At 37.3% G+C, this 57,671-nt stretch carries 57 protein-coding genes and 1 other annotated feature (2 of these 58 cut by a window edge); of the genes, 18 read left to right on the top strand and 39 right to left on the bottom strand.

Going from position 1 to position 57,671, the window contains the following annotated elements; genetic code table 11:
- A protein-coding gene (locus MHB48_RS00885; RefSeq protein ID WP_342599722.1) for a DUF2087 domain-containing protein crosses the window boundary here: on the bottom strand, positions 1–549 show its 5' portion. Its footprint begins 207 nt before the window's first position; only the first 549 of its 756 coding nucleotides appear in the window; it begins with the start codon at positions 547–549; the stop codon falls past the left edge of the window.
- Positions 550–709: 160 nt separating this feature from the next.
- Here MHB48_RS00885 and MHB48_RS00880 point away from each other — a divergent pair, with 160 nt between their 5' ends.
- The 5 genes from MHB48_RS00880 to MHB48_RS00860 all read left to right on the top strand — a co-directional run bounded on the left by MHB48_RS00880 (position 710) and on the right by MHB48_RS00860 (position 5,849).
- Positions 710–2,407, top strand: a complete 1,698-nt coding sequence (locus tag MHB48_RS00880) for a M3 family oligoendopeptidase (RefSeq protein ID WP_342599721.1) — start codon at positions 710–712, stop codon at positions 2,405–2,407.
- 14 nt (positions 2,408–2,421) lie between these two features.
- The gene (locus MHB48_RS00875) at positions 2,422–2,829 is read left to right on the top strand and encodes an RDD family protein (RefSeq protein ID WP_342599720.1); all 408 of its coding nucleotides are present in this window, start codon (positions 2,422–2,424) and stop codon (positions 2,827–2,829) included.
- 125 nt (positions 2,830–2,954) lie between these two features.
- Complete coding sequence (locus MHB48_RS00870; protein WP_342599719.1) at positions 2,955–3,608, top strand: lysoplasmalogenase; 654 nt, start codon at positions 2,955–2,957, stop codon at positions 3,606–3,608.
- Positions 3,609–3,644: 36 nt separating this feature from the next.
- Positions 3,645–4,871 (top strand): peptidase T, encoded by a 1,227-nt coding sequence (pepT, locus tag MHB48_RS00865; protein ID WP_342599718.1) that lies wholly within the window; start codon positions 3,645–3,647, stop codon positions 4,869–4,871.
- Between the two features lie 12 nt (positions 4,872–4,883).
- Positions 4,884–5,849, top strand: coding sequence for a multidrug resistance efflux transporter family protein (locus MHB48_RS00860; protein WP_342599717.1), 966 nt, complete (start codon positions 4,884–4,886; stop codon positions 5,847–5,849).
- A gap of 297 nt (positions 5,850–6,146) precedes the next feature.
- On the opposite strand, the gene MHB48_RS00855 is transcribed toward MHB48_RS00860, so the two are convergent.
- Positions 6,147–6,485, bottom strand: coding sequence for a DUF6054 family protein (locus MHB48_RS00855; protein ID WP_342599716.1), 339 nt, complete (start codon positions 6,483–6,485; stop codon positions 6,147–6,149).
- A gap of 215 nt (positions 6,486–6,700) precedes the next feature.
- Positions 6,701–7,900 (bottom strand): malic enzyme-like NAD(P)-binding protein, encoded by a 1,200-nt coding sequence (locus MHB48_RS00850; RefSeq protein WP_342599715.1) that lies wholly within the window; start codon positions 7,898–7,900, stop codon positions 6,701–6,703.
- Positions 7,901–8,077: 177 nt separating this feature from the next.
- Here MHB48_RS00850 and MHB48_RS00845 point away from each other — a divergent pair, with 177 nt between their 5' ends.
- From MHB48_RS00845 to MHB48_RS00835, 3 genes are all read left to right on the top strand, one after another.
- The gene (locus MHB48_RS00845; protein ID WP_342599714.1) at positions 8,078–8,764 is read left to right on the top strand and encodes a hypothetical protein; all 687 of its coding nucleotides are present in this window, start codon (positions 8,078–8,080) and stop codon (positions 8,762–8,764) included.
- A 76-nt stretch (positions 8,765–8,840) separates the two neighbouring features.
- Positions 8,841–9,152: a DUF3243 domain-containing protein gene (locus MHB48_RS00840; RefSeq protein ID WP_342599713.1), complete on the top strand. Its 312-nt coding sequence runs from the start codon at positions 8,841–8,843 to the stop codon at positions 9,150–9,152.
- Positions 9,145–9,354 (top strand): hypothetical protein, encoded by a 210-nt coding sequence (locus tag MHB48_RS00835; protein WP_340916830.1) that lies wholly within the window; start codon positions 9,145–9,147, stop codon positions 9,352–9,354. Before MHB48_RS00840 ends, MHB48_RS00835 begins: the two co-directional genes overlap by 8 nt.
- A 465-nt stretch (positions 9,355–9,819) precedes the next feature.
- On the opposite strand, the gene MHB48_RS00830 is transcribed toward MHB48_RS00835, so the two are convergent.
- The 4 genes from MHB48_RS00830 to MHB48_RS00815 form a co-directional block, all read right to left on the bottom strand.
- Complete coding sequence (locus tag MHB48_RS00830; RefSeq protein ID WP_342599712.1) at positions 9,820–10,206, bottom strand: DnaJ family domain-containing protein; 387 nt, start codon at positions 10,204–10,206, stop codon at positions 9,820–9,822.
- 16 nt (positions 10,207–10,222) lie between these two features.
- Positions 10,223–10,675: a PH domain-containing protein gene (locus tag MHB48_RS00825; protein WP_342599711.1), complete on the bottom strand. Its 453-nt coding sequence runs from the start codon at positions 10,673–10,675 to the stop codon at positions 10,223–10,225.
- A gap of 12 nt (positions 10,676–10,687) precedes the next feature.
- On the bottom strand, positions 10,688–11,776 hold the full coding sequence (locus MHB48_RS00820; RefSeq protein ID WP_342599710.1) for an AI-2E family transporter: 1,089 nt from the start codon (positions 11,774–11,776) through the stop codon (positions 10,688–10,690).
- A 358-nt stretch (positions 11,777–12,134) separates the two neighbouring features.
- Positions 12,135–13,583, bottom strand: a complete 1,449-nt coding sequence (locus tag MHB48_RS00815) for a DEAD/DEAH box helicase (protein WP_342601272.1) — start codon at positions 13,581–13,583, stop codon at positions 12,135–12,137.
- A 338-nt stretch (positions 13,584–13,921) separates the two neighbouring features.
- On the opposite strand from MHB48_RS00815, the gene MHB48_RS00810 reads away from it, so the two are divergent.
- Positions 13,922–14,143 (top strand): DUF2187 family protein, encoded by a 222-nt coding sequence (locus MHB48_RS00810; protein ID WP_342599709.1) that lies wholly within the window; start codon positions 13,922–13,924, stop codon positions 14,141–14,143.
- Here MHB48_RS00810 and recQ read toward each other — a convergent pair.
- Together recQ and MHB48_RS00800 are read right to left on the bottom strand one after the other, a co-directional pair.
- Entirely contained in the window at positions 14,128–15,894 is a 1,767-nt protein-coding gene (recQ, locus tag MHB48_RS00805; protein ID WP_342599708.1) for a DNA helicase RecQ, read from the bottom strand. The two genes, MHB48_RS00810 and recQ, sit on opposite strands and share 16 nt — an antisense overlap.
- A 224-nt stretch (positions 15,895–16,118) precedes the next feature.
- On the bottom strand, positions 16,119–16,355 hold the full coding sequence (locus MHB48_RS00800) for a hypothetical protein (protein WP_342599707.1): 237 nt from the start codon (positions 16,353–16,355) through the stop codon (positions 16,119–16,121).
- 136 nt (positions 16,356–16,491) lie between these two features.
- Between MHB48_RS00800 and MHB48_RS00795 the strand changes: the two genes are divergently transcribed.
- From MHB48_RS00795 to MHB48_RS00785, 3 genes are all read left to right on the top strand, one after another.
- Positions 16,492–17,682, top strand: a complete 1,191-nt coding sequence (locus MHB48_RS00795) for a class I SAM-dependent rRNA methyltransferase (protein ID WP_342599706.1) — start codon at positions 16,492–16,494, stop codon at positions 17,680–17,682.
- 250 nt (positions 17,683–17,932) lie between these two features.
- Complete coding sequence (locus MHB48_RS00790) at positions 17,933–18,211, top strand: hypothetical protein (RefSeq protein ID WP_342599705.1); 279 nt, start codon at positions 17,933–17,935, stop codon at positions 18,209–18,211.
- A 125-nt stretch (positions 18,212–18,336) separates the two neighbouring features.
- Positions 18,337–18,571, top strand: a binding site (T-box leader).
- A 57-nt stretch (positions 18,572–18,628) separates the two neighbouring features.
- Complete coding sequence (locus MHB48_RS00785) at positions 18,629–19,984, top strand: amino acid permease (protein WP_342599704.1); 1,356 nt, start codon at positions 18,629–18,631, stop codon at positions 19,982–19,984.
- Between the two features lie 273 nt (positions 19,985–20,257).
- Here the strand turns inward: MHB48_RS00785 and MHB48_RS00780 are convergent, their stop codons facing one another.
- The 10 genes from MHB48_RS00780 to MHB48_RS00735 form a co-directional block, all read right to left on the bottom strand.
- The gene (locus MHB48_RS00780) at positions 20,258–21,079 is read right to left on the bottom strand and encodes a phytoene/squalene synthase family protein (protein ID WP_342599703.1); all 822 of its coding nucleotides are present in this window, start codon (positions 21,077–21,079) and stop codon (positions 20,258–20,260) included.
- Positions 21,080–21,156: 77 nt separating this feature from the next.
- Positions 21,157–21,888, bottom strand: a complete 732-nt coding sequence (locus MHB48_RS00775) for an SDR family NAD(P)-dependent oxidoreductase (protein WP_342599702.1) — start codon at positions 21,886–21,888, stop codon at positions 21,157–21,159.
- 15 nt (positions 21,889–21,903) lie between these two features.
- Positions 21,904–23,082 (bottom strand): MFS transporter, encoded by a 1,179-nt coding sequence (locus tag MHB48_RS00770; RefSeq protein ID WP_342599701.1) that lies wholly within the window; start codon positions 23,080–23,082, stop codon positions 21,904–21,906.
- 67 nt (positions 23,083–23,149) lie between these two features.
- Entirely contained in the window at positions 23,150–23,989 is an 840-nt protein-coding gene (locus MHB48_RS00765) for a MerR family transcriptional regulator (RefSeq protein WP_342599700.1), read from the bottom strand.
- Between the two features lie 436 nt (positions 23,990–24,425).
- A complete protein-coding gene (locus MHB48_RS00760; RefSeq protein WP_342599699.1) occupies positions 24,426–26,084 on the bottom strand; it encodes a hypothetical protein in 1,659 nt (552 codons plus the stop codon).
- Between the two features lie 106 nt (positions 26,085–26,190).
- A complete protein-coding gene (locus MHB48_RS00755) occupies positions 26,191–27,420 on the bottom strand; it encodes an MFS transporter (RefSeq protein WP_342599698.1) in 1,230 nt (409 codons plus the stop codon).
- A 756-nt stretch (positions 27,421–28,176) separates the two neighbouring features.
- The gene (locus MHB48_RS00750; RefSeq protein WP_342599697.1) at positions 28,177–28,503 is read right to left on the bottom strand and encodes a DUF6572 domain-containing protein; all 327 of its coding nucleotides are present in this window, start codon (positions 28,501–28,503) and stop codon (positions 28,177–28,179) included.
- Between the two features lie 15 nt (positions 28,504–28,518).
- Positions 28,519–30,255 carry a hypothetical protein gene (locus MHB48_RS00745; protein ID WP_342599696.1) on the bottom strand — a complete coding sequence of 579 codons (1,737 nt, stop codon included), beginning with the start codon at positions 30,253–30,255 and terminating at the stop codon, positions 28,519–28,521.
- Positions 30,256–30,579: 324 nt separating this feature from the next.
- Positions 30,580–31,266, bottom strand: a complete 687-nt coding sequence (locus MHB48_RS00740) for a GNAT family N-acetyltransferase (RefSeq protein ID WP_342599695.1) — start codon at positions 31,264–31,266, stop codon at positions 30,580–30,582.
- A gap of 14 nt (positions 31,267–31,280) precedes the next feature.
- Positions 31,281–32,393: a dipeptide epimerase gene (locus tag MHB48_RS00735; protein WP_342599694.1), complete on the bottom strand. Its 1,113-nt coding sequence runs from the start codon at positions 32,391–32,393 to the stop codon at positions 31,281–31,283.
- 92 nt (positions 32,394–32,485) lie between these two features.
- On the opposite strand from MHB48_RS00735, the gene MHB48_RS00730 reads away from it, so the two are divergent.
- Positions 32,486–33,730 (top strand): transcriptional regulator, encoded by a 1,245-nt coding sequence (locus tag MHB48_RS00730; RefSeq protein ID WP_342599693.1) that lies wholly within the window; start codon positions 32,486–32,488, stop codon positions 33,728–33,730.
- Between the two features lie 154 nt (positions 33,731–33,884).
- Here MHB48_RS00730 and nhaC read toward each other — a convergent pair whose 3' ends face one another.
- From nhaC to MHB48_RS00715, 3 genes are all read right to left on the bottom strand, one after another.
- The gene (gene nhaC, locus MHB48_RS00725; RefSeq protein ID WP_342599692.1) at positions 33,885–35,324 is read right to left on the bottom strand and encodes a Na+/H+ antiporter NhaC; all 1,440 of its coding nucleotides are present in this window, start codon (positions 35,322–35,324) and stop codon (positions 33,885–33,887) included.
- 92 nt (positions 35,325–35,416) lie between these two features.
- A complete protein-coding gene (locus MHB48_RS00720; protein WP_342599691.1) occupies positions 35,417–36,520 on the bottom strand; it encodes an amidohydrolase in 1,104 nt (367 codons plus the stop codon).
- Positions 36,521–36,550: 30 nt separating this feature from the next.
- Positions 36,551–36,745, bottom strand: coding sequence for a YwbE family protein (locus tag MHB48_RS00715; RefSeq protein ID WP_342599690.1), 195 nt, complete (start codon positions 36,743–36,745; stop codon positions 36,551–36,553).
- 79 nt (positions 36,746–36,824) lie between these two features.
- Here MHB48_RS00715 and MHB48_RS00710 point away from each other — a divergent pair, with 79 nt between their 5' ends.
- Positions 36,825–37,265 carry a peptidylprolyl isomerase gene (locus tag MHB48_RS00710; RefSeq protein WP_342599689.1) on the top strand — a complete coding sequence of 147 codons (441 nt, stop codon included), beginning with the start codon at positions 36,825–36,827 and terminating at the stop codon, positions 37,263–37,265.
- Positions 37,266–37,567: 302 nt separating this feature from the next.
- Here MHB48_RS00710 and MHB48_RS00705 read toward each other — a convergent pair whose 3' ends face one another.
- The 7 genes from MHB48_RS00705 to MHB48_RS00675 form a co-directional block, all read right to left on the bottom strand.
- Positions 37,568–38,677 carry a DUF5808 domain-containing protein gene (locus tag MHB48_RS00705; protein WP_342599688.1) on the bottom strand — a complete coding sequence of 370 codons (1,110 nt, stop codon included), beginning with the start codon at positions 38,675–38,677 and terminating at the stop codon, positions 37,568–37,570.
- Positions 38,674–39,063, bottom strand: coding sequence for a GntR family transcriptional regulator (locus MHB48_RS00700; RefSeq protein ID WP_342599687.1), 390 nt, complete (start codon positions 39,061–39,063; stop codon positions 38,674–38,676). The genes MHB48_RS00705 and MHB48_RS00700 overlap by 4 nt, the downstream gene beginning before the upstream one ends.
- Positions 39,064–39,223: 160 nt before the next feature.
- Positions 39,224–39,913, bottom strand: a complete 690-nt coding sequence (locus MHB48_RS00695; RefSeq protein ID WP_342599686.1) for an N-acetylmuramoyl-L-alanine amidase — start codon at positions 39,911–39,913, stop codon at positions 39,224–39,226.
- A gap of 107 nt (positions 39,914–40,020) precedes the next feature.
- Complete coding sequence (locus MHB48_RS00690; protein ID WP_342599685.1) at positions 40,021–40,290, bottom strand: phage holin; 270 nt, start codon at positions 40,288–40,290, stop codon at positions 40,021–40,023.
- Between the two features lie 2 nt (positions 40,291–40,292).
- Positions 40,293–40,580 (bottom strand): hypothetical protein, encoded by a 288-nt coding sequence (locus MHB48_RS00685; RefSeq protein ID WP_340916765.1) that lies wholly within the window; start codon positions 40,578–40,580, stop codon positions 40,293–40,295.
- 75 nt (positions 40,581–40,655) lie between these two features.
- Positions 40,656–41,132 (bottom strand): sigma factor-like helix-turn-helix DNA-binding protein, encoded by a 477-nt coding sequence (locus tag MHB48_RS00680; protein ID WP_342599684.1) that lies wholly within the window; start codon positions 41,130–41,132, stop codon positions 40,656–40,658.
- 128 nt (positions 41,133–41,260) lie between these two features.
- Positions 41,261–41,458, bottom strand: coding sequence for an XtrA/YqaO family protein (locus tag MHB48_RS00675; RefSeq protein ID WP_342599683.1), 198 nt, complete (start codon positions 41,456–41,458; stop codon positions 41,261–41,263).
- A gap of 255 nt (positions 41,459–41,713) precedes the next feature.
- On the opposite strand from MHB48_RS00675, the gene MHB48_RS00670 reads away from it, so the two are divergent.
- Both MHB48_RS00670 and MHB48_RS00665 read left to right on the top strand, forming a co-directional pair.
- Positions 41,714–42,055 carry a helix-turn-helix transcriptional regulator gene (locus MHB48_RS00670; protein ID WP_342599682.1) on the top strand — a complete coding sequence of 114 codons (342 nt, stop codon included), beginning with the start codon at positions 41,714–41,716 and terminating at the stop codon, positions 42,053–42,055.
- Positions 42,056–42,067: 12 nt separating this feature from the next.
- Positions 42,068–42,520 (top strand): ImmA/IrrE family metallo-endopeptidase, encoded by a 453-nt coding sequence (locus MHB48_RS00665; RefSeq protein WP_342599681.1) that lies wholly within the window; start codon positions 42,068–42,070, stop codon positions 42,518–42,520.
- 291 nt (positions 42,521–42,811) lie between these two features.
- Here the strand turns inward: MHB48_RS00665 and MHB48_RS00660 are convergent, their stop codons facing one another.
- From MHB48_RS00660 to MHB48_RS00645, 4 genes are all read right to left on the bottom strand, one after another.
- The gene (locus tag MHB48_RS00660) at positions 42,812–43,456 is read right to left on the bottom strand and encodes an FMN-dependent NADH-azoreductase (RefSeq protein ID WP_342599680.1); all 645 of its coding nucleotides are present in this window, start codon (positions 43,454–43,456) and stop codon (positions 42,812–42,814) included.
- Between the two features lie 513 nt (positions 43,457–43,969).
- The gene (locus MHB48_RS00655) at positions 43,970–45,277 is read right to left on the bottom strand and encodes a D-serine ammonia-lyase (RefSeq protein ID WP_342601271.1); all 1,308 of its coding nucleotides are present in this window, start codon (positions 45,275–45,277) and stop codon (positions 43,970–43,972) included.
- A gap of 13 nt (positions 45,278–45,290) precedes the next feature.
- Positions 45,291–45,737 carry a GNAT family N-acetyltransferase gene (locus MHB48_RS00650; RefSeq protein ID WP_342599679.1) on the bottom strand — a complete coding sequence of 149 codons (447 nt, stop codon included), beginning with the start codon at positions 45,735–45,737 and terminating at the stop codon, positions 45,291–45,293.
- Positions 45,738–46,335: 598 nt separating this feature from the next.
- Entirely contained in the window at positions 46,336–47,283 is a 948-nt protein-coding gene (locus MHB48_RS00645) for a rhodanese-related sulfurtransferase (protein WP_342599678.1), read from the bottom strand.
- A gap of 267 nt (positions 47,284–47,550) precedes the next feature.
- Here MHB48_RS00645 and MHB48_RS00640 point away from each other — a divergent pair, with 267 nt between their 5' ends.
- A complete protein-coding gene (locus MHB48_RS00640) occupies positions 47,551–48,414 on the top strand; it encodes a glycerophosphodiester phosphodiesterase family protein (protein ID WP_342599677.1) in 864 nt (287 codons plus the stop codon).
- Between the two features lie 2 nt (positions 48,415–48,416).
- Here the strand turns inward: MHB48_RS00640 and MHB48_RS00635 are convergent, their stop codons facing one another.
- The 4 genes from MHB48_RS00635 to MHB48_RS00620 all read right to left on the bottom strand — a co-directional run bounded on the left by MHB48_RS00635 (position 48,417) and on the right by MHB48_RS00620 (position 51,699).
- Complete coding sequence (locus tag MHB48_RS00635) at positions 48,417–48,863, bottom strand: YaiI/YqxD family protein (protein WP_340925073.1); 447 nt, start codon at positions 48,861–48,863, stop codon at positions 48,417–48,419.
- A gap of 132 nt (positions 48,864–48,995) precedes the next feature.
- On the bottom strand, positions 48,996–50,081 hold the full coding sequence (locus MHB48_RS00630; RefSeq protein ID WP_342599676.1) for an ABC transporter substrate-binding protein: 1,086 nt from the start codon (positions 50,079–50,081) through the stop codon (positions 48,996–48,998).
- Positions 50,082–50,093: 12 nt separating this feature from the next.
- Positions 50,094–50,873 (bottom strand): ABC transporter ATP-binding protein, encoded by a 780-nt coding sequence (locus tag MHB48_RS00625; RefSeq protein ID WP_342599675.1) that lies wholly within the window; start codon positions 50,871–50,873, stop codon positions 50,094–50,096.
- 4 nt (positions 50,874–50,877) lie between these two features.
- Positions 50,878–51,699: an ABC transporter permease gene (locus MHB48_RS00620; RefSeq protein WP_340916737.1), complete on the bottom strand. Its 822-nt coding sequence runs from the start codon at positions 51,697–51,699 to the stop codon at positions 50,878–50,880.
- A gap of 125 nt (positions 51,700–51,824) precedes the next feature.
- On the opposite strand from MHB48_RS00620, the gene MHB48_RS00615 reads away from it, so the two are divergent.
- A complete protein-coding gene (locus tag MHB48_RS00615) occupies positions 51,825–53,132 on the top strand; it encodes a M48 family metallopeptidase (protein WP_342599674.1) in 1,308 nt (435 codons plus the stop codon).
- Between the two features lie 598 nt (positions 53,133–53,730).
- Here the strand turns inward: MHB48_RS00615 and MHB48_RS00610 are convergent.
- Positions 53,731–56,811: an SMC family ATPase gene (locus tag MHB48_RS00610; RefSeq protein ID WP_342599673.1), complete on the bottom strand. Its 3,081-nt coding sequence runs from the start codon at positions 56,809–56,811 to the stop codon at positions 53,731–53,733.
- Positions 56,808–57,671, bottom strand: the 3' portion of a protein-coding gene (locus MHB48_RS00605) for an exonuclease SbcCD subunit D (RefSeq protein WP_342599672.1). The gene runs 303 nt beyond the window's last position; 864 of the gene's 1,167 nt are visible here — the last part of the coding sequence; its start codon lies off the right edge, out of view; it ends in the stop codon at positions 56,808–56,810. The genes MHB48_RS00610 and MHB48_RS00605 overlap by 4 nt, the downstream gene beginning before the upstream one ends.

Genomic DNA, 57,671 nt, shown 5'->3' with positions numbered 1-57,671 from the left:
TACTAGCGGCCCGTCTATTCCTGCTAGGAAAAATTTCTTTTCAACCTCTTGCTGCTCTTCGGTTGTTATATTGTAACGGTCGTCCACCATCGTTGCATTTTTATGAAGTGGAAGAAAGGTTGGTGCATGGTCATCTTTTTCCTTCAACAATTCCATCATCGTTAAGAATATTTTTGCTTGGCGCTCTTTTTCCTTCAATACAAAGCGATGGTTGCGAATGGTTGATGCACTTCCAATATTTAACTCTGATTGTATTTCTGCATCGTTTTTTCCTTCATAAAATAATCGAAGGAGACTATTTTGATGGTCGGTTAATCCGGTTAATTTTTTGTTTAACCCGATTAGATAATGGAATACAGATCCATGCTCCGTTTCGATATGCCGTTTCATATAACGTTCTGCTTCATAGAGCACATTATCCTCAGGATAAATAAGCCCTTTCTCTACCTGTTCTCCACATAATAGGCAAACAAATACTTCTTTTTCTTCCTTGTAACCCTGCCTTAATTGATTGGCGTCAGCATTCCAAAACAGCTCTGAAATTTCCACGAATAAACACACCCAATCTTTGTTTGTTATTTTATAAACATTTTATAATAACGTCTATAAAAAATCAATTTAATTTTAATAGTTGCAATTTATCTGAAAATATTAAACAATTAAGTTGTAAACGCTTTTATTCTAAGAAGCAATCGAGAGGAGAATACCTTTGGTTACATTTCAAGATTATGAGTACAAACGACCAAATCTAGAAGAAGGCAAAGTAAAGTTTAGTGAGGCATTGGCAAAGTTTAAACAAGCTTCTTCAGTTGAAGAACAAAGTGCAACAATTCAAGAACTGAATGGACTTCGCAATGACTTTTCGACGCAATCTAATTTAGTTTACATTCGTGCATCTATTGATACGAATGATGAATTTTATCAAAACGAACGTGATCATTTTGATGGAATACTTCCAGAGATAGAAGAGTTGGTTACAGAATATTACAAAGCACTTGTTGATTCACCCTTTAGAAAAGAATTAGAAGACAAATGGGGCAGCCAATTATTTGATCTTGCTGATTTTCAAATCAAAGCCTTTTCTTCTGAAGTGATTTCACTTTTGCAAAAGGAAAATAAATTGTCTTCTGACTATTCGAAGCTTGTTGCTTCTGCACAAGTGGAATTTAACGGGGAAACATTGACACTTGCCCAGCTTGGCCCATACGGAGAATCAACGGATCGTGATGTACGTATAAAAGCTATGGAAACAAGATTCGGTTTCTTCCAAGAGCATGAAGCGAAGTTCGATGATATTTATGATCAGCTTGTAAAGGTACGTCATGAAATTGCTACGAAGCTTGGATATAAAAACTTTGTGGAGCTAGGCTATATCCGTATGAATCGAATCGATTATAATGCGGAGATGGTGAAAAAATTCCGTGATCAAGTTCGTGACTTTATCGTACCTGTTGCAACTAAGTTATATGAGCGCCAATCGAAGAGAATTGGGATTGATAATATGAAGTTTTACGATGAATCCCTTAATTTCTTGTCTGGAAATGCTACCCCACAAGGGTCACCTGAGTGGATTGTAGAGAATGGAAAGAAAATGTACGAAGAGTTATCTCCTGAAACCGCTGAGTTTTTCCAGTTTATGATTGATCGTGATTTAATGGACCTAGTTGCTAAAAAAGGAAAAGAATCAGGTGGTTATTGTACATTTATCGATAACTATGAGTCTCCATACATTTTCTCTAATTTTAATGGAACTTCTGGTGATATCGACGTGTTAACTCACGAAGCAGGGCACGCATTCCAAGTATACTCCAGCCGCGATATTGGAATTCCAGAATACCTTTGGCCAACATACGAGGCTTGTGAAATTCACTCGATGAGTATGGAATTTTTCACTTGGCCTTGGATGGAATTGTTCTTTAAAGAGCAAACAGACAAATATAAATTCGCTCATTTAAGTAGTGGCTTGTTATTCTTACCTTATGGTGTAGCTGTAGATGAATTCCAACACGTTGTTTATGAAAATCCAGAAATGACACCAACTGAAAGAAAAGCTGCTTGGAAAAAAATTGAGGAGATTTATTTACCTCACCGTGATTATGATGGTAATAGTTACTTAGAAGCGGGTGCTTTTTGGCAACGTCAAGGACATATCTACAACAGTCCATTCTATTATATCGATTATACATTAGCGCAAATTTGTGCATTCCAATTTTGGAAGCGTTCAAGAGAAGATCACGAAGCTGCTTGGAAAGATTATTTACACCTTTGCCAGCTAGGCGGTTCTAAATCGTTCACAAAATTAGTAGCAGAAGCGAATCTAATCTCTCCATTTGAAGACGGTTGTGTAGAATCGGTAATTGGTTCTATTGAAGAATATTTAAATAGCGTGGATGACTCTGCTTTGTAAGAAGGGAGTGAATAATGACAAACCCGGCTGGATTTTGGATACGTTTTTTCGCAGGTATCTTTGATAGTTTAATTATTGGTATTCCACTTTCAATTATTAGCTACCTACTCGTTGGGGATTGGGAGGAAACTCCCATTACAAGCTTTGGGAACATGCTCTACTCATTAATTGTTCCTGTTTTATGGTATGGATATACAGTCGGAAAGAGAATATTGGGTATTCGAATTGTGAAAGTAGATGGCACAAAACCTGGCTTTGGAACAATGATTTTACGAGTTATTGTTGCTGGTTTTATATATGTGTGCACTTTAGGAATAGGCGTTATCGTGAGTGCTTTTATGGTAGGACTACGAGAAGACAAACGTGCAATTCATGATTTTATCGCAGGAACGTATGTAACTAGTAATCCCCCAGAATATTAAAAGATGCAAGAACAAGCTTGAGCAATTATTTAGGCTTGTTCTTTTTTTATTTTTCTTTCGCATACAATATTGCAGGATATTAAATTTCAGTAACGAATATAAGAATAGAGGGGTGTTGCTTTTTTATGTGGAGTAAAATTATTTCGGTTTTCATTGCGGTTATGGGAATTGTTTATATATTCTTCATACCAGAAGATCCTGTATCTACTAAAATTATTTTTAAACTAATTCCAATGCTACTAATTTTATTGTTTGCTTTTTTGCAACCTGCTGGAGAGCCCAAAAAGTATAAAATGCTCATACTCATTGGGCTATTTATATGTATGCTTGCGGATGGATTAATTTATTGGTTTATTATTGGTCTTATTACATTTTTAATCGGGCACATTTGGTATATTTTCGCTTTTAGACAAATAAAAGCAATACCTATTCCGAAATGGGCTGCTGTAATGTTGCTTGCGTATGGAGTTGCAATGGGCATCTGGATTGCAGGTACTGTATGGTCACAAGGTGAATATATTTTAACTGTTGCAGTAGTTATCTATATGCTCGTTATTTTAACGATGGGTTGGAATGCTTTTCAAACGGCTAATAAATTTGCTATCATTGGGGCAATTTTATTTATTTTCTCGGACTCTGTACTTGCGATTAATAAATTTATTATTGATATTCCCTTTTCGGACGCCTTTATTATGATTCCCTATTATGGAGCACAATTTTTATTTGCTTTTAGTATCTATGCTCATTATTCCGCATCCCGAAAGAATCTGCTAAAATAAGAATATACTTATAATTTTGAAAGGGGATTTATTCTCATGAAAGAAACATTAATCGAGCGCTTAACACGCTATGCAAAAATAGATACACAATCTGACGCTTCTAGCTCGTCTTGCCCATCTACTGAAGGTCAATGGGATTTGCTTCATCTTTTAGAAAAAGAACTTGCAGAATTAGGTTTGGAGGAAATTACTTTAGATGAAAACGGGTATTTGTTTGCTACTTTACCTTCTAATACAGACAAAGATCTTCCGACAATCGGTTTCTTAGCACATGTTGATACGGCGACAGATTACACAGGGAAAAACGTAAACCCTCAGCGTATCGATAAATACGATGGCCAAGATATCAACTTGAACGCAAGCACAGTTATGACTGTAAAGGATTTCCCTGAGCTTAACAATTATGTTGGACATACACTTATTACAACTGATGGTACTACCCTTTTAGGTGCCGATGATAAAGCAGGTATTGCAATCATTTTGACCGCAATGGAATATTTCATTCAAAATCCAGAAGTAAAACACGGAAAAATCCGTGTTGCCTTTAATCCTGATGAAGAAATTGGCCGTGGACCTCATAAATTCGACGTGGAGAAATTCGGAGCAAAATTCGCTTATACATTGGACGGTGGCCCTCTTGGTGAATTGCAATACGAAAGCTTCAATGCAGCTGGTGCAAAAGTTGTAACAAATGGCACAAGTGTGCACCCTGGTTCTGCAAAAGGGAAAATGGTAAACGCGATTACCCTGGCGACTAAGTTCCAATCACATATGCCAACAGATGCTGTTCCCGAAAAAACAGAAGCTTATGAAGGATTTATCCATTTAATGAATATTAATGGGGATGTTGAAAAAACCGAACTTAGCTATATAATCCGTGATCATGACCGCGAAAAATTTGAAGCGAAAAAGCAATTGTTCTTAGATACTGCAGAGAAAATTAAAGCAGAATACGGAGATGCTGCTATTTCAGTTGAATTAAACGATCAATATTACAATATGGGTGAAAAAATTACCCCTGTTATGAAAATTGTAGATGTAGCGAGAGATGTGATGGTTTCATTAGATATCGAACCTCTCATTATTCCAGTTCGTGGTGGTACAGATGGATCTCAACTTTCTTATATGGGAATGCCTACTCCAAACGTGTTTACAGGTGGAGAAAATTATCACGGAAAATATGAATTTATATCAGTGGATGTTATGGAGAAAGCAACAGAAGTAGTAAAAGGTATTATTCAAGCGTTTGAAAAACAAGCGTAAGTAGGTGGTCATTTGCGTGAAATATTACTTGGTATTTTAGCGTCTTTATTTTTTGCAGTAACCTTTATACTAAATCGTTCGATGGAAATATCCGGAGGAAGTTGGCTTTGGAGCTCTTCCCTCCGTTTCTTTTTTATGGTGCCATTTTTGTTTATTATCGTATCTTATCGAAAAGGTCTATCTTCCACATTTAAAGAGTTAAAAACTGCTCCGACGCAGTGGCTGTTATGGAGCTTTGTTGGTTTCGTATTGTTCTATGCTCCACTAACGTTTGCAGCAGGCTATGGGCCAGGCTGGTTGATATCTGGAATGTGGCAATTTACAATTGTGGCCGGTGTCCTTCTAGCACCACTATTTTCTATAAAGGTGAAGAATCGAATTATTAAACAAAGAATTCCAATCGTCTCTCTTTTCATCTCATTAGTTATTTTAATAGGTATTATCCTCATTCAGATTCCTAATACGCAAGCTATTTCGTTAAGTATGATCCTTCTTGGAATTTTACCCGTTATAGTAGCGGCATTTTCTTATCCATTAGGGAATAGGAAGATGATGGGGCATTTAGACGGTCGACTGGATACATTTCAACGGGTTTTAGGTATGACAATCGCTTCCATGCCCGCTTGGATCTTATTAGCGATTTACGCAATATTCACGGTAGGTTTGCCTTCAATAGAGCAAATTGTTCAATCTCTAATTGTTGCTGTCAGTTCGGGTGTTATTGCAACGATTTTGTTCTTTATGGCAACTGATCGTGTTCGTGGTCATCAAGGAAAATTAGCGGCTGTAGAAGCAACACAGTCCACTGAAATCATTTTCGTTATTATTGGAGAAATGGTGTTGCTCCATGTTCCGTTACCAGAACCAATTGCTCTAGTTGGACTTAGCGTTATTATTTTGGGTATGTTTTTACATAGCTACTATACGAAAATATTAAATACGAAATCATCGGTATTAAAATCAAAAGAAAATACGTAAGAAATTAGCTTTAATAAAAAATGCTGCATTATCACAGCTGTCGATTATCCAATTTGCACCATTAAAATTTCACAAGAAATGCGCAAGGATCCCATTTTGCACTTGTACGTTTTGGACGAAATGATTACTACATCATTACCGAGGGCTAAGTGTAGCAGGAAGTGACTGCTACACTATTTTCGATCATCCTGTTGTGAATATTTGTTCGTTACGTACCTATAGCGCTCAAATTGGTTAATCAACACGTGTACAGCATTATGAATGTTTTCATTTATAACGTTGTATTTTTTTAATTTCTTATATCATATATTTCCCTAAAACCTTTTCCACAGTATTTACAAAATTTCCTCCCGCTCCCCAATCAAAGCGAAGAAATACCCCCTGTCCTCCACCTGAAGCAACAGCGTGCACTTTCGTTTTACTCTCCAAATTATCAATTGTGATAGTTAATGAAGTACGATTGCTTGATCGCATATAGTACTTTTCTAGAACACATACAACCACTTGATGCTCTCCAACTACACGCTCATATACATCTACAACTGCCCCTGAAATACTCCCTTGAATTAAAGAATTTTGGAAAATGTCTATCGCGGCTTTTGGTGATAATGAAACATAAAATTCACGTACATCCATTTACATCCCCTCTTTTCCTCTTGTTCTTCCATTTACGTTCGATGAGAAGAAAAGTTTCTATGAAAAATAGCATTTTCTCAGTATCGCTATTGAAATGGATGGAAGGGTAAATTTTGTTTGAAATCCAGAATATTTGAGCGTCACCAATCCAAAACTCATATTAAAAAAACGTTCCAAAGAGACAATTTTAGCCCCTTAGAACGCCTTAATTATGATTACGATTGTTTTAATGCCGGTTGAAATAAAACAGAAACTCCTGAATCGATTGCAGCATCTTTAACTGCTTGCGCAACCACATTCACTACTCTTTCATCAAATGCATCCGGAATGATGTAATCCTCTCGTAATTCGTTATCTTCAATAAGGGAAGCTATTGCTTGCACGGCTGCTAGCTTCATTTCTTCGTTAATATCTGTTGCTCTAACGTCTAGTGCACCTCTAAAAATACCTGGGAACGCTAAAACATTATTCACTTGGTTCGGATAATCAGAACGTCCTGTCGCAATAACCTTAATGCCCCACTCTTTCGCTAATTCATAGGCAATTTCCGGTGTTGGATTTGCTAAAGCAAAAACAATTGGATCCTCATTCATCGCATCAATCATATCTTTTGTTAAAAGATTTGCAACGGAAACACCGATGAATATATCTGCCCCATCCATTGCATCTTTTAATGTTCCCTTTAAACCGAGAGGATTCGTCGTGCTAGCAATGGAATCTTTAACTGAATTCATTCCTTTTTCTCGACCTTTATAAATAATCCCTGTCGAATCACACATTATTATTTGTTGATACCCAAGTTGTTGGAGAACTCTTAAAATAGCCATCCCTGCTGCACCAGCACCGTTTATTACAACTTTCAAAAAAGGAATTTCTTTATTAACAAGTTTCACTGCATTTTGAAGACCTGCACCAACTACAATAGCTGTACCGTGTTGGTCGTCATGAAATACCGGTATATCTAACTCCTGACGAAGACGGTCTTCTATTTCAAAGCAACGTGGGGCAGAGATATCTTCTAGATTAATCGCTCCAAATGTTGGACTTAATGCCTTTACGATTTGCACAATCTCATCCACATTTTTTGTATCTAGACAAATTGGAAAAGCATCGACATTTGCAAATCGTTTTAATAAAATTGCCTTCCCTTCCATAACAGGTAGAGCTGCTTCTGGTCCAATATCACCTAGTCCTAATACGGCTGTTCCATCTGTTACAACTCCAACTAAATTGCCTTTCATAGTATACTCGTAAACGGTAGAAGGATTGTTTTTTATTTCGATGCAAGGCTCTGCTACTCCAGGGGAATAAGCTAAGCTCAAATCCACCATACTATCCATTGGAACCTTAGAAATCATCTCCATTTTTCCTTTGTAACTTCGATGCATTTGTAGCGCTTGTGCCTTTAAATCCATTTTCTCAAAACTCCCTTCTTAGATTTTTTATCTTCTATCCCTACTATAAGCAGAATTGGGTATTTCATACTTAAGCAGGATCATATTCTGAAAATTATAGAGTCTCCTCTTTTTAAAGTCAATTTAGTGAAGTGTTGCACATAGCGAAAGTCTTTATAAAAACTGTATACTGATTTTATGACAACTTTATCGAACGATCAAATCCGACAATTGAATAATTATAGCGTCTATTTGGCACCCATAGGAAGATCTCTATTCGATGCAAAAAACGTCGAAAATGCACTTCCTGTTATTAAACTTATTTCCCAAGCACCAAATGATCCAATTGCTGCATCATACTTCATGCGTAGAGTAGGAATGTTTATTTCTATGCAATTTTATATGATGACCATGTACGATGAAATTTGGGACGGTCCACTAGAACAATTGCACTTTTTTTCAACGACAGAGTATGGAAATAAAACAATTGGCACATATATACGAGAAGAACATTTTCGACATGTCCGTGAAAATCGTTCTGAAGAAGTTCAACTAATCTGGGAACATCAATGCGATGCCATCATTCAGAAACTACGATCGCAGTGTAGTATCTCTCCTATTACGTTGTGGGAAAATGTATTTGGCTACTTACTATGGCATTATTACGTTTTTTTTGATAATCCAGCAATTGCAGATCAAGCTAAGCAGGACTGGATATTGTTGCAGAACGAAGAAATATGGTCTTCCTTTACCTCTAAATCACATTTAGCTGTTTATTTGAAAGGAAAAAGCCCTGCAGAATTAATAAATAGCAAAGTTCGCTCGACATGCTGCTTTTCAAAAGATATTCCGGGATTGCAGAAATGTGGCTTTTGTCCAATTTAAAAATAATTTTTCATGCATGTTTAATAATATTTCGGGAATAGCTATTAAGAGTTCAACATAAAAGGAGTGAGGAAGCTTGGGAAATAATATAGATGACCGCGTAGAAGCAAAGTTAGGCAGTATTAGCTCAGAGGAAAAAGAAGAAATTCTTAAAAATTTTTCTACCTTCAAGTCATATTTATCTGGAAAAGTGGCTGCAGGGGAAAAAATGGGATTAAGTGAAGAAGTATTAGCAAAAGCCACTGAAAAAGTAGCTGGATATTTAGCAAATCATGAAGAACCCCGAAATCGTGAAGAACACCTTCTGCAACAACTATGGAAAAATGGGGACAAAGAGCAACAGCACGCACTTAGCCATATGCTATTAAAGCTTGTTAAAAATGACTGATAAAATTCGTAAAAATCTGGGTGGTCGATTTCTAGACAATCCAGATAGCGTACGAACAATAAAAGAGAGCCTGTTTGATATGCATGAAGATATGCAAACTGTTGATGCAATTCCAGTGGAAGATCTCAACATTCAAGTACAGGATGAAAAAAACCACCACCATACAAAAAATCGTTCTTCAAGTGAAGAACGATTCCCCTAAGTAAGAAAAATGCTCCGAAAAACCTTCGGAGCATTTTTTTATATTAACCTTGCTGCTACTAAGCGAGTTCTGATAATTATCCCTAACAACGCCGCTACCACTGCTTTCGCTAAGTCAGGAAGATACATGGAATAAAGTATAGTTGATTTCCGCTATAGGCGGACGCTTTCCGCGGGGTGAGCGATAAGCCATCACCACAGCTCACGCGTCGTTTGTGATGACTTATCTGTCTCACTCATCCCGCTGGAGTCGCCGCCTGCCGCTTCAATCAACAAAGTGATAAATGTTCGCATTTTAATCCGCGGACGAACTGCCTAGCCTACTGGGTCTCGGCAGCCCGTTTTTCAGCAGGAGTCTCGCGGATTTTCGTCACAAAATATATCCTTCTGAAAAACAACAGCTTAATATAACAGAGCCTTAAAAAAAACAAGGTCTTCTCATATTAGAATGAGAAGACCTTGTTAGTTACCACCTTTTGCTCGCTGCTTCGACTGTTTCCAAGCGAACAGTCCCTTTTTGCATTGGGGGTGGACATGATTTATTGTATTCTATAATTTTTTCATTCACTTTCGTTACTCGAAACTGCAAATCGCTCTTTAGACCATTCACGTATTTTTCAGCTATGTCTTTTAATTCATCGCTTATCTCATGCTGCAGCTTTAGCCAGTGTGGTTTAAAGCCTGCATCTTTTGCAATCTTTTGGAAGTGTTGAAATATGTCTCCGGATAAATAATCTTCTGACAAGGGTTTTCCTTGACCTTTTAGATTATCCATTCCACCAGTCTTTTCATAATTTCTTAAGATGTCTCCAATTAAATCATTTGTTGGTTTATTGAAATTGTCTTGATCCATTATTAGCAATCCCCCATCATTTAACAGAATGGATATGTGGTGCTTTTTGACATAAGACTTTCAAAAAATCGTCTTGCTTGGCAGGTGATATAATAACACTTCCTAAAAATGCATTTTTATATTGAATCTCAAGGGCATCTTTAGAAGAAAGAATACGGTAGCCAATTAGGATATTTGATGTTGGATTCACTTTCGTTATATCCTTATACGGGATTTTACTGCGGAATAATCCACCTCGGACAAATAAGTAGTCTTCCTTAAAAGTATATTCAATATCGAAGGAAATCCAAAGAATGAACGCTGTCACTAATACAAATAGAACAATCATCACCCAAATAGCTATAACGTCAGGTGTCTCCGTAAAAAATAATTCAAATACAACCGGCCAAAGTGTCGCTAACGCTACTACACCGATTGCAACAATAATTAGACTGATAAAAGTACCATCTCTTTTTGAACTAAATGTCATCTAATCACCTCGCTATACTGATTTCGTGGCAGTATCCTTTATTTCTTCTCGTTGTGCATAAATATTTTTCAATATCGATTTTACAATTGCATAGGTTGGAACACCTAAAATGATTCCCCATAATCCAGCGATGTTTCCTCCCGCTAAAATAATCGTAATAACGGTTAGTGGATGGATATCTAATGATTTTCCCATGACATTTGGTGTGATGAAATTACTTTCGATTTGTTGTGATACAAGCATAATAATTGCCACATAAATCGCAAGTTTTGGCTCTTGTATTAAAGCCATAATTAGTGCGGGCACGAGTGCAATATATGGTCCTAAAAACGGAATTACATTCATAATCATTCCGAACAAAGCAAGTAATAATGCATATTCAAGTCCAATGGCAAAATAACCGGTGAACAGCATGAGACCTACCAAAAAGCTGACAAATAATTGTCCTTGAATATATGCGCGTAATGTATCGTCAATATCTGCTAATGTTTTACGAATCCATATTTTTTTATCCCCTTTAAAAAACTGGGCGACAAAAGGAGCAAATCGTTCGTGATCCTTCAGCATGTACACCAGGAAGAACGGTACTAGTACTAATAAAAATACCCCTTGAAATACATTTTGGATGAACTTAATCAGTAATCCACCAGCTGCAACCGCAATTGTATCAATCTTTGCTATAGCTCCATCAATCGTTTTTTTCAGGGATTCTGGTATTTCAGGAATCCTCTCCTTTTGGGATAGCGTATATGTTGTAAAATCCTCTATTTCTTTTACAATTTCCGGTGTGTTTTTCACAAGTAAGTTTACTTGTTTTGTAAGTGGTGGACCGACTAATGCATAAAATCCCCAACCTAATAAACCAATTGCAATGAAGACTGATAAAATACTAGCCCATCTTGGGAATTTCCTAGACTCTAACCATTTTTGAAGTGGTTGTGATAAATAAAATAACACACCCCCAATTAATAAAGGCATAAAAATTGTTTGCCCTATAATCACGATTGGTGAAAATAAGCTTTTTACTTTCATGAACATAAAAATGATTAATAATGTAAGTAGTATTGCTGTCCCTACTTGAAACCACAATTTCTTTGTCACCCAACGATCACATCCTCTTTTATTTCTCACTTCGTTATTAGTAATACGATTCTACTTAAATGAAGTTTCACTTTATTACGTATCTTACCATTTTTTAAGATAAACTGTTAATAAATTCAATGTCATGGAAAGGTTGATAAACATGGAATATTATAAAACATTACGAAAACATGTTGGTCATGCGCCACTTATACTTCCTGGATCAGTAGTAATTATAGGTTGGACAAGTGGTTTCTCGTTTAAGACTATTTTTCCCAAATGGCTCTGTTAATCCGTTCGCTTTCCGTGGACGAACTGCCTAATTTAACATTGTCTTCAAATAAAAGAGACTTTCCAGTAATGGAAAGCCCCTTTTTTATTATTTATTCGCAATATGCACTTTTAGTAGTTTGCCTTTGATTGTTGTATTTCTCATTGTTTTCAAAACAAGTGGACCTTTGCCGTTTAGTATTTCTACGTAAGAGACATTGTCTTGAATGGTGATAATACCGATGTCATCGGCGGAAACTCCGTCTATTTTCGCAAGAGTTCCTACGAAATCGACTGCACGAATTTTCTTTTTCTTGCCGCCATTAAAGTATAATTTCGTAATGTCCGCATTTAATTGCTCACCTTTTGATTTCTTCAATTCTGGCTGCTCCTGCATCTTCAAATCAAATGCAGCACGATTTTTCGCTACTGCTTCAGCAGATAATTCAGCACCTGTAGGAATCTCAAAGCCAATAAATGCTTCAATCTCTTTTACAAATTTATCTTCATGCGGTGTAGCTAGCATGATTGATTTACCACTTCGTCCTGCACGGCCTGTTCTACCTGTACGATGCACATAGCTTTCTTGCTCAAGTGGAACATCATAGTGTACAACGTGCGTAATCTCTTCAATATCAATACCACGAGCAGCTACATCCGTTGCAATTAAATAGCGGAAATCGCCTCTTCTAAATTCATCCATTACTTCAAAACGATCTTCCTGCATCATACCGCCATGTATTTTATCTGCAGTATATCCTTTACTATCAAGCGCATCGACAAGCTGATCGACACGTTCTTTCGTACGGCAGAAAATAATACAGCTATCCGGATTTTCAATAATCGTAAGCTTCTCAAGGAATGCAAGCTTTTGATCATCCTTCACCACATACTTCACATGCTCAATATTCGGGGCATCTTCTTCAATTTTCGAATCAATTTCAATTGAAACTGGTTGCTTCATATACTTACTACTTAATTTTTTTATTCTATCTGAAAGAGTTGCCGAAAATAGCATCGTTGTGCGTTCTTTTGGAAGAAGCTTAATAATGGATTCTACTTGCTCTAAAAAGCCCATGTTTAACATTTCGTCTGCTTCATCAATAACTAAATACTCGATTTTAGATACATCCAACGATCCTTTTTCAATATGGTCCAGTACACGTCCTGGTGTCCCAACAACGATATGTGTTTTTTGCTTTAATGCTAATTTTTGCTTAGCAAAAGGAGATTTCCCATAAAGAGCAAGTCCTTTTATTCGCTTATAACGACCGATATTCGTTATGTCTTCTTGTACTTGAACTGCTAATTCTCTTGTTGGTGTTAATACCAATGCTTGAGGCTTATTTTCTTCCCAGTCGACAAGCTCACAAAGAGGAGTAGCAAACGAAGCTGTTTTTCCGCTTCCTGTTTTGGATTTCACAAGTATATCTTGTTTCCCAAGGGCAACTGGAATAACCTTTTGTTGTACTTCTGTTGGCTCTGTATAGCCTAATTGTTCAATGGCACGTAATATTTTTTCATCTAACTCTAACTCTTTAAAATGCACGATGCATATTCTCCTCTTTAAAACCTAATTTTACTATCTACATGTAAAGCTTCCCCACAAGGAGTTCGTTAAACTAATTCGTAAACCGCCTCGGTTAATCTCTTAACACTATCATAAACAATATTTCACGAAAATCAAACTTTGCCCGCTTAAGAGTCGTAATACTATCTTCTTTCAGAGTAGTTTTAGGACATAATCTCGATTCTTTCTTCCATTAAATGTGAAGGTTCGACATGATTCCTACTTTTCCCCCTTTTATTAATCTCTAAATCAGATTTTTGTAGCTGATCTATGGTATAATTAACATATCGCTTTTGCGTGAATAAAACCTGAAAAGAGGCATATACATGAGTTTCCAAAGACAACCAAAAGAAGTTTCAGACTTCGTAGCAGCAAGGGCAATTGATGAGAAGATCTCTTTTACACGTAATGATCACGAAGTGCAAGGTACTATATTCAAGATTTTAGAACAATCGGTTATTGTCGAAATATCTACAGAAGATGCAAAGAAAATTAATGTTCCTTCGAATCTAACTGTAGTATCCCATAAAAATTACACAGTGCTATAACGCCCAATTTCTTCGAGAAAAGCTTTTCCATACTTATCTCGTTTATTAGCACCTACACCGTGTATATCTAATAATTCTTCTTCGGTTTGCGGACGCTTTACACACATATCTTGTAGTGTTTTGTCTGAAAAAATAACGAATGGTGGTACACCTGCTTCGTCCGCAATTTTTTTCCGAAGTAATCTTAACCCTTCGAATAACGGATCGTTTGTAGCAATTTGTTTTGTTACGGCAACTCCTTTACGCATCACTTGTCTTTTCCCAAGTAATACATCCTTCCCTGCATCCGATACATAGATGGTCGGTAAACTCCCGTGATTCACTAGTAATATCCCTTCTGCAATCATAAACTCCATAAGACCAGATACTTCTTTTAAAGATTTATTTTTTAATATCCCATACGTTGATAGTTTCGTAAATCCAAAATCGAGTACTTTTTTATTTTGCGAACCTGTTAACACTTGAGCCGTAATGGTTTTTCCAAACTTCTGTCCCATCCGAACAACACAAGACAACACCATTTGCACTTCCTTTGTCACATCCTGCACTTCTCTTTCATCCGTACAATTTACGCACTGACCACATGGTTCACTATTGGGCTCTCCAAAATAAGTAACGATGAATTGTTGCAAACAATTTTCCGTATGGCAATAATCAACCATACCTTGTAGCTTTTCGAGCTCTTGCGGAATTCGATCACGGTCCAATGCTTGGTCAACTAGAAAACGTTGTGTTTGCACATCCTGCGATGCATATAGGACAACACACTCACTTGGCATACCATCTCGTCCAGCTCTTCCTGCCTCTTGATAATAACTTTCCATATTCTTAGGTAGCTGATAATGAATGACATATCGTACATTGGATTTATCGATACCCATACCAAATGCATTCGTTGCCACCATTACTTGTGCTTCATCTGTTAAAAAACGCTCCTGCTCCTTATTTCGAAACGCTTCTGGGAGACCAGCGTGATATTTTGCGGCACGAACTCCCGCCTTCGTTAACAACTCATGCAATTGGTCGACGGTCTTTCTTGTAGCAGCATAAATGATTCCAACTTCTTGCGTATTCTTTTTAATAAAATCCTTCAGAAATCGACTTTTATCTTGTCCCAATACAACTGAAAAAGATAAATTGGAACGAGCAAATCCAGTAATAACTGTGTTGTCTTCTTCAATTTGAAGTATTCTGCATATATCTGCTCTCACATCAGGTGTGGCTGTAGCAGTTAATGCCAAAACGACTGGTTGTACTGCAAATACTTCTTTTAATCGATGAATTGCCCGGTAGCTTGGTCTGAAATCATGACCCCACTGGGAAATACAGTGTGCTTCATCCACAGCAATTAGTGGTACTTTCACCTTTTTTAATTGATTTAGAAAGCTTGGAGATTCTAATCGTTCAGGGGCTATATAAAGTAAGCGATACTGACCATTTTGCACTTCTTCCATCGTTTCTCTTACTTCTTCCGCAGTTAATGTGCTATTAATAAAAGTCGCTGGAATTCCCGCCTGTAATAATGTGTCTACTTGATCCTTCATCAGTGAGATTAGCGGGGAAATAACTATTGTTGTTCCCTCTAATAGTAAGGAGGGAATCTGGTAACATAGAGACTTCCCTCCACCTGTCGGCATCACGCATAAACTAGGTTTGTTGTCTAAAACATAGTTAATAATCGTTTCTTGTCCTTCTCGAAAGGAATCATATCCAAAGTATTCTTGTAGTAATTGACGTGCGTTTTCTAACATATGAGTCACTCCTATCATTAAGAAAGGCGCTGTTAATGTACATGGTTGTTTTTGGTAGAATCCGCTTGCTTTCCTCGGGCAATTCGACGAACCTCCTCGGCTGCACCTAAGGGGTCACCTATGTCTCGCTTTCCTGCAGGAGTCTGCGCGGATTCTACCGCAAATTATATGCTAAAAAACAACAGTAAAAGATAACAGTGCCTTAAGAAAAAAGGGCAAACAGATTATTTCCTGTTTCCCTTCTTATTGTTAATCGTGTTATTTGTTGGTTTTGGATCTACTTTGTCCACGTCTGAGCCTAGTAGGAGATATCCTATAACAGACGAAACAATAGCTGCCCCTACAATGATGAGAATTTTATTTATAATGGTTACTTCATTATAATCTTCTTGATTTAGAATGATTGTTGCTAGTACAGCTACTACAACCATAATCGGCACGACAACTTTTGATTTCTTCAAAGCGAACTTCCTTCCTCTACATATGTATAGTATATTGTACCATAAGAAGACATAGAGAAAGAATCAAAGGTATTTTGTAAACGACGTTCTCTTTGTATGAGATAATAAACAAAAATGACATGTAAGGATGACATAGATGCGAAATGAATTAGACATTAAAGTAAAAGATACACTTGCTCAGGATATACAAAAAGGCGTTCCTATTTTGTTGAAAGATGGATTTAACGAGATGAATTCTTTTGAAGAAGGTTCTATTCTTAAATTGCGAAATCCCTCCGGAAAATTTATTGGAAAAGGCTATGTAGGAAAGCAAAATAAAGGCGTAGGTTGGATCCTTACGAAAAATGAAAATGAAACAATCGATACTTCCTTTTTCCAAAAGAAAATAGCAACTGCAATTAAACATCGTGAAGACTATTTTCATGACGCCGACACAACTGCCTTCCGTGTATTTAATGGAGAAGGTGATGGAATCGGAGGATTAACCATTGATTATTTCGATGGGTTCTATTTATTAAGTTGGTATAGTGAGGGCATTTACTCCTTTAAAGAAATGATTTTAGAGGCACTTGAGGAGTCTGTTTCCTATAAAGGAATTTATGAAAAGAAACGTTTTGATACCAAAGGCCAGTATGTAGAAGACGATGATTTTGTAAAAGGTGAGCGCGGTGAGTTCCCGCTGATCGTAAAAGAAAATGGTCAAAACTTTGCCATTTACCTAAATGATGGAGCTATGGTTGGAGTATTTTTAGACCAAAGAGATGTTCGGAAAAAAATTCGCGACACATATTCGGCTGGAAAAACTGTCCTTAATACATTCTCCTATACAGGTGCTTTTTCTGTCTTCGCTGCTGCAGGTGGATCGAAGAAAACGACAAGTGTCGATCTTGCAAAACGAAGCTTAAGTAAAACAACTGAACAGTTTGAAGTGAACGGAATTGATGTAGAAAAGCAAGACATCATCGTAATGGATGTCTTCGATTACTTCAAGTACGCCAAACGTAAAGAATTATCTTTCGATGTCGTTATTCTAGATCCACCTAGCTTTGCTCGTTCAAAGAAATATACATTTAGCTCTGCAAAGGATTACACGAACTTATTAAAAGATGCAATCGCTATTACCGAAAAGAATGGCGTTATTGTAGCTTCTACTAATAATGCAACATTTGGAATGAAAAAATTCCAAAGCTTCGTAGAAAAAGCTTTTAAAGAAACCAATCGAAAATATACGATTGAAGAAGAGTTTTCACTTCCAAGTGATTTTAAGACATCTCCACTTTTTAAAGAAGGAAATTATTTGAAGGTGTTGTTTGTGAGAGCGAAATAATAAAATATACAAAAAAGACTGGTGCATATGTATTTGTGTCAGTCTCAGACTGTAGACAAGCCCATAAACTTGAGTTTGTTTACAGTCTTTTTTGCTACGAGTAATCGCATGAGCATTCTTTTTTCTTTCGAGATGGATTTATCCGAAAAATTCGTTGATTTCCGCTACGGCGGACGCTTTTCGCAGGCATGGCTTCAGTCTCCTCAGGCCAACACGATATTGGTCACAAAGGCGTTGGGGCCCACAGGATGTGGGTTATGCAATCGTTGCCGCAAAAAGTTCTTTTGCGACGAGCTTTGCGCAGGAGCACAGAACTTTTGCGACGAGCTTTGCGCAGGAGCAGGACGCGGCGAACTTAGATTGCCTTCCATTGGAGGTAGCGTTCTTAGCCTTTATTCCTTTGTTCGTTCCTGCGGGGCCTTCAGCTCATGCACCTGCCGCTTCGCTTTTGGTGCAAAAAACATCTGCTATTCCCGCAGAAGTCGCCGCCTCCGCTCCAATCAACAAGTGTGCGTCTATAAACCCGTAATAATATACCGCAATCCATAAAATGCGGATTTCACATATTATTGTCATTATTCTAAAATGAAATATTGACAAAATCCAAACAAGTCCGTATAGTGTTCGATATTATAGAAATTCAGATTCACTTTTGTAAACGCAATGATTAGGAGTAGTAAAAGCTCATTATTTGGTAAAGAGAGCTGCGGGTTGGTGCAACGCAGTCCAATAATACTTTGAACTTGCCTAGGAGTGGTAGGATGAAAAGATTAAATAACTTATTCTTTTTATTTTAACGATTAACCTTCGTTACCAGGTTTTATAGTAGGGTTCTATAAGAACCAATAAGAGTGGTACCGCGGTTTGCTTAAGGCATATCGTCTCTTCTTTCATTTGATTATGAAGGAAGAGACGATATGCTTTTTTGATTAAGGGAGGCAATGACATGGAGAAAGACAGACAGAAATTACAGAGAACAATGACTTCACGTCATATTACAATGATGGCTTTAGGCGGAGCCATTGGTGCTGGGTTATTTAAAGGAAGTAGTTCAGCCATTGATATGGCTGGTCCCTCGGTTCTTATTGCATATTTAATCGGTGGTATTATTCTTTTATTCGTCATGCAGGGTCTAGCCGAAATGGCCGTCCGCAATAGTGGTGCAAGAACATTTAGAGACTTAGTTCAATCAATACTAGGAAGCTACCCCGCGTATTTTCTAGATTGGATCTATTGGAAAATGTGGGTATTAAATATTGCAGCCGAATCGGTGGTTGCGGCCATTTTCATTCAATATTGGCTACCAGATTACCCAATTTGGATACTGGCTTTATCCGTATCTGTGTTGGTTACAGTTATTAACTTACTATCAGTTAAAGCTTTTGCTGAAACTGAGTACTGGCTAGCGTTAATTAAAATTACCGTTATTGTAGTGTTTATCATTGCTGGATTGTTGTTACTTCTCGTAAATTTTGGCGATCATACAGCAGTTGGCTTTTCTAACTTAACTGACCACGGGGGGTTCTTCCCGAATGGACCGACAGGATTAATTGCCGCGATGCTTGTTGTTATCTATTCTTACGGAGGTACTGAAATTATCGGAATCACGTTAGCTGAAACGAAAAATCCTGAAAAAGTAGTTCCGAAAGCTGTTCGTAGTACGTTAGTCCGAATTATCTCTTTCTACTTGCTTCCATTTTTTATTATCGTTAGCTTAATTCCTTGGAATGAAGTAAACGGGGTAGCAGAAAGTCCATTTGTGATGGTATTTAAAATGATTGGGATCCCAGGTGCTGACCATATAATGAACGCTGTTGTAATACTAGCAATTATTTCGTCGATGAATTCTGGATTATATGGCTCGTCACGAGTTCTATATACACAAGCTGTGGACGGTCGTATCCCTAAAATATTTTCACATCTATCGAAAAAGAAAGTTCCAACTTATGCAATATTAATGTGTACTTCTGCTTTATATATTGGTGTACTAATTTCTTTATTTGCTGGAAGTAAAACGTTTGAGTTTCTAATGGGCTCTCTAGGCTATACCGTGTTGTTCATCTGGTTAATCATTGCGTTTGCTCATCTAAAATCGCGTAAAAATCAACCTGAACAACCAAGTTCCTATTCGGTTAAATGGTTCCCTTATACAACTTGGGCTGCAATTATCGCATTATGTGCAATCCTAATCGGAATTATTTTCACAACATCTATCATCGTAACAACTATTACACTAGTGATTTATATCTTTATTACTATAACTTATGTTTTTAATGGTCGTTTCCATAAAAATGTAGCTTAGATTGGAGCATAAAAGAAAGGCTGTCTGGGAGATTGTTCCCGACAGCCTTACATAATTTTATTTGGAATCAGTTTATAAATTCGTCTCGATCTTCCCCGCGTTGGATAAGGCTCTAAACCAATGCATTCAGCTAATCCTACATCACATAAACTTTCTATGACACGGCGCATATTTCCTTCATCCTTGGATAATTGGGTTGCAATGTCTTTACAAGAGCCAATCCCTTTTTAATAGGAATAGACTCTCATATCGTTTGTTTAACTTTATATCTATTTAAACCTCTGCTTGAACTTCTTCTACTGTTGCTTCAACTTCTGCTCGAGTCATTTTTTCTTTACCGTTTTTAAGTGCTTTTAATGTTTTATGTGCAAGCGCAAGCGGTAACTTACAGAATAAAACAATACTACGACGATGGATACTCTTGATGTATTCATCCGCCAACGCTAAGTTGTCTTCTGCATAAACGAACATATCTGCTCGTGTCCAGCCTTCTGGGAAGAACTGAACTCCACGTTCGTTATCTTCGTCTTTATTTCGTAAAATATTAACTGCTTGAAGTCCGCGTCCGTATGCAATCGCTAGTTCACGGTCCGTATCAATGTCCGCATTCCACTTCCATAAGTCAGTTAACATAACCCCAACAAGACCTGCAACGTAATATGTATACTCATCTAGATCTTCTTTTGTTTTCACTTGCCAGTTCTTCCCTACCCATTTAGCCATTCCTTCTGCCATCTCGCTCGTATAGGTTTTCACTGTTCCCACTAAATCCGTTGGACAAATTGATAGCCAATCTCCAAGTCTTAATGAGACCTCAGGAAGAATGTCTTGGTACGGTGCTACAAGCCGTTCATACTCTTTCTGATTAAAATCTTTTAGAAGCATCTCGCTCGTTGCAAGCAATAACTGTTGTTTTTCTTGCGCCCCTAATGCTTCATGATCTTCTATTTCATCTATCGCACGCATGCACAAATAAGCAGAGGCAACCGCCTTTTTCAGTGTCGGTTCTAAAAAAGTGATTGGGATATAAAATGTTCTGCTTGTCTTTTTTAACATGTCCATTGCTTCTTTATGTAAAGCTGCTACTTCACGCACAACTAGTCCTCCATTTCACAATCAAATACTCTACCTACTATTGTATCGGATTTTCGCGAAAAGACAAAATGGCTTCATTACAGATTGCGTAAGTCAGTTAGAACTTCTACTTGATAAAATTGATCACTTTCAATAAATCGGATCAGCTTTTCGGCTACTTCTTGTGCACTACTAAGTTGTCCCGTAACTTTATACTCCTTAAATCGATCGACTAACGGAAACTCAGATTCTGTCGATTGACGTATCCTCCCTTGCATATTTGTATCGATAATACCCGGTGCAATAGAAACTAACCTTACACCATTTGGCTTATTAGATTCCTCTAATTGAACCGCCTCCGTAAATCTGTCCAGTCCAGCTTTTCCAGCGCAATAGCTACTCCAGCCTTCATAAGCTTTCCGTCCTGCTCCAGATGAAATTTGAATAACCTTTTTCGGAATTTCTTTTTCAGCCAGTCCTCTAATAAATGCTCCCGTTAATAACATAGGAGCTGTTAAATTAACGGCAATACTTTTCGCAATAAAATCACCGTCTATCTCCCCTGCCATCCCTATCGGCTCAACTGTTCCCGCATTATTTATAAGCACAAAAGAACTTGCTTCTGAAGAAGGCTTTTTAATAATCTCCTGCATTATGTCCGCAAGCTTAGAAGTCTCTGTTAGATCTAATAAAACATGGTGGTAGCGATGATGGTCAATACCGTTTTCTTTTCGCGCAATCCCATAAACAGTATGGCCAGCTTCTAATAATTGATTAACAAGCTCTAAACCTATTCCACTTGTCGTTCCAGTAACGATATAATTATCCATTTCCTCACCTTTTCCTTAATAATTTTTTTGCTCTTTCCAAATTAACGAAATCGCAAAGCTAAGTGCAAGTACGAACATCGCTAGTACATATGGGTAATCGATATTCACGTCAAATAAAACACCCGCAATACCAGGCCCTATAATATTACCGACACTCGTAAAAGTGGAATTTAATCCACCTACAAACCCTTGCTCATTGCCAGCTATTTTAGATAAATATGTTGTCAAAGCAGGACGTATTAAATCAAACATTAAGAAAATCACAAAAGTCACCAGTAATATTGACCAGTAAGCTGACACTTTAATCATAGCAAATATAAATACTGCTGATACACCCATACAAATTTGAATCAATCTAATTTCCCCAATTTTCCCGACAATACGATCGAAGGAAAGCACTTGGGCAATCACACCTAAAATCCCACTAACTGAAATGATTAACGCAATATCTTTTGGTGTAAATGCAAATTTATGATCGACGAAAAGAGAATAGACTGTTTCAAAAGCCGCCAATCCAAAACTAGATACAAGAATGATGATCATAGGAATCAGATACATCGGTTCCAATACTTTACGGAACCCTGATTTTGCTTTTGGTTTATCTTTTTCTTTCTTTCCTTCTATTGGTCTTTTAGGCTCTTTCAATATTACAAGTGAAAAAATAGCCCCCAAAAAGCCTATTGCTGCTGCAAAAAAGAAAGGAATTCTGGTTCCATGTTCAGCCAAAAACCCGCCAATCCCAGGACCTATGATAAAGCCAGTACTTATAGCCGCGGCAACATAACCCATTGCTTTTGGTCGTTCCTTTAAAGAGGTAATATCTGCAACAAAAGCTGTCACTGCCGGCATCATGAATGCTGCACTAACACCACCTAGCATTCTAGAAATATACAGTACCTTCACATCTTGTCCAAAACCAAAGAGCATTTCCGACAACGCAAAGAGAAGCATACCAATAACAATCATTTTTTTGCGACCAAATGTGTCGACCCATCTTCCCGCTATAGGAGATACTAATAATTGAGTGAATGCGAAAGCTGCCACTAAGTATCCCATCGTCGATCCTTCTAAATGCATTTCTCTCATTAATGTGGGAAATACAGGAATAACTAATCCGATCCCTAAAAATACAATAAATAAATTCACTAATACCAAAAATATTGTCTTGTCCAAACCACTTTTTTGTAAAACCATATCCAAACTCCTTATTATTCAACTTAAACTTACAATAATAAAAATAAACCCTATAGTAACTATAGGGTCAAGTAGCTTGAATCTGTATTTTAAGTTCCACTAAAAATTCATCCTCTTTGGATGATGTAAAATTTATTGGCATCCAAATATCATACACGGTTGGTACTAGTTTTATATGATTTTGCTCTATATAGTCCATTAATTTCCGATAACATACTTCGTATTCATCATCCTCTAATACAAAAGTAATACTGAGATAATCACCGGCTGGTAACGAACTAATTTCCACATCTTCGTAGTTAACTTCAATTTCCTTATCTGTCACAATATGTGTAAATAGATAATCGTAATTGATGTCATCTAACGACTCATACTTTTGAAAAGAAAATGCGCCTCCATATAATGTATCAAATACGCTTCCCTCATCTTCAAGCACCTGACTAATACGTCCATATTCCTTGTTCGGAATATCATTAAAGCTCATGTTGGAGGTTTTGATCTTTACTATTTTTTGTAAAGGCATTTTCTTCACACATACAGTCATCATATTAGACTCAATGACTAATGATTGGATTTGTTCCTTTTTTCGCTGTAACACCTCTTTTGTTTTTTTCAGTCTTTGAAATTGCTGCTCAATTCTATCCTCTTGATTCGCAAGATAAATTACTAGCTCTTCAGACTTCAATGTTAGAACCGATTTAACCTCTTCTAACGATAATCCAAGATATTTCAGTGATTTAATAATGTCTAAATAATATAACTGTGTATTTTGATAGTATCTATATTGATTTACTGGATCTATTTCGATTGGTTTAAATAAATCGATTCGATCATAATACCGCAAAGTTTGAACCGATATATTACTTAGTTTTGCCACTTCGCCTACTGTTAAATAATAAACTTTCAAGAAATCACCCCATTTTTCTGAGAAAGCGAGTTTTTGGATGCTATATATCTATGTAATCATTTTATAATGAAGGGGCTGTCCCTAAAATCATATAATAACTGAGAAATGGTCCCTTTTCCAATGTATTGATTTCCGTTCCAGACGGACGATTTCCGCGGGCATGGCTTCAGTCTCCTCAGGCCAACACGATGTTGGTCACGAAGGCGTTGCCACACGAGGTGGCGTTCTTAGCCTTCGTTCCTTTGTTCGCTCTTGGGGGCCTTCAGCTCATGCACCTGCCGCTTCGCTTTCGGTGTAGAAAACATCTGCTATTCCCGCTGGGGTCGCCGTCTTCCACTACAATCAATTGCCAACAAAAAACAGGTGTAGAAAAAGACTCGTTTTTCTACACCTGCTTCAATTTATGGGCCTATTGGACAGCCCCTTCATTTAAATATTACTCAATTCCTTGAATTATTACTTCTTTAACAGGTAGGAATAATTCTCCTGTATTTAAGAATTTTACTTGTACGTTATCACTTTCTTGCATATATACAGCAAGTGGAGCTACTTCCGAAGAGACAATATAATTTTGTTTATTATCTAGCAAGAAAGATACTTGTGTAAAGTCCCCAACACGCTCTTTAAATACACGCACAACGGTACCATCTACAGATTTTTCTTCTGCACTGGAGCTTCCATTGACAGAACTTCCGCCACGTTGAATGGCTGTTTTATACAACTTCAATGCTTCATTTGGTGTATTTCCATACACCGAAATTTCCGGATTAGCCGCAGACACGATGAAGTAATTTTGTAAAAATCCATTTGAATCCAGCACTGGTGTTAACCAACTAGCCTCACCATAGAAATTGTACAGTACGGGCATCTCACCTGACCATTTCTTTTCAATAAATTTCTTTTCAATTATTTGAAGAGCACCTTGGGAATCCATATAAGAGTCCTCTAAATTACCTGTGTAGTAAGTCGCTTTACCTGTTCTGCCGTCTGTCAGGGAATAACCAAGCATCGAATCGACGCCTTCTTTAGGGCTTGTGAAATCAGTGAAGTAATACATTTCCCCATCTTCCCCGAAAATCGGACTAACATTAGCCTCTGTTCCTTCATCCGAAGGTAATTTAACATCTTTTTTACCAAAAATGCTATTAATAAACCCATGTACATAATTCCCGTAATAACTATTTTGCAAACTAACAGTTTCCGGTGATATAGCTCCATCAATAAAGGCTGGGACATCTGAAAGCTTAAATGAATCTGTTTGACCTGTAGCCGGGTCCACTACAACGATCCCTTCTACATCAAAGCCATCTCGAGCAGAAACAAATTGGCCATAAGAACGGATATAATAAGGCTTGCCATCTTCGTCAATCTCTAACTGTGGATCTCCATAAAAAATCTTAGTTGGATGCTCCATACGCATCTGTCTTTCTAAATTCTTGTGTAGAAATGATGAAGGTGTATAACTCATATCTGCCTTCACAAATTTGGGGTTATCAGAAGAATCCGTCGCACTCATCGTGAAGTACCCGGGAGTCACATCTCCATTCCACCATTTAAAGAATCCCGAAAATTCGACAGGCGCAATATATACGTACGCGTCTTTTACTTTTTGAATTTGTAAATTTCCTAACTCATAATAGCTTGTATTTGGTACTTGCCCAAATGCTTTTTTCATTTTATTTCGTGCAAATTGTGGTGGTACACTTGCAGGTGTTTTTGTTTCGTCAAACGGTTCAATTTCCACCTTTTCATCCATTTTTGCTACTTCATATTTTTCATCCGCATTCCAAACTGGTGCTGACAACATGAAAATTGCAACACCTAAACTTCCTAAGAAAAGCAATCCTTTTGTCTTTTGCTCTTTCCCTTTTGAAAAAAACGTTCCTGCAAAGGTAGCAAATACAAACACTGGCCATAAAGCTGTCCAGTTTCGATCTAAATTTGTTACATAATATATAATTGCTAACACGATAAAGGCTAAAATCGCTAGACTAATAATGGAAGACACAGTGTCTTTCCTTTTTGCTGTTAATGGTACGACTAATAATGCAGTCAGTACTGCTACAACTGCCGAAATAATAAATACGAAAGCCATACTATTCATCCTTCCTTCTCTTTTTCTACTTAACTATACGGACGAAAGAGAATATGGTTTCAGAAAATCTTCACGAATGGCACTTTACTGTTAATTCCATATCCAATCAGTTACTTACAACTATATCGCAATCTTTCGCCTTTAATTCAAAGCCTTTTTTCCAGGAATAAATAATACAGACAGAAGCAATAGCTAATATTCCACTAAGAACGACAAAACAATAAATAATTAGACCTGAAGAGACCATTCCAGTGAAGATAGCGAGTAATACAACCCTTACTAGCAAACCAATTGAGCGGAATAAACTGTCCACTCTTCCGATTATTTCATTGGGTACTTGATCCATTAAAAAAGAATTTCTAGCTACTCTAGAACTACTATTTCCTATAGCAATAAAAAACACAAGTGATAAGTAAACAGGTATATTGGCGATTAGTATAAATGAAATAGCAACCGTGTAAGTAATCACTCCGTAGATGATTGTTTTTTCATTCCCTATCTTTCTAGCAATAATAGGTACGAGAATACCCGCAACTACTGCGCCTACTCCATATATCATCCCTTGAATTCCATACAAACTCCCCGACGCCTTTAGCACATCTGCTAAATATACAGGAAATAAATAATTCGAAATCATTACACCAATAAAAGGCATAATAGAAAAAAACAAAAATAAGAACATGGCTGGTCTTTTTAACATATAACTTAAACCTTCTGTACCATTTGATTTTAAAGCTTTCTTCGAGTGATCAACTGCATTCTTTGTATAAGGAATTTTTAAGAAGAAGTAGATGGCTGCAGCGTAAGTCAATACATCAAGCAGCAATATGTATTGTAAATCCCATCTAGATAACAAGATACTTGCCAAAGCACCAGCAATTACGCTAGATAATTGCCCTTGAACTTCCATTGTTCCATTTAAAGTTTTGTATTGATTCTTGTTAAAGATTTCTTGATTTAAAGCGAACATGGTAGGATAGAAAATCGTGTAATACAAGCTCCCAATCATGTAAATGAACATATAATGCCAAACCTCATAAGATAATCCTATAAATCCAATCATAGAAAAACATATTAATAATACAAAACAAATAATTTCACTCATTATCAATAATTTCTTTCGCGACATTTTATCAACTAGATTACCTACAAATGGTGTAATGATGAAACTAATAATGGTCATGCTTATTGTGACATAACCAAAAACTGCATTCCCGTTATCACTAGACACCAGCATCCATGGTATCGCAATCATGGTTATTCCGGATCCAATCGATGAAGCAATATTAGCAAAAATAATTAAGCGAAAACGGGAATCGTTATATAAATTCTTCATTGTAGCGCACCCCTTTATAATCTTATTATTCTTACTTTAATTGAAATTTCCTATTTTGAGTTCCGTCATTGGTCTTGATTGCATCTCATACAATTGACTGAGTCTATTATGTTGTTACCTGCCAGAAATCCGCTCGCTTTCCGCGGATGATCTGCCAAGCCTCCTTACTCGCAAGCCCGCTTTGGGGTCTTGGCAGCCCGTTTTTCCGCTGGAGTCTCACAGATTTTCGTCACAAAATATATGCTTCTAAAAAATATTTGCCTAATTTAACAAAGCCTAAAAATAAAAACACCTAGTGAATTTTCTCACTAGGTGTTCATCAAATTTATATGTAATCTTTATTTTCCTCGTAAGTCACATACCAATTATCATCTTTCTGCAATATACCTGTTCCAATCCACCCGTCTGCTAGAAGCTGCTGTTGTCTTTCGGAATCTCCCATACTGATTTCCAACACTTCACTGCTCGGTTTACGAGTTTCATGTAATTTCTTATAAAATACATGTATGGTTTTGAAGTTTAAAAATGGTGGTATCTGACGATTTGTGATTATTTTTCTGGTAATACAAACAGTAAATAGGACATACATTTTAAGATATTATACGCACTTTATTATTTGACAAAACATCATATTGGGATTACAAGGCTTAGCACTATTCTTTGTAAAACTAGCTGTTTATTCGGCACTGGGTAGCCCCGCAAAAAAAGAACCTTGAAAGGCATTTAGCCAATCAAGGTTCCCTCCTCCATATAGAGTTACTCGCCTGAAATCTCGCAACTTAAATTAAAACCTGCTTCTACTATTTGAGCATATGCTACATTTAAAAATTCTTCCGCCTTTTCAGTCAAATCATATTTTGAAAATAGCTTAATCTCAAATTTTTTATCTTTCGCAGAAGGACAACTTTCATATATCTCGCCACTTTCAAGAAAACTTAAATATAAATTTATTTTTTCTTGAAGCATAATTAGATGGTCGTATTCATTTTCCCAATCGAGATGGTCTGTTATAGCTAAAGTAACTAACTTCTCTTCTTCATTCACCCCTATTGCATCAATTTTATCTTTATCTTCTATTGACATCTTAATCACCTCTTTCTAGTTTTTTCTAACAATATTGATTTTGGTAGGTGGAATTTCAGTTCCGCCATAAAATGGTGGTTTCCCTTTACCTAACACTGTTCCCCCTGATTCCAAAATCTCAGGAAAAGCGACTTTCTGATTTTTTGTTAATGGTGCTGTAGAAGAAGCTTTGTATTCCTCAATCACAATATTGCCAGTCGTTTTATCCACTCCAATTGCATCTACTCTTGTCTTTGTTCCACTTTTAGTCCGAACAGTAATTTGTTCTACTACCTCATTACTATTCTTTAATTTCTCTATGGATTCTTTCTCAAATTCTCTTCCCGCAACTCTATTGCGCTCTAATACTTCAGCCTTACCCGTACCCTTAGCAACAATCTCCGCTTCTTTCGTTTCTTTTGCAGCAACATCCTTAGTCTTTTCTACAGCTTTCGCTAGATCATGTCCTGTCTCCAAAACTTTAGCAGGTTTGATGAACGTGTAGGCTGCAGCTTCTATTTTCTCTTTTGCTGTCGCTTCTGTGCTAATTATAGTGCCTATATCGCTTAGAAAGAAGTCATATGCCGCCATCGAAATAGGAGCTAGGCCATCTGGTGTTCCTGAACCATTTCCACCGACCACTTTTCTCATGCCCTCATATGAGAATGCATGATCACTTTTATTAGAACTAGTTAGATAGTTATCAGATGGATATTGTTTAGCTAATGCTGCATAGATTTCTTTTAATTGTTTGTCCTCTGAAGTACTTTTCTGATTTGCCAAAAAAGATAAGCTAAGCGAATCCCCGTCTTTGGATGATTTGTGTAGCGACGTTTGTGCAATTGCGCTTGGTTTATTTACTGGATAATAGGACGTAGCGGGTGCTTGTCCAGTTTTATATAGATCTTGATTTACTTTATAGCTTTGTATAGCTGCTGGTTTAGCGGCAGTTGTTGTTGTCTTTTTCGTAGACGAAGCCACTTGTGTACTTTGGTGTAACTCCTGCTGCACTTTATTGCTTTGTGCGGTAGCAGGTCGGATGCTACTTGTTGCCGGAGCGCTATTTGCAGTAGAAGAAGACCCTTGCGAATTTTTGTATAAATCTTGGTTTGCTTGATAGCTTTGAGCAGCTATCGGCCGCGGGACACTTGTACTTGGAGCAACAGGCTTATTTGCAGTAGACGAAGCTACTTGGGTACTTTTGTGCAAATCTTGATTTACTTTATTACTTGGTACACTTGTTGGTTTTGCTACTACTACCGGCGCTGGCTTTGGTGCGCTTGTACTAGTAGGTGTTGGTTTGTTCGTTGTAGTAGTTACTGGCGTACTTTTGTGCAAATCTTGATTTACTTTATTACTTGGTGCACTTGCTGGTTTTGTTACCACTACTGGTGCCGGCTTTGGTGTGCTTGTACTAGTAGGTGTTGGTTTGTTCGTTGTAGCTACTGGTGTACTTTTGTGTAAATCTTGATTTACTTTATTACTTGGTGCACTTGCTGGTTTTGTTACCACTACCGGTGCCGGCTTTGGTGTGCTTGTACTAGTAGGTGTTGGTTTGTTCGTTGTAGCTACTGGTGTACTTTTGTGTAAATCTTGATTTACTTTATTACTTGGTGCACTTGCTGGTTTTGGTACGGGTTTTGCTACCACTACTGGTGCCGGCTTCGGCGCTGGTTTTGCTACCACTACTGGTGCCGGCTTCGGTGCTGGTTTCGGACTACTCTTTGCTACAACTGCATTGCTTGATCTTCCAGATCCTTCTGAAACTCTCATTTCCTTCACTCCCTTTAAGTGTAACCAAGTTTCTTTAGAATTACAGTAAAATAAACCCCTTTTTTCATTACTAAAATGACTTTTTCTTTTTAAGTAATCCGCAAATATAAAAAGGTAAAAATGGATTATCTTGTAAGGATTATACAACTCCTTCAGTCAAGTGTATATATTTTTTGTCTAATATTCCAAATTTTCTTATTTTTATAAGCTGCGTATAAAAACCATGAACTCAATTTAAGTTGAATGAATATTTTCAAAAAAAAAGACTGTAGATTTCTCTCAGTTTTGAGAGTTTGTCTACAGTCCTCGTTCACCATTACTTTATCAGTACGTTCCTTTTTCATCGTAAGTTACGTACCAAACATCTTCTTTTTGCATAACACTTGTTCCAATCCAGCCTTCTGCAAGTAGTTGTTGTTGTTTTTCAGTGTCTTCCATTTTCACTTCTAACACTTCGCCGCCTAGTTTACGATCTTCGTGCAACTTTTTATAAAATACATATCTCAGCATATTTGCATATTTCTTTTTCAACGCACCAATGACCATACCTTGGCTTAGTTTATCCTTTAGACTAGCAATGTTAAATGGTGCGACAGTTGCGCATACATGGGAGTATGGCGATGCATCTAGCAGTTCCATTACAATAAGTCCTAATTTTTTTTGCAGTCCAAATCCACGGTAATCTGGATGAACATTCGTAATTTCTTGATAAACAACTTTGTCTAATTGTTCTGCCTTCAGACCAATATCAAACCCTAAATGATGTTCATCTATTTCTGGTAGAGCTAACGCACGAAATGCTATTAACTCCTCCTCCACAAATACGCCTACCATTAGGCGATTCGCGATAGAACCTTCGTATTCTTCCTTTGTTAAGGGCGATAAGAAATCATTGTTTTCAAGACTTCCTAAAACAATATCCTGAATGCGAAATATATCATCCACATGGTCTATTGTTAGTTCACGAACGACATATTCTTTCTCTCCGAGCATGCCTTTCCATTCTTTCATTCAATCACTTCCTCTTACTTCGTTACTTTTGTCGAAAACTCCGTTAACTCAAGTAATACAGTTTCATCCACATCAATACCTAGCCCTGGAAGCTCATTTAGTTTAATAAAAGGAACATCATAGTGCAAATTCCCAACGTCTTTTGAGAATTTTAATGGGCCAGTTAACTCTACACTAGTAAATGCTTTTTTAGAAAACGCTACATGGAAACCAGCAGCTGAACCAATCGAAGACTCTACCATTGATCCGATTTGGCATTCAATGCCTGCCATTTCAGCCATATGTGCAAGCTTCATAGCAGGGTAGATTCCACCGCATTTCATTAATTTAATATTCACCTTATGTGCCGCATTTTTCTCGATTAATTCGCGCATATCACGAAAACCTTTTAAACCTTCGTCCATCATTAGTGGGGTACTTGTTTTTGCTTTTACTTCTACCATTCCGTTGAAATCATCGGCAACTACTGGCTGCTCCAACCAGTCAAGCCCTGCGTCCTCTAGCTGACGCATTGCAGTGATTGTATTTGCACTGTTCTTCCAGCCTTGATTGACATCCACGCGAATGGCGATATCGTCTCCCACTTTTGCACGCACTGCTTGAATTCGTTTTACATCCGCTTGAATTTCTGTTCCAACTTTCATTTTAAACGATGAATAACCTTCTTTCATACGTTTTTCTGCTTCTTCTGCCATAGATTCAGGAGTTCCAATACTTAATACATGGGTAATTGGGAACTTCTCATGATAACGACCGCCAAGTAGTTGGTATACTGGAACCCCTAGCTTTTTCCCAACAACATCGTAACATGCAATGTCTATTGCAGCCTTTGCAGCTGGCGCTTGATAGACCGCTTTATCCATTTTTTCATGTAGGCGTTCAAATTCCATTGGATTTTCTCCAATTAATAAAGGTGCCAATGTATGTTGTAATATTGCATAGGTACTTTCCCATGTCTCACCCGTTACATGCTCATCCGCAACAGCTTCTCCGTATCCAACTAGACCATCCTCTGTTGTTAGCTTCACAATAATAGAGGGCATATCGTCGTATGTGTGATAGCTAATGATAAACGGGTCGACTAATGGTAATCTAATTGCATAAATATCGATTTCTTTAATTTTCATCGTAAAATTCCTTCTTTCTTTACAAATAGTATTTTTTTCTTTATAGTTGTCGTTAAATGGTCGTTAATAAATAAAAAAAAAGAGGTGCAAGGATGGTTATACGCATTGCGGTCTTAGGATCCAGTAAATTTATTGAGCGTTTAATGCAATTTGAGCAGGAACTCCCTTCTATTCGTATGGACTATTATATCTATAGTACGCCGATGGAAGCAATAGATATAGTTCCTACTATTAAACCATGCGATGCCGTATTTTTTTCTGGGTCACTTCCGTATATTTACGCAAAGGAAGTTAGAGAAAAGCTGCCTGTACCATCTCATTATTTAAGGCAAGACGAAACAGCTATTACTACAACACTGCTAGCTATTAGCTACTCTACCTCTATTCCTATCCAAAAGCTTTCTATTGACTTGATTGAGCCGCAAAGTGTGCAAAACGTTTTGGAGGATATTGGGCAAATAGAACAATACCCATATATGATGAAAATTGATCCTACGTTTGATTTACACGATGTTGTTTCATTTCATTCGAATTTACAGGATAGCGGAGAATCCTCTCTTGCGGTAACTAGTATTCATGCGGTTTATCAAAAAATGAAAGAAAATAATCTTTCTGTCATGCGAATGATTGACCCGAAAAATTCTATCCTAAATGGCCTGGAAGAAACAAAATCCATGGCACTTCTTGCAAAAAGCCAGTCGGCTAAAATTGCTGTTGGATATATACAATTAACCAACCATACTGCGATTACAAATGATCTATTAAAGAAAATTTCAAGCTCGATACAAGCAAGCTTTGTTAAAACGGAAGATAATTTATACATGTTGTACTCCACACAAGGTGATGTGCAAGAGGTATTGAAAAACAATACGCTAGAAAAGTGGTTTGAACTTACTTCTTCACCGCTTAAAGTTGCATTTGGATTTGGAAAAACAGTTGTAGAAGCGACGCAAAATGCAAAAGATGCTCTCGATTACGTAACAGAGAATACTGCTTATTTAATAAACGATCACAAGGAATTATTAGGACCTTTTCCAACAAACCAAAAGCAAGTTCAGTTGAAAACAAACGACCCAAAACTATCACAATTAGCGAAAGAAACAACGCTGAGTCCTGCAAATGTTTCAAAAATAATACAGTTTAGTCGTTCTCGTAAGTCCACCGAGTTTACAGCACAGGATTTAGAATACTATTTACAAGTTAGTAGACGAACTTCGGAACGAATCTTAAAAAAGCTAGTAGATCATGGATATGCTCGTATTATTGGAGAAGAAATGACCTACCAACAAGGTCGCCCTCGTGCCATTTACGAATTAAACTTCCCTACTTATTTATAGGGACTATTAAACTAAATTGTTGTTCTTTGGTAGAATCCTTTGCTTTCTGCGGGAGTCTGCGCGAATTCTATGCTAAAAAACAACAGTAATAAAATATAACAGTTCCTATTTATAAAGAAAGGAAAGTTCGCTTTTGCTGAACTTTCCTCTTTTCTTATGCTTGCATAGCTTCTTTTTCGTTTATTTCCGCTATTTCGGAATTTGTTAACTTTTGGATTGTAAAGCCAGTCATCGCATATACAATCGATAAAAGAGGTACAACATAGTTTAATATTGCATATGGAGCATATTCAAATGCACCTACCCCTAAAGTCCCTAAAATAAAGACTCCGCAAGTATTCCATGGTATAAAGACTGAAGTAAGTGTTCCTCCATCCTCTAATGCACGAGATAGGTTTTTAGAATGCAATCCCATTTTCGTATAGGCATTTGCAAACATTCGTGCTGGAACAACAATTGAAATGTATTGTTCTGAACATGTTGCGTTTGTTGTAAAACAAGCTAGGATTGTAGATGCTACTAGTGTACCTGCTGATTTTGCTAATTTAAGTATTTGATTCATAATGGATTGAAGCATACCAGAATATTCTAGTATTCCTCCAAATGTCATCGCGACAAGCGTCATCGATACAGTATACATCATTTCATCTAAGCCACCACGGTTAAATAAATCATCTACCATAGCATTTCCAGTTTCAATAACGAAACCACTTTGAAGTGCCCCAATTGCCTCTGAAAGACTTCCTCCTTGCACAAATACTTGAGATAAAGATCCTAAAATAATTCCGATAACTAATGCGGGAATTGCTGGAACCTTCATAGCAACAAGTACAATTACCGCTACTGGTATTAATAATAACCAAGGAGAAATGACAAAGCTCTTTTCCAACATGGAAATTGTTTGAAGAATGCTCTCCTGATCGATATTGCTGTCTTTATATTCCATACCTAAAAAGCCGTATACAGATAAAGCGATAAGAATTCCAGGTACTGTAGTAAAGAACATATGTCGAATATGTACAAATAGATTTGTGTTCGTTAACCCAGCTGCTAAATTTGTTGTGTCCGATAGAGGGGACATCTTATCTCCAAAATAAGCTCCTGAAATAACCGCTCCTGCAATAATCGGGGCTGGAATTCCCATACTAAGTCCAATTCCCATCCCTGCAACACCAATTGTTCCCATCGTGGACCAAGAACTACCGATTGCAAGTGATACAATCATACAAATTATGCAAATCGTCACTAAAAACAATGCTGGAGTAATAATTTTAAGGCCAAAATAGATCATAGTAGCAACTACTCCGCCACCAATCCAAGAACCAATTGTTAAACCTACTAACATAATGATTACAACAGCTGGTAAAGCTAGTTTAATCCCTTTATACATCATTTCTTCAATGTCATTCCATTTAAATCCATGCTTCCAAGCTACTAACGCAGCAACAGATGTTCCTATGATTAATGGAATATGTGGACCTTGTTCTAATCGTACTACCGCAATATACATGCAAGCTATCATCACTACCAATGGAATAATTGCCCATATTAAAGACATCTCTTTTTTAGCAGTTGTGTTTTTTGTTTCCACCATACTATTTCCCCTTTGTTACTATATTGCGACAGTTCTAAATTGCCGTTAAATAGTCGTTAATAGTGTTATGATAAATGGAAACGAAAGCCCCGTCAATCCTTTTCCGAAATTTTTGTAAGCGTTTTCGAGATTACTTTGGCCCCAATTAGGAGTGAATCTTGATTAAAACTCATTTTTGGATGATGTAATCCAGGCGCAAGGTCCGCTCCAATTCCAATCATCGCTGCTTTTACCTCAGGATGCTTAATCGTATAGAAGTGGAAATCGTCACTTCCAGAAGTAATCACTTCTTCCGCTAGATTTTCTATCCCAACTGCTTCTATTATTCCTTCTTTAGCAATTGCAGCAGCTTCTATTGACACTTCAGCACCTGGTGTTATATCTTGCCATTCCCATTCCATTTCTATATCAAATAACTGTTTAAGTGCATGTAAGTTTCTTTCTATTTGATCTTTCATTTTGAATAAAATCTCATTTTTTTGTGCGCGAGCATCAATCGAGAATAATGCTGTACCCGGGATAATATTTGCACTATCTCCACCTGCATGGATCTTTGTTAATTTGGCCGAATAAGCTTCAAATGGAGAGAAATATAAATTTTTCAATGCTTGATGAATTGCCACAGCTACGTCAATTGCATTTTTTCCTTGCTGTGGACGTGCACCATGGGCATCGATTCCTTTAATTTTTCCTTCAAGAAACATTGCAGCTCCGTGGTGAATAGCAGGCGACACTTTTCCGAATGGAAGCTCTTCGATTGGTCGTAAGTGCACACCAAATAAGTGTGTTACTCCTTCGAGCGCTCCACGGTCAATCATGGCATTTGCACCATTACCTTTTTCCTCTGCCGGCTGAAATATAAAGCGAATTCGTTTTTTTAGCTTCTCATCCTTCAGTAATAGTAATGCTCCGAGCACCATAGAAATGTTAGCATCATGTCCACATGAGTGATTTGCGCGATATTCTCCGTCTACTTCTTGCCATAATGCGTCGATATCTGCACGAACAGCAATGACTTCTTCACCTTCTCCAATTTCCGCCAATAATCCAGTTACATCATCGAATCGTCGATAGGGTACCTTTAACCCATCTAGTATCTCAGCCAGCTTATTCGTTGTTTCGTATTCTTTCCAACTTACTTCTGGGTATTTGTGAAAATGATCAAACCATTGCAAAATTTGAGTTTCTACTTGCATCTGCCTTGCACTCCCTTTTCAATCAATAATTTATTCTATGATTTCACACACACGTCCTATTTGTCCATCGTTTAAACGAACTTTTATCCCGTGCGGATGGAAGGACGAATTCGTTAAGAGATCTTTCACAATACCTCTTGTTTTTTCACCTGATCGCTGGTCTTTTTTCAAGATGATATATACTTCTACTCCCGGTTTAACATCTTTTCTATTTTGTCCATTCATTATGATTCACCTCTTTTTGTATCGTACCACTTTCATGCTATACTAATGAAGGATTTTATTTGAAAAAGGAGTGTTTTGAATGACTAAAAAAGGATATATCTTAATGGATTCTGGCGAAAAAATCGAATTTGATTTATTCCCAAATGAAGCACCAAACACAGTTGCAAACTTTGAAGAGTTAGCAAACAGCGGATTCTACAACGGGGTAGTTTTCCACCGTGTTATTCCTGGCTTTGTAAGTCAAGGTGGAGACCCAACTGGTACAGGTATGGGCGGAAGCGGCAAAACAATTAAATGTGAAACTGCTGGCAACCCACACAAACACGAAGCTGGTAGCTTATCAATGGCACATGCTGGTAAAGACACAGGTTCTAGCCAATTCTTTATCGTGCATGCACCACAACCACATTTAAATGGCGTTCACACTGTTTTCGGTAAAGTAACAAGTGGCCTTGAAGTAGCAACGGCTATGAAAAACGGCGCGAAAATGGAAAAAGTAGAAATATTCGACGCAGAATAATGGAAAAAGGGTAACTCTGAAAAAATCAGAGTTACCCTTTTCTTTATCAATCGCTCTGTTAAATCAAGCTTTGTTTTTTTAGAAGAATTTATTTTGTGACGAAAATCCGCGAGACTCCTCTGGAAAAACCGGCTGCCAAGACCCCATAGTTGGCATATAGGAACAAATCCTAAGTTCGCAACCACATCCATGTGGCAACGGATTTGTGACCAACATCCTGTTGCCCCGAGGTGGCTTGGCAGTTCGTCCGCGGAAAGCGAGCGAATTTTCTTCTCTAACAACACGATCGTTTAACATAGCCTTTATAATAAAAATACAATCGCTAAGATAATGAAAAGTGGTACGAAAAAAACAATCCAACTCAAAGGTTTCGCAAAGTTGAGCGTCCACCCTACCCCAAAGCGTTTTTCGACTAAAATACTTGGATCGTCTTTGTTCATGTAGAACATGCCACCTTTCCAGTATTTATCATCGTTTGCTGCTGCAATTTCATTCTCTAACCTAACGCTCTCACCATTTACTTTAATGCGCGAGCCATTTTGACCTACCTTTATTGTATAAATAGCTACACCAATAAATGTTGAAACTAAAAATACAAGCGGTAAGGAGAACATAATCCATGAAGATGAGATTTCAGGATGAATTGTTTGTAGGTGTAGATACCCTAATAAGAGAGTGACACTTATCGTGATGAATAATGCGAACCAGCTTGTATATTTTCGAAATGCAAGTTGTTGTACTACGGACGTTTTTTTATTGGCTGGGTTAATCTTTGCACCCGAAAACCTCATCCCTTCGCTCATCATTAGGAACACACCTTGCATAACAAGTAAAATAAGCGGCAACGATATTACACTAAAATATGTCTTTTCACTAAACGCATCTGGCTGACCACTTGGCCCCCAATGGGTAGGGATTAATTCTGGCATATCGGGATATTTCATAAACGAATATAGGATGAGTCCGACTGTTACAATCATAGGAATAATAAATACAACTCGTGGTATTAACTGAAGCTTTTTCTGAAATTGCAAATCGACTACACGGACTTCTTTCTTATTGGACATCCATTTTTGTTCTTCTTTCAGCTTCTTCACACGTACATGCATAGTAAAGTAATACCCAATACCAATAAACAAAGTCGTAAACAGAACTCCCATACTTATAAGTGCAAGTATTTCTTCTGTTGGATTTTGTGTGAGTGCCCAAAGTAGATAGGCTGCTAAAATGACTAGGTCTGCTGTAAACACAACAACGGTGTATCTTTTTTTCATTCGAAGGATGATTTCTTCTTTCGCATATTGTTCCGGTACATAGACCCCAAAAGCCTCTGTTTGCTTCAAAAATGTCGGCATAAACGCTTGTAAAACAGTAATAAATAAAAGAATAAATCCAAATAACAAAATGATCATTGTTTACCCTCCTTAATATCTCGAACAAGGTTACATAACATGTCTACCATTTCATCCTCTGAAAGATTTAGCACCATCCCTTCCGCTATTAAAGGTCTTAATTGCTCTGCAAGCTGTTGTTTTTCTTCCTCTGAAGCTTTTGGTATCCCATTGGGTTGTATGATAACACCGGATTTTGCGACAATTTGAATGAATTCTTTTTCCTCTAAGTAATGATAGGCTTTGTTTACCGTATGCATATTCATGCCAAGGTCTGCAGCAAACGCTCGAACCGATGGCAACGAATCGCCTGGTTTTAGGTCTCCCCTAACCATCCCTTCAATTAGTTGCTGAGCTAACTGTAAATAGATTGGCACAGATGAGTTTGTTTGTATTTCAATAAACATGAATTTCCTCCTACTTACCGTTTGTTCTACTAGTAGTGTAACACACCTGTTCTACATTTAGTAGAGCAAAAAATACCTTTTTTCGATTAACATAGTATTTCCAATGAATTATTCCATAAAAAAAGCCCCACCCACGTATGTGAGCAGGGCTAATCATTCTTTATTTCACCCTCAACACTTGTCCAATATAAATTGTGTAGTTAGCATCCAGACCATTCCAATCCTTAATTTGTTGTACTGTGCTACCATAAGTGCCACTTAACGAGTAAACTGTATCACCACTTTTTACAGTATGATAAACTGCTGTGCTTTTCTTTGGAAGATTGAAGCACTTTGCAATTCCATTCACATGACCTCGGGCCAGTGACTCAATGAAGGATGATGCTTTCAACTTTGCCGCATCATTTGCATTATCAATAAATCCATTCTCCGTCAAAAGAGCTGGCATATTGGATACACGTAACATATGAAAGTCTTCTTGTTTTTTACCACGATCAGTAAAATTCACAAGCTTTAATATTTCTGCATGAATCGTATTTTGATAAGTTGTAGTAGGTGCCCCTACTCCCGGGTATACATAATCCTCATAGCCAGTCCCACCGCCTGAATTTATGTGAACTGAAAGGAGGAAATCTGCCCCCCAAGCATTAGCTGCATCTGTACGTTGCGTCAACGTCAAAGTCTGATCCCCAGTTCGACTCATTAATACACTTACATTGTTATACTCAGCAATCAGAATATCTTTGACTCTAGTGGCAATTTGCAATGTTAGATTTTTCTCCTGTAAACCATTTCCTACTGCACCTGAATCCGTTCCACCATGTCCTGCATCAATAAATACTTTTACCATAATTATCACCTCATATTAGTTTTGAATTACTAGAAAAGAATCCTTGTACACTAATCTAAATGTCACATAGCAATCACCACCTTAAAAAAAAGCGACCCGAAGGCAGCTTATTTTGGTTCGATATATTTCATTGCTCTTGGGCTATCCGCAAAATTATTTGTCGTAGGATCTTGAATAATCCCCATTGTCGCTAATAATCCAAACACTACATTTACAAAAGCAAATATCCAATCTTTCATTTCTTCCGTTAAATGAAAATCCATTAAACCAGCAGTATGAGCACCTATCAAAAGTAGTTCAGTTAATAGAAATATTTGGGCAATAAAACCTGTAACCCAAATCTTATTTTTAAAACGTACTTTCCAGTTAATCTTCATACTTATTGTGCCTCCTGAATAATTTTGAGATTATCGATTCTTTTGTGAGCATGCTTCGAGCTTTCCTCCACTCGTGCTACACGTTCTGCTAATACGTCCATTTGTTTCTCATTCGCTTTCAAATCGATTCGAATCGATTCCACACCATTACTAATCGTGTCTAGCTTAGTTTCAATAACTGCCGTTTTTGCAGCATCTGCTTTCACATCCTTGTCGCGGTTACGACCAAATGCAAGCAGTCCTATTAATAAACCCAACACAGTGCAACCAAAACCGATAAATGCCTCCATTTCTCACCTCCATCCAACTCTGCTTATGCATATAACTCTCTTCACTACTAGGTGGGTTCATACGTCGAGTGTACGTCAGGAAACGAGTATTTTGACTTTTCCCTTTGCGCGATCAATGTATTGTTGCACGGTTCTCTTCTTTAAATTCAGCTCCTCTGCAATTTCTGTAAGACTCATCCCATATGCCATGTGCATTAAATAGCATTGTCTCTCTCTATGGGAAAGCTCTATTAAAATAGTTAATATCTTCTGTTTCTGTTCTTCACTTAAATCAGTTTGCTTTGTATCCAATTCAATCGTAGGAAATAAGTCCATGTCCAACAATGCACGACGTTGATATATTGACCTTTTATCAGCCCCATGAAGATTGCCTGGTCTTCTCCCTTTTTTCATCCATTCAAGTGCATAAGACATATCATCAATCATGCTGTTAATAATTTTGAGATCTTCATTATCTTTAGGATTCATTGGATCTAATCGTTCCTTTAGGTGCTCCAACTCTTTTTTATGATATGAATACTCTTGTATCAATTTATCCGCCCAATTTAACATAAGAAGTTCCTCCTTTTCTTTTTAAAACCCTATAAAAAAAGAGGACAACAAAAGATCAGCAAGATGCTGAAATCATTTGTTGTCCTCCAGATGACTGGTGGGACTATTATGATTTATTCTACTCAAATTTAAAAATCTTCTCCCTCATTCCATTTAACACGCACAACTTTTCCTTGATGTGTCTTAATGGTCGTTTCAGCGAATGAGGGTAACTCTATCATTTTTGCTTTATCTTTACTAATAACTATGATGCATGGATTTGGGATTTCTTTTGTATTAAGATTTATATTACCTTTGGAATCTACTTCCACATCTCTCATTCTCATAAACGCCCCCCTTTATATTTCCGTAAATGGAACATAAAATAAATAATAAATCCCACCTCCGCTAATAAACAAACTATTAATAACTAATGACCCTTTTTTGATGTTCCGTTTATGGAATAAACACATCATAATATTAACAGAAATCTCTGTCAACATATTTATTCCTAAAACGGAATTAATTGTTTCGTTTGTTGCATTTTCGGAAATTAAGATGTAAAATTCTAACTATAGATAATATGTAAGGAGATTACTGTTGTGAAGAATTTCGGAACACTATTAAAAGAGCTAAGACTGAATAGAAAACTCACCATTGAACAATTGGCAGATTCTTTAAATTCTAAGTTTGGTAGTAAAATTAGTAAGAGCTCTATAAGTCGTTGGGAAAATGGAGAAGCCGATCCTAAGTTAGAATTTGTTCGATTACTCGCTGATTTTTTTCAAGTTCCAGGCCAATATTTCTTAGGTGAAGACGCTGAAAAAAGATTTGACAGCCAGAAAATCGTAACTATTGCAGCGCATATTGATGATGATGTCACTGAGGAAGAAATGGAAGACATTAAGAAATATATTGAGTTTATTAAATCGCAACGCGGATAAATGAGGTGTTTTATGGCGTATGATCAACTGATTACGGAGTACCCGCATATTAAAATTATTGAGAAAGTATTACCTAAAGGTCTCCCAGGTTTATATTACGATCACGTAATTGAAATTGATAAATTCAAAAATAATTATGAAAAACATTGTATTTTAGCAGAAGAGCTTGGTCATTACGAGACGACCTATGGGGACATTACAGACTTAAATGATATGAGAAATGTAAAATTAGAGCAAATAGCTCGAAGATGGGGTTATGAAAAAATTGTCTCTCTGGATCAGCTGATTGATTGCTACGAAAAAGGACAAACAACACTAGAAGAAGTATGTATAAATCTTGAAGTAACTCCGGAGTATTTGAAAAACGTGATCGATTATTATATTGAAAAATATGGCCTCTTTAAATTACACAAAGAATACAGGATTACCTTTGATCCACTTAATATTAAGTGGATAGAAAAATAAGATTTCGTTTGCTCCGGTACCATTCCTCCGTTGTTTATTTTTAGTAGAGCAAACTAATACTTTTTCTAATATTTTTGATTTGGTCTCGGTTTCGGGTGAATTGGTCTCGAATTTTCAAATTTGGTCTCGGTTTTAGGCCAGTTGGTCTCGAATTTTGCTAAATGGTTGCGTTAAGCCATTTCATGTAATATAAATCCAATAATTTACAACTATTTTATTAGATTTGGATAAAAAAAGTCACTAAAACCCGATAAACAAGGTTTTAGTGACAGTTTGAACCGTCTATATTTATTACGCGATAACCGCTAATTCAGCTAAACGTTTTGCAGAAGCTTTTACTTCTTCCATACCTGCAGCAATAATATCTTGTGCTTTATCAGGCATTGCATTGTGCCCTTCGATAATTACTTCATCGATGATTTGCATACCGAATACCCCACCGAATACATTGCGCATGTAGTTAACAGCCATTTCCATTGGAGCTGCTTCAGGAGATGAGTAAACACCACCACGAGCATTTAAGAAGATCGCTTTTTTATCTGTCATTAATTGAATCATATTACCTTCTGCATCATATTTGAATGCAAATCCTGCTGCATATACATAATCAATAAATGTTTGTAATTTTGCTGGAATTGTTAAGTTCCATAATGGGAATGCGAATACAACTACGTCTGCAGCTGTGATAGCGTCCATTGCTTTTTGTTTTGCAGCTAATAGGCGTGATTCAACGTCTGTTAACTCTCCACCGTTTTGTAATTTACCAAAAGCGTTAAATAGTTCTTGTCCAAAGTAAGGTGTGTCTTCTTCAAAAACATCATAAGTTGTTACGTTTACGTCTTTACCTTCTAATTCTGCCATGAAAGTTTCATACATTTTGCTTGAGATTGCTTCTGTTGCTGGGCGGTTATTTGCTTTAACTACTAATACGTTCATTATTTTAAAATCTCCTTTATATATAGGTATTGTTTGTTTAAAATACTTTATCTCATATTCGAGACTTTATCATAATATATTACTATAGGTATTAATGTCAAAGAGTTAGTTTCGGAATTTATCTTTCCATCATTTAAATGAATCAATTTCATAATTCCAAATTACATGAGAAAATAAAACAATACTAAAGGAAACTATAGAAATATATATTTTACACGGAATAAAGGATAGTTGATTTCCGCTATAGGCGGACGCTTTCCGCGGGGTGAACGATAAACCATCACCGCCGCTCACGCGTCGTTTGTGATGTCTTATCTGTCTCACTCATCCCGCTGGAGTCGCCGCCTGCCGCTTCAATCAACCAAGTGATAAATGTTCGTATTTTAATGACAAAGTAATATTTATGAAATTAACTCAAATATGTACAAATTTAAAACGCCCTTAAAATTAGAAAACATTTAAGGACGTTTTATTTGTTAGAAAGCTATATTGTTAAACTATCTAAAAACGAGTCTACAATTTAAGATACTGTTGGCCTTTTTTATAGTAGATTTCCTTTTCATTGTCTGGAACCATACCTCCACCAGTCGCCCATACTATATGCGTCGCATTTTCTAGATTGAAGTTATTCCTTGCTAAATGCATTGGGCCTGTCATTCCAGCAAGCGCAGAGGGTTCCAGCTGAATTTCTTCCGTGTCGGCGATTAAAGTGAGTAATGAATACATCGTTTCATCACTTATTGTATAGCTCCCACTTATTAGCTGTTCCATTGTTTTCCCTACAAATCCAGAGGGTCTTCCAACTGCTAACCCATCCGCTGCTGTTTTATTATCTAGCCCAATGTCTCCAACTGCGATCTTGTCATGCAATCCTGTCAGCATTCCTAGTAACATGCATGGCGAATGTGTTGGCTCTGCAAAGTAGCAGTGTACATGGTCACCAAATATGAGCTTCAATCCAAATGCAACACCACCCGGACCTCCACCAACTCCACAAGGTAAATAGACATACAGCGGATGATTTTGACTCACTACTCTACCTTGCTGCTCCAACTGTGTTTTCAATCTATTTGCAGCAACTGCATATCCAACAAATAAATCGATGGAGTTTTCATCATCTATAAAGAAGCAACTAGGGTCTAGTTCGGCTTGTTTTCTTCCTTCTTCAACAGCAATGCTATAATCAGAGGCATATTCAATGACTTCTACCCCTTTTTCGCGAAGCATATCTTTTTTCCACTGCTTTGCATCACTCGACATATGAACGGTTACTCGAAAACCAAGCTTTGCACTCATTATTCCTATGCTTAGCCCTAAGTTTCCGGTTGAGCCTACAGCAATCGAATAGCCCGAGAAAAACTGTTTTAACTTATCTGTAGCAAGAACAGCGTAATCGTCTGTTTCCTTTAATAAACCTTCTCGAATTGCAAGTGTCTCTGCAGTTTTAAGTACTTCATAAATGCCACCACGCGCTTTAATAGATCCAGATATCGGTAATGCGTTGTCGCATTTTAATAAAAGCTCTCCACCAAAATCAACTTGGAAGTAATCCTTTATGGCAGATTCCATTTTCGGAATAGCAACTAGTGGTGATTCAATGATTCCGTTTGATTTTACTGTTTCAGGGAAAGCAATTTGTAAATACGAAGCAAATCGATCTAATCGATCACTTGCATCTTGCACCATTTCTTTTGTAATAGGGACCTGTTTTAAAGCGTCCTCCGTCTTTATTTCATTCGGGTTGAACCATATGGTCTCTTCCGTCTTTTGAAGCTTTTCTATTAAAGGAAATTGCTTTATTAATTGTTGCATGTTCATGATTGTAAAACCCTTTCTACTCTAAGCTAAGTACATGTGTTGTATCAGGTGAACGTTCTTCTAATGAAAATCCATTTGCACGATAAAAAGCATCCACTTTTGCAGATTCCGTTTTCGTTGTTATTTTGCTAAACTGACCTTTTGCATTGTCGGTGATTATTTTGAATAATTCACTTCCGACTCCTTTTCTGCGGTGTTCCGGTAAAGTATAAAAACGATATAGTCTTGCAGAATTGTCGTCGGCACTAGTCGTACTTCGATTTATCCCACCGATTCCAACTAGTTCCTCATCATCCCACACCCCGTAAAGTGCTTCCCCTTGCTCACTGAATCGATTTGTACCGTCTTCATATTCGGATGCTAGTCTCGATACAAAACGATACCCTTCTTTTTCGCTTTCTTGAATTAGTTTGGATACGTTGACTTCTTTCAAATCTGAAATTTTCTTCACTTCGATTGCCATTTACGTTTCCCCCATTCCTAAATTCAATTACACCCCGGAGTATTTGCGTCCAGATAGATAAGGAAGTTAGCCTAAGAACGTCGCATCCATGCGACAACGGTTAACTGACCTGCATCACGCAGGCCTCGTGCTTGCACGATTAGCTCCCTTACAAAATCTGTGGCATCCGCCGGAGACTTAACTTTATTCAGTGAGGGTTATACCCATGCTGAATAAAGTTAAAATACGAACTCTTAGTTACTTTCGATATGCCCAGGTCAATTCCCTTTATAGCAAAGTGTTATATTTTATGCAACCCAAAATAAACACCTTACCCACATCTTATCCACCATTTCCACAACTTATTACATTTTATTATTACAGTAGTGTTGCTGGTGCCAGGCACCAGTAACACTACTGTAATAATCCTTAATAATTCTCTGTTTAAAAATGCTTAAAACAGCGCGCGACTCCCGAGGAGGCTTGGCAGTTCGTTCGCGGAAAACGAGCGGATTTTCGTCCATAACAACATGATCGTTTAACAGAGTCATCTTTTAAATAAACGTTAAAGATCCCACGCTAGTTTCATCAGCGTGGGATAGTGTTGTTTTTATATAGTTTATTTAATAGCAGCTAGTCTAGCTTCTATTTCTTCTTCAGATAAATTATGTTCTGCGATGTAACGGTTGCGTGGGTGCTCGCGACATTCGTCTGAACAGCTGCGTAAATATTTATGCTCGTTTTCTTCTGAGCATAGAATCTTGTCGTTACAATCTGGGTTTGCACAGTTTACATAGCGCTCACATGGCTCCCCTGTATAATGATCTTTCCCTACGATGACATGTTCTACTTGGTTGATCGGCACAGCAATTCGCTCGTCGAATACGTACATTTGACCATCCCAAAGCTGTCCGCGCACTTCTGGATCTTTGGCGTAAGTTGCGATCCCGCCGTGTAGTTGACCTACACCTTCAAAACCTTCTCTTACTAACCAACCTGAGAATTTTTCACAGCGTATCCCGCCAGTACAATAGGTAAGTACTTTTTTACCTTCGAACATTTCTTTGTTCTCAAGCATCCAGTCTGGTAGGTCACGGAAGTTGCGGATATCCGGACGAACTGCTCCACGGAAATGACCTAAGTCAAATTCATAGTCATTACGAGCATCGATTACGATTGTATCCTCTGCTTGCATTTGCTCAAAAAATTCTTTTGGCGATAAATATTTACCAGTTAGTTCATTTGGATTGATATCTTCAGCTAATCCTAAATGTACAATTTCTTGCTTCGGACGAACGTGCATTTTTTTGAATGCATGGCCCTCTGCTTCATCTATTTTATACACCATGTCTGCGAATCGAACGTCCGCTTTCATCATGTCCATGTATGCGTCAGTTTGTTCAATTGTTCCCGAGCATGTCCCGTTAATTCCCTCGTCTGATACTAAAATACGCCCTTTTAACCCAATCTCTTTACAAGCAGCAAGATGTTCTTGTGCAAATGTTACTGGATCTTCAATCGGGACATATTTATAGTAAAGTAATACTCTGTATGCATTTGTTTCCATTTTTTACTCCACCTTTTCTAAATTTTGTCCATTCGGTTTAATATATCAAAAAAGTAGGCGTTTGTTAAATAGTTAGTTTACTTTTTATAATCAAAAAAAGAACAATCATGCAAATGAATGCTTCTTGTTCGTCGCTTTTTACCTATCTTAATTTTCCATTGCGGCATTTTCCTTCATGCATCTTGTACAACTGTTTCCTCATATGATAATAAGTGAATACCTAATCGTCTTTGAATTTATATCTCTTCCCTTGAAAGGAGATTTCTCATGCGAAAACAACATATCATACTCGTTTTATTTTTACTAATCGCTGGGTGTGCGGATAAAAGTGCAGTTCCCATTCCCTCCAATGAGTTTTTAATTATTGCCCATCGCGGAGCTTCTACATATGCTCCAGAGAACACGATGCTTGCTTATGAAATAGCACAACAATCTGCGGCCACTTATCTTGAAATCGATTTACAGATGACAGAAGATGGCGTATTAGTAGCTATGCACGATGAAACGGTAGACCGCACTACAGATGGGGTTGGATTAGTAAAAGACTACACAATAGAAGAATTAAAGCAGCTAAATGCAGGAGAATGGTTTAATAGTACATATCCTAGTATGGCAAATGAAGCATTTGAAGATTTGGATGTACCTACATTAGAGGAGGTATTTTTGCGTTTTGGAGACGAAGCGAACTATTATATTGAAATGAAATCTCCGAAAATATATGAGGAAATGGAAGAAGAGTTAATTGCTTTGCTACATCAATATGATTTAATCGATGTAAATAAGAAGCTTCCTAAAGTAATTATTGAATCATTTAACAGGTCTAGTTTAACAGAGTTTCATGAATTAGAGCCGAGACTTCCTCTTATTCAACTGTTCAGTTTCAAAGAGAAAGCCGCTCTTTCCGACCAAGATTATAATAGCTTAAGTACTTATGCAAGTGGAATTGGAGTAAACCTAAACGCAGTTGATAAGAACTTTATTCATGAGGTCCAACAACATGCATTTCAAATTCATCTTTACAATATTAATAACGAGATGGATATGAAAAAAGCACTTAATTTAAAGGCTAATGGAGCTTTTACTAATACTCCCAACCTAGCCGTTGACCTACTTAAGCAATCTAATGAATAGTTTTAGTTATTTAATGCTTGTGCACATAGCTTCTTAAAGCTTGCTTCGAATTTTTCATTGTCTTCCTTTTGACGTTTTTTAGGACCTTTTAATCGGCCTCCAGCCTGCCTTATTTTTTTCGAAATATGGCGACTGTCTAAAAGCTGGTCTATATTATCAGGCGTGTACCAGCGTCCATTTTGATCAATTGCAAACCCTCGTTTCGCTAAAACCATTGCGGCAAGTCCATAATCTTGTGTAACGACGATATCTCCTTTTTGCACTTTATTTACAAGCACAAAATCCACCGCGTCTGCACCTTTCGATACCATGATCGTTTCTGCACCTTGTCTTTGCATATAATGAGCCGTATCACATAGCAATGTCACTTTTAATCCAAAATGCTGTGCTACCTCAATCGTTAAGTCTACTACTGGGCATCCATCTGCATCTACTAAAACACTCACCATCTCACGCACCTCATTTACCATTCGATATTTTCTCATTGTATACTATCGAGTACATTTAATGTACAAATGAGCAAGTTCCTACATAATTACCCAATCCGCCTTTTAAAAAAACGCCCAATAAAAATTGGACGTTTATTTCTTATATTCTCCTAAAATCTCTACCGCTTTTTCTGTTATGGACGTATCCACTGCTTTGTCAAAGTCCACATCTCCATCGATTGCACCATTTTCTTTGTAGGAATTGTATTGTTTCACAACATCATCTAAAAACATTTTCCCATCTGGATCTAACCCTGTTACAAATACTTTCTCCCATAGTGCCGGATCTTTTAAGGAAGTATGCTTTGTCATAATGTCGATTACTTCTTCTTTTCCTTCTCCTTTAATAAAGGCATCGTTATAGTCCCGAACTCCTTTTAAATAAGCCGTCATAAAGCGTAATGATACATTTTTTTCCTCACTCATAAATTGTGGAGAACCAAGTACCATTGCAATTTGTGATTCTGGCGCATAATCCGTCGTATCTCCAAAACGAACATGGAAACCATTTTCTATCCCTTGTGCTATTAACGGCTCAATTTGAAGTGCAGCATCAATGGAACCATTTTCAATTGCTCCAAGCATACTTCCAAAGTCTCCAAGCAGCACAAATTCTACATCGTCATTTGTTAAACCAGCGTGTTTAAGCATTTCCCAATAGATGTACTCATCAATCGAGTTTTTAGATGATACACCGATACGTTTTCCTTTAAAATCTTTGTATTCTTTAATTTCATCTTTCATTTGATTGCCAATAACAAATGAGAAATATGATTTCCCTGGTACATTATGCCCTTTGTCTGCAATAATTTTCACGTCAATCCCTTGAGCAATTGCATTGAAGAAAGAAGCTGTTGATACTCCTCCAGCAATATCTACATCACCAGATGCAAGAGCTGGTAGCATTTCATCACTATTCGCAAATTGTGCAAATTCTACTTCAATATTGTAGTCTTCAAAATATCCCTTTTCTTTCGCAATATAAAACCCTGCACCGGATGCTGCTCCATCTTCCGCAATAATAACTTTGACTTTCTTTTCGAGTGGAGCTAAATCACCTGAAGGATTATCTTTACTTACTTTGTCGTCCATCTTGCCCGTACCCTCATTATCCTTTGAACTACACGCACCTAATAAAAGAACAGCGGATGCGAATAGTAATAACCAACGTTTTTTCACAAACTTCCTCCTTTATCTTCTCGATTTCTGTACTTCTTGTTGTAAATGATTCCAAATAACAATAAATTGTTCCGCCATCTCGACATTTGCCCGAACTTGCTCCATCGTTCGTGGCCTTGGTACCGGAACAATTAATTCTTTTATGATTTCCCCTGGGTGTGCACTCATTAGCACAATTCGATCACTAAGTAACAAGGCCTCATCGATACTATGCGTAATAAATAGCACAGTCTTCTTTGTTTCAGACCAAATAGAAAGTAATTCTTCTTGCAAGATAAATTTATTTTGCTCATCTAACGCCGCAAACGGCTCATCCATAAGTAAAATTTCAGGATCATTTGCAAATGCTCTTGCAATACTAATTCGTTGCTTCATTCCACCAGATAGCTCTTTCGGATATAGTTTTGAAAATTTACTTAAACCTACTTTTTCCAAATAGTACGCTGTCTGTTTGCGAATAAAATCCTTTGGTAAATGTCGCATTTTGAGCCCAAATGCAACGTTCTCCTCCACTGTTAACCAAGGAATAACTCCTTTTTCTTGAAACACCATGGATTGTAAAGGTCGAACGTCTGATTCTGAGGAGATTGTGAACGTACCTGAGCTTGGTAATTCTAAGCCTGCCAGTATTCGTAATAAGGTTGTTTTTCCACACCCACTCGGTCCAACTAAACAGACAAATTCCCCTTCGTCTATTTGAAGGGACACATCCTTGACAGCTGTCACACTATTATTTTTCTTGTAAAATACTTTTGTTAAATTTTCAATAGAGATTTTAACAGAATTACTCATTTACTCACCTCCATGGGACAATTTTCTTTTGTAGCCCACGTAAGAAAAGGGAAAACAGAAACCCAAAAAAAGAAATAAGCACTAAGCCTACAAACATTTCTTTTAACATAAATGCTTTATAAGAGGTCCAGATTAAATACCCGATTCCTGAAGTGGCTCCCATCATTTCCGCAGCTACAATTGTTAAAAGTGCAATTGCCTGCCCCATTTGAATACCTTCTAGCATGACAGGAAGTGCGCCTGGAAATGCTATTTTAAGAAAAAAATCCTTTGGACTGGCACCGTAATTTTTTGCAACATCTAAATGTACTCTGTCTATATTCATCACGCCTGCTACAGTATTAATGACGACTGGGAAAAATACGCTACCTGCAATTGTTACTACTTTTGAAAAGTCTCCAATCCCAAAGAGAATAATAATGATAGGCATTAAAGCTAGTGTAGGTATTGGCATAAAAGCCATTACAATAGGAGATATAAAATGTCGAATTGGTGCGTACAACCCCATCAGTAACCCAATAATTACCCCCGGAATCACACCCAGTAGAAATCCAACTGCAATTCTATATAAAGAAACAGATATATGTGTCCATAACAAACCATTTGCTGCCAACTCGAGAAATGTAGATACTATTGCACTAGGCGGGGGGAAAAATCGAATATCGAGTATACCTGTTCGAGAACAAAACTCCCAAAGCAATAAAATGAATATAGGAGAGATAATGGTTAGTAGTTGTTTGGCTCTTTCTTTTACTTGTTGCTTCTTCCATTCCTGTTGTTCCGTTTCATAAGGATCGTAGAGTACGAGCCCTTTTTCATCGCGCATCTTTCACCACCTCTTGTAAAAATAATATGTCGTGTTGAGTAAATGTGTGAAAACCATATATTATTCATATTGACTTTTCTAGCAATATTTAGTAAGTTTATTAATATTTTGAGGAGGTGTAGAAATTGTCATTAAAAGAGTTAACGTCTAATAGAGAAACACCCTATTTTATTTTAAGTGTTATTTTTAGTTTGTTTGTATACATACTTGCAGTTGCATCTATATTTGGTATTGCAATTCTACTTATCTTATTGGCTGTTTTACTGTATGCAAATGCCATTATGCTAGGCTCCATTCGTGGGAATGGAATACGTATTAGTGAAAAACAATTTCCAGATGTCTATGAACGTGTTGTAGCTCTTTCCACTAAGATGAATTTAAAAAAAGTGCCGGATGTATTTGTGATTCACTCTGAAGGTGCGTTTAATGCATTCGCAACAAGATTCCTTGGAAGAAACATGGTTGTTATTTATTCGGAAGTTTTTGAACTTGCTAGAGAACAAGGAGATGCGGAGTTAGATTTTATCATTGCACATGAGCTTTCCCATGTGAAACGTAGACATGTATGGAAAAATATAATGATCATGCCAGCTCAATTTTTCCCTTTTCTTTCCCAAGCATATAGTCGTTCATGCGAGTATACTTGCGATCGGGAGGCTGCTTATTATATACAAGATGGAGTAGCAGCTAAACGAGCTCTCACCATTCTTGGAGTAGGGAAAAAACTATATGCAGAAGTGGACGAGAATGCCTATTTAGAACAAATTAATTCGGAGTCAAATGTTGCAGTATGGTTGAGTGAGGTACTATCAAGCCACCCACTTTTACCAAAACGAATTCAATCTGTTGGCAATTTTATGCGAGTGACTGGTACGCCTAGTTACTATTCAAACACAACAAAAATTGCATTAGGTATAGGTGCGTTACTCGGAATTTTCTTTGCAGTATATATGGGGGTTATTGCTCTTTTTGCGGCTGGGACATTCACTTATGCAAGTCTCTTTTCTGGGAGCGTTTTAGATGAAACCTTTTCTGATGAATCTGACATGTTTACAGATACTTCATATGAGCTAACGCCTTTAATGGAGGCAGTGGCGGATGCAGATGACACAAAAGTTCAAGAAATTGTTGCAAGTGGAGTAAACTTAGAAGAACAAGATGCTGAACAAACGACTGCGCTTCTTCTCGCTGTATATAATGGCTATACTTCTATAGCAGAAATTTTATTGGAGGCTGGAGCTGATCCTAATACTTCGGATCAATATTCAAACGCTTTAACTACTGCATTATATAGCGAAGACTATGAATTAGCAGCGTTACTGTATGAATTCGGTGCAGATCCAGCAGTTTTAGACCCTGAAGGTTATTCTGGCTATAACATTTTAGGCGTTGATAACGATGAAGACTTTTTAGCAATACTTAATAATGAATAACACGAAAAAGGGTGGGCCTCTACTAGAGGCCACTGAAAAACTTACGTTGTTAAAACAGTAAATTCTTTTTAAACAAAAATCCGGCACTTCCAGTTTGAACAGGAAGTGCCGGATTTCTTTGTCTATTTCTCCTCTTTTTCATTCAGTAATTTCAAAATCGGTTTCAGATTGAAATAACATCTAGGAGATTCCGTTGCAGGCGGACGCTTTCCGCGGGCGGTCCGTGAGCCTCCTCGTCGCAGGCTCCTGCGGGGTCTCACCTGGACGCGCTTTTCCCGCTGGAGTCGCCGCCTTCCACTCCAATCGTCATAAAATAAATACTCATTAAACTAAAAAGAGGCGTGTTTCTTTTATAATAATAGGAACTAATTTTGTAAAAGAAGCCATCGAAGATTACGAAACGCAATTAAGCTATTCAACAGATCCAGATGCCCGGTTACAATCCAGCACCCTTGCGGGTCTATTTGGCATGGAAATACAAGGTGCCACAACGATATTCGCCATCATCAAAAAGCGAGTTCTTGAACGAATTGTCGTTGAAGAACTCGCTAAGAAATGATAGCTTTTTCAGTGGGCCTCTACTAGGCTCACCCTTTTCTTATTTAATGACAAATTTTGTTTTGCTATACCCTTCTTTTAGCTTATCCACTTCTAAAATAGCTGGGATTGCCGCCTTTAGTTCTGCAACATGTGAAATGACACCAATCATTCTTCCTGATTTTTGTAAATCGATCAACGTATCAATAGCTTTATTTAGTGATTCCTCATCCAAAGAGCCAAACCCTTCATCGATAAACATCGTTTCAATTCGAATGCTCCCTTGGAAGCTTTGTATCACGTCCGCCATTCCAAGTGCTAGACAAAGTGATGCATTAAATTTTTCTCCTCCGGATAGTGTTTTTACATCTCTCATTTGCCCTGTGTAAGCATCATAGACATCTAGGCCTAACCCACTCTGCTTCCCGTGCGTTTCTTGTCGTTCGCTTCTGACTAAGTAATACTGACCATTGGATAAATGTTTTAATCGCTCGTTCGCAGCGTGTATTATTTGCTCTAAGTATTCCATTTGTATAAATCGTTCAAACGATATTTTCAATTGATTTTGACCTCGCAGCATATCATACAGATCAATTATGCGGCTTAATTGCTGCTCCAATATAGAAATCCGAGTGCTTGCAGAAACAATCTTTTCTTCTAATTCGAGTCCCACTTTTGCATATTCTTTTGAGCTGTTCAGTACATTTAATGCCACTTCATAAGCGATTTTTAATTGAGATAACTCATCTTCTAAGGGAGTTAGCTCGACTTTTACATTATCCTTCAGCTGCTCTTGCGCTTCTGTTACTTGCTCTGTAAGTGTATGAAGAGCTTGCTTATATGCGTTACATAGTTCTTTTAGAGCGCTTCGATCTGTTTCCGACATTTTCGCCGCTATGTACAATTCCATCGTATCAAAGCCTGCTTTTGTTAATGCTCCAACAAATTGAGCATGTGCTTTTTCCCTCTTTTCACTTGCTTCCTGAGATGCAGTTGTAGCATGTTCTAGAGATAATATTGCTCTTGTAAAAGCTTCTGATACTAGCTTTTGTTGTTTTTGTGCTTCATCCCAAGCATTTTCTAATTCTTCTTTGTACTTCTTAGCTTCTATTAGTTGATCGTTTAACTCTTGTAAAGATGCAATATGTGCAGGTATAGAACTCTTTTTTGATTGGTATACCGCTTTTACTTGTTCAAACAAGTTTTTATGTTGTTGGTAGGAAGTTTCCAAACTGTTTTTTTCTTGCTCTAGTTTATCCATTTTTAAAAGGTTGGCTTTGTAAGGTTCTCTTAAAATAGCGAGTCTTTCTTTGTCTAATCGAAGTTTTGTTACTTCTTCTTCTAGTTTTTCGACATCCTCTTTTAGTTGATTTGCTTCTAGAGCAGTTACATGAAACTCTTCTAACTGAGCTTGCATCTTTTCGAAAGCTTCTTGTGCCGTTTCTTTTTTTGCACGAATCGTTAATAAACTCGACTCTTGCTGTGATAACTGTTTTTTAACATGCTGTAGTTCATCTTCATTAATCGTTAGATTATGCATGTTTGCACTTATTTCTTTGTGTTCCATACTTCCGCAAACCGGACAAGCCTCTCCAGCTATAAGTTTGGATGCAAGTATACTCGCCTGATTACTCATCCAATTGCTTTCTTTTAATCGATATATTTCCTGCATCTCCAGAAACAGCTTTTCTTGTAACGCTTCTTCTATTTTTAAAGAATGTAAAAGTCGTTCATTCGCGCTGAATTGTTGCATCATGTTATGTTGAGATTGTAAAATGGCAAGCTGTTGTACTTTATTGTCTAAAGGTTCTACCAGCGCTTCCAGCGTATCTACCTCTTCTTTTTGAGATGAACAGAATGCTTTTTCTTCTATAAACAGCTTTGTTTTAGATGTCACTTGTTTGTTTAGTTCCTCTGTATGTTTTTCATGTTCGAGCATGTCGTTTCTTTTCGTTTCCAACTCTTCAAATAAAGGTAGTAATGTATTTAACTGAATAAGTGCTTCTACACTTTTTTCCCGAGCTTCTTTTTTATTTGCTTCCATCGTATAAGAAACTTCGACTTGCCTTGCTGATTCTTCTGCCTCTAATACTGCTTCTTTTGCTATTTCGAGTAGCTTCGACTTATTACTTGCTTCCTGCTGGAGTTCAACATAGTAGTTTTCCACCGTTTCAATAGCGCTTGCTCGTTCAGCCTCGACTAGTCGGTGTTGCTTCCTGGCGTATTCTTCCGATTGTTCTTTTAAGTTATTAAGTCTCTGTTCTTTTATGTCTAGCTCTATAAATCGCTCATTTATCGTTTTTGCTTCGTGATAGGCCCCTAGTTTGCTTGCGTGTGTTCTATGCACTTCGTTGTAAGCAAGCTCGTCCAATTGAGTTTTCTCTTTATAGAAGCTTGTTTCTTCTTTTAATGCTTCTACAAGCTGAAAAGTATTATAGTTATCCGATTCAATCAGTTGAAAAAGGTTGGAATCTCTCCTTGGAAAGGAAGCAATAATCTGTTCGGTATAACTATGTCGAGTCGTTTCTTCCTTTTTCAGCTCAGCTTCTGCTATTTGCTTTTTATCTCTCAATCTCTCGCTAATCATTTTATATGGCTCTGTTTTAAAAATTTTGCGCAAAATAGCTTCCTTATTTTCTGTTTGAGAAGTTAATAATTTTCGAAACTCCCCTTGTGGAAGCATAACAATCTGACTGAACTGATCTTGTGTTAGCCCAATAATTTCTTCTACTTTTTTATTAATTTCCGAAACAATTTGTCTTTCGACTACAGGCACTTCGCCTGTTTCCTTCACTTCAAAAAATTCGTAGCGTTCTCCCGTTGCTCCCTTATTTCCTTTTTTCACATGGGAAAGCTGTCTTAAAATGCGATATCTGCGATTGTGTATCTCAAATATTAGCTCGACAGCAGTATGCGTCTCATCTGTGGCGAAATCACTTCGCATCATTTTAGTATCTCGTCGATCTTCGCCACTTCCCGATCCGTATAAGGCAAAACTAATTCCGTCAAAAATAGTTGTTTTCCCAGCCCCAGTTGCCCCGGAAATAACAAATAGACGATTATCTTTTAACTCTGTAAAATCAATTGTTTCGGTAAACTTATATGGCCCAAATGCAGTCATTTTCAGTTGGATCGGTTTCACGCATTGGCCCCTCCTTCCCGTTCCTCATGCATCATGCTTGTTAAAACCTCTTTAAATAATTTTTCCGTTTCTTCCGATGGTTCCTTTCCACTTACTTCTGTATAAAAAGATTGAAATAGCGTAAAATTGTCTATTTTTTTGCGACTCGATTGTTCCTTTTCTCTTCCTTGTACTGCTGATTGAAAAACCTTTCTTTCTACATGCATCGCATTTGGATAAACAGTTCGAACTTGTTCCATTGGAGATAAAATCGGTGTCTCATCGATTAATTTAACAAATACATAGTCTTCACTCACAGGCTGTTTTAGTATTTCTTGCATATAACCTTCTACCGTTCGCATGTCTCGATTGGGAGAGAGCAATCTTTTCTCTACAGTAATATTGCCTTCTTCATCTAGTTCAACCATTAAAAATCCTTTTTTATGATGTTCTTCGGAAATGGAGTACTTTAAAGGAGATCCAGCATATTGAATCTTTTCGTTTAAGACATAGTGCGCCTGGTGTAAGTGCCCTAGTGCTGTGTAATGAAAGTTCTTGAAAAGTGCAGCATCTACATACTCTGCTCCTCCAATCGCAAGCGGTCGCTCGGATTCACTAGTGTTTTCTTCTTCTTGTCCATGAGGAGTAACAAATGCATGTCCAATAAATACATGTCTTTTGGTAGCATCCATTTTATCGTTAATTTCTTCTACAATTCTTTTCATTGCTTGGTTATGAGTGGTGATCGTTTCATCTTCTAATATATAACGGACTTGAGAAGGATCTGCGTAGGGTACAAGATGGAAATGTACTTCTCCATACTCGTCATTTAATACGACTGATTTTAGTTCTTTATTTAACTGGCCAACAATATGTAATCC

Origin of the sequence: Psychrobacillus sp. FSL H8-0483 (genome assembly GCF_038637725.1) — a bacterium.
GTDB lineage: Bacteria > Bacillota > Bacilli > Bacillales_A > Planococcaceae > Psychrobacillus.
This window is presented reverse-complemented; position numbering and strand designations above follow the sequence as displayed.

What these genes read in the sequence shown, in the direction of transcription:
- MHB48_RS00845 (WP_342599714.1), top strand. Translation starts at nt 8,078, where the DNA reads ATGACAACTTTATCGAACGATCAAATCCGACAATTGAATAATTATAGC.
- MHB48_RS00680 (WP_342599684.1), bottom strand. Translation starts at nt 41,132, where the DNA reads ATGTTAAATTGGGCGGATAAATTGATACAAGAGTATTCATATCATAAA.
- MHB48_RS00770 (WP_342599701.1), bottom strand. Translation starts at nt 23,082, where the DNA reads ATGGTTTTACAAAAAAGTGGTTTGGACAAGACAATATTTTTGGTATTA.
- recQ (WP_342599708.1), bottom strand. Translation starts at nt 15,894, where the DNA reads ATGTTAGAAAACGCACGTCAATTACTACAAGAATACTTTGGATATGAT.
- MHB48_RS00700 (WP_342599687.1), bottom strand. Translation starts at nt 39,063, where the DNA reads ATGTTTATTGAAATACAAACAAACTCATCTGTGCCAATCTATTTACAG.
- MHB48_RS00745 (WP_342599696.1), bottom strand. Translation starts at nt 30,255, where the DNA reads ATGAGAGTTTCAGAAGGATCTGGAAGATCAAGCAATGCAGTTGTAGCA.
- MHB48_RS00870 (WP_342599719.1), top strand. Translation starts at nt 2,955, where the DNA reads ATGTGGAGTAAAATTATTTCGGTTTTCATTGCGGTTATGGGAATTGTT.
- nhaC (WP_342599692.1), bottom strand. Translation starts at nt 35,324, where the DNA reads ATGGTGGAAACAAAAAACACAACTGCTAAAAAAGAGATGTCTTTAATA.
- MHB48_RS00750 (WP_342599697.1), bottom strand. Translation starts at nt 28,503, where the DNA reads ATGTCAATAGAAGATAAAGATAAAATTGATGCAATAGGGGTGAATGAA.
- MHB48_RS00855 (WP_342599716.1), bottom strand. Translation starts at nt 6,485, where the DNA reads ATGGATGTACGTGAATTTTATGTTTCATTATCACCAAAAGCCGCGATA.
- MHB48_RS00755 (WP_342599698.1), bottom strand. Translation starts at nt 27,420, where the DNA reads ATGAAGAATTTATATAACGATTCCCGTTTTCGCTTAATTATTTTTGCT.
- MHB48_RS00785 (WP_342599704.1), top strand. Translation starts at nt 18,629, where the DNA reads ATGGAGAAAGACAGACAGAAATTACAGAGAACAATGACTTCACGTCAT.
- MHB48_RS00690 (WP_342599685.1), bottom strand. Translation starts at nt 40,290, where the DNA reads ATGAAGATTAACTGGAAAGTACGTTTTAAAAATAAGATTTGGGTTACA.
- MHB48_RS00660 (WP_342599680.1), bottom strand. Translation starts at nt 43,456, where the DNA reads ATGAACGTATTAGTAGTTAAAGCAAATAACCGCCCAGCAACAGAAGCA.
- MHB48_RS00645 (WP_342599678.1), bottom strand. Translation starts at nt 47,283, where the DNA reads ATGGAAACAAATGCATACAGAGTATTACTTTACTATAAATATGTCCCG.
- MHB48_RS00650 (WP_342599679.1), bottom strand. Translation starts at nt 45,737, where the DNA reads ATGGCAATCGAAGTGAAGAAAATTTCAGATTTGAAAGAAGTCAACGTA.
- MHB48_RS00850 (WP_342599715.1), bottom strand. Translation starts at nt 7,900, where the DNA reads ATGGATTTAAAGGCACAAGCGCTACAAATGCATCGAAGTTACAAAGGA.
- MHB48_RS00720 (WP_342599691.1), bottom strand. Translation starts at nt 36,520, where the DNA reads ATGCAAGTAGAAACTCAAATTTTGCAATGGTTTGATCATTTTCACAAA.
- MHB48_RS00620 (WP_340916737.1), bottom strand. Translation starts at nt 51,699, where the DNA reads ATGCGCGATGAAAAAGGGCTCGTACTCTACGATCCTTATGAAACGGAA.
- MHB48_RS00735 (WP_342599694.1), bottom strand. Translation starts at nt 32,393, where the DNA reads ATGAAAATTAAAGAAATCGATATTTATGCAATTAGATTACCATTAGTC.
- MHB48_RS00715 (WP_342599690.1), bottom strand. Translation starts at nt 36,745, where the DNA reads ATGAATGGACAAAATAGAAAAGATGTTAAACCGGGAGTAGAAGTATAT.
- MHB48_RS00825 (WP_342599711.1), bottom strand. Translation starts at nt 10,675, where the DNA reads ATGACATTTAGTTCAAAAAGAGATGGTACTTTTATCAGTCTAATTATT.
- MHB48_RS00665 (WP_342599681.1), top strand. Translation starts at nt 42,068, where the DNA reads ATGGCGTATGATCAACTGATTACGGAGTACCCGCATATTAAAATTATT.
- MHB48_RS00740 (WP_342599695.1), bottom strand. Translation starts at nt 31,266, where the DNA reads ATGAAAGAATGGAAAGGCATGCTCGGAGAGAAAGAATATGTCGTTCGT.
- MHB48_RS00730 (WP_342599693.1), top strand. Translation starts at nt 32,486, where the DNA reads ATGGTTATACGCATTGCGGTCTTAGGATCCAGTAAATTTATTGAGCGT.
- MHB48_RS00760 (WP_342599699.1), bottom strand. Translation starts at nt 26,084, where the DNA reads ATGGCTTTCGTATTTATTATTTCGGCAGTTGTAGCAGTACTGACTGCA.
- MHB48_RS00875 (WP_342599720.1), top strand. Translation starts at nt 2,422, where the DNA reads ATGACAAACCCGGCTGGATTTTGGATACGTTTTTTCGCAGGTATCTTT.
- pepT (WP_342599718.1), top strand. Translation starts at nt 3,645, where the DNA reads ATGAAAGAAACATTAATCGAGCGCTTAACACGCTATGCAAAAATAGAT.
- MHB48_RS00775 (WP_342599702.1), bottom strand. Translation starts at nt 21,888, where the DNA reads ATGGATAATTATATCGTTACTGGAACGACAAGTGGAATAGGTTTAGAG.
- MHB48_RS00810 (WP_342599709.1), top strand. Translation starts at nt 13,922, where the DNA reads ATGAGTTTCCAAAGACAACCAAAAGAAGTTTCAGACTTCGTAGCAGCA.
- MHB48_RS00705 (WP_342599688.1), bottom strand. Translation starts at nt 38,677, where the DNA reads ATGATCATTTTGTTATTTGGATTTATTCTTTTATTTATTACTGTTTTA.
- MHB48_RS00640 (WP_342599677.1), top strand. Translation starts at nt 47,551, where the DNA reads ATGCGAAAACAACATATCATACTCGTTTTATTTTTACTAATCGCTGGG.
- MHB48_RS00710 (WP_342599689.1), top strand. Translation starts at nt 36,825, where the DNA reads ATGACTAAAAAAGGATATATCTTAATGGATTCTGGCGAAAAAATCGAA.
- MHB48_RS00625 (WP_342599675.1), bottom strand. Translation starts at nt 50,873, where the DNA reads ATGAGTAATTCTGTTAAAATCTCTATTGAAAATTTAACAAAAGTATTT.
- MHB48_RS00635 (WP_340925073.1), bottom strand. Translation starts at nt 48,863, where the DNA reads ATGGTGAGTGTTTTAGTAGATGCAGATGGATGCCCAGTAGTAGACTTA.
- MHB48_RS00835 (WP_340916830.1), top strand. Translation starts at nt 9,145, where the DNA reads ATGACTGATAAAATTCGTAAAAATCTGGGTGGTCGATTTCTAGACAAT.
- MHB48_RS00675 (WP_342599683.1), bottom strand. Translation starts at nt 41,458, where the DNA reads ATGAGAATGAGAGATGTGGAAGTAGATTCCAAAGGTAATATAAATCTT.
- MHB48_RS00795 (WP_342599706.1), top strand. Translation starts at nt 16,492, where the DNA reads ATGCGAAATGAATTAGACATTAAAGTAAAAGATACACTTGCTCAGGAT.
- MHB48_RS00695 (WP_342599686.1), bottom strand. Translation starts at nt 39,913, where the DNA reads ATGGTAAAAGTATTTATTGATGCAGGACATGGTGGAACGGATTCAGGT.
- MHB48_RS00830 (WP_342599712.1), bottom strand. Translation starts at nt 10,206, where the DNA reads ATGGATCAAGACAATTTCAATAAACCAACAAATGATTTAATTGGAGAC.
- MHB48_RS00685 (WP_340916765.1), bottom strand. Translation starts at nt 40,580, where the DNA reads ATGGAGGCATTTATCGGTTTTGGTTGCACTGTGTTGGGTTTATTAATA.